At 71.3% G+C, this 47,645-nt stretch carries 39 protein-coding genes and 3 pseudogenes; 20 read left to right on the top strand and 22 right to left on the bottom strand.

What is annotated here, in order from left to right; genetic code table 11:
• Window positions 1–306: 306 nt before the first annotated feature.
• Window positions 307–3,834, top strand: a complete 3,528-nt coding sequence (locus ACFV7Q_RS03130; protein WP_385422969.1) for a protein kinase — start codon at window positions 307–309, stop codon at window positions 3,832–3,834.
• A 101-nt stretch (window positions 3,835–3,935) separates the two neighbouring features.
• On the opposite strand, the gene ACFV7Q_RS03125 is transcribed toward ACFV7Q_RS03130, so the two are convergent.
• The 8 genes from ACFV7Q_RS03125 to ACFV7Q_RS03090 form a co-directional block, all read right to left on the bottom strand.
• Window positions 3,936–4,934 (bottom strand): endonuclease/exonuclease/phosphatase family protein, encoded by a 999-nt coding sequence (locus tag ACFV7Q_RS03125; protein ID WP_385422967.1) that lies wholly within the window; start codon window positions 4,932–4,934, stop codon window positions 3,936–3,938.
• Between the two features lie 399 nt (window positions 4,935–5,333).
• Window positions 5,334–7,946, bottom strand: coding sequence for a SpoIIE family protein phosphatase (locus tag ACFV7Q_RS03120; protein ID WP_385423071.1), 2,613 nt, complete (start codon window positions 7,944–7,946; stop codon window positions 5,334–5,336).
• A gap of 158 nt (window positions 7,947–8,104) precedes the next feature.
• Window positions 8,105–8,545: an ATP-binding protein gene (locus ACFV7Q_RS03115; RefSeq protein ID WP_385422965.1), complete on the bottom strand. Its 441-nt coding sequence runs from the start codon at window positions 8,543–8,545 to the stop codon at window positions 8,105–8,107.
• Window positions 8,546–8,708: 163 nt separating this feature from the next.
• Entirely contained in the window at window positions 8,709–9,128 is a 420-nt protein-coding gene (locus tag ACFV7Q_RS03110; protein ID WP_385422963.1) for a (deoxy)nucleoside triphosphate pyrophosphohydrolase, read from the bottom strand.
• Window positions 9,129–9,158: 30 nt separating this feature from the next.
• Window positions 9,159–9,344: an SPOR domain-containing protein gene (locus tag ACFV7Q_RS03105; protein ID WP_214943524.1), complete on the bottom strand. Its 186-nt coding sequence runs from the start codon at window positions 9,342–9,344 to the stop codon at window positions 9,159–9,161.
• A gap of 432 nt (window positions 9,345–9,776) precedes the next feature.
• Entirely contained in the window at window positions 9,777–10,529 is a 753-nt protein-coding gene (locus ACFV7Q_RS03100; RefSeq protein ID WP_385422961.1) for a GntR family transcriptional regulator, read from the bottom strand.
• 139 nt (window positions 10,530–10,668) lie between these two features.
• Window positions 10,669–11,880 (bottom strand): DUF4190 domain-containing protein, encoded by a 1,212-nt coding sequence (locus tag ACFV7Q_RS03095; RefSeq protein ID WP_385422959.1) that lies wholly within the window; start codon window positions 11,878–11,880, stop codon window positions 10,669–10,671.
• Between the two features lie 228 nt (window positions 11,881–12,108).
• Entirely contained in the window at window positions 12,109–13,677 is a 1,569-nt protein-coding gene (locus tag ACFV7Q_RS03090) for a S8 family peptidase (RefSeq protein ID WP_385423069.1), read from the bottom strand.
• 252 nt (window positions 13,678–13,929) lie between these two features.
• On the opposite strand from ACFV7Q_RS03090, the gene ACFV7Q_RS03085 reads away from it, so the two are divergent.
• Window positions 13,930–15,042: a pyridoxal-phosphate dependent enzyme gene (locus ACFV7Q_RS03085; RefSeq protein WP_385422957.1), complete on the top strand. Its 1,113-nt coding sequence runs from the start codon at window positions 13,930–13,932 to the stop codon at window positions 15,040–15,042.
• A gap of 209 nt (window positions 15,043–15,251) precedes the next feature.
• On the top strand, window positions 15,252–16,061 hold the full coding sequence (locus ACFV7Q_RS03080) for an isocitrate lyase/phosphoenolpyruvate mutase family protein (RefSeq protein WP_385422955.1): 810 nt from the start codon (window positions 15,252–15,254) through the stop codon (window positions 16,059–16,061).
• A gap of 215 nt (window positions 16,062–16,276) precedes the next feature.
• Here the strand turns inward: ACFV7Q_RS03080 and ACFV7Q_RS03075 are convergent, their stop codons facing one another.
• From ACFV7Q_RS03075 to ACFV7Q_RS03060, 4 genes are all read right to left on the bottom strand, one after another.
• A complete protein-coding gene (locus ACFV7Q_RS03075; protein WP_385422953.1) occupies window positions 16,277–17,059 on the bottom strand; it encodes a trypsin-like serine peptidase in 783 nt (260 codons plus the stop codon).
• Window positions 17,060–17,067: 8 nt separating this feature from the next.
• Window positions 17,068–18,177 (bottom strand): alpha/beta hydrolase, encoded by a 1,110-nt coding sequence (locus tag ACFV7Q_RS03070; RefSeq protein WP_385422951.1) that lies wholly within the window; start codon window positions 18,175–18,177, stop codon window positions 17,068–17,070.
• A gap of 172 nt (window positions 18,178–18,349) precedes the next feature.
• Complete coding sequence (locus ACFV7Q_RS03065) at window positions 18,350–19,462, bottom strand: alpha/beta hydrolase (protein ID WP_385423067.1); 1,113 nt, start codon at window positions 19,460–19,462, stop codon at window positions 18,350–18,352.
• Between the two features lie 395 nt (window positions 19,463–19,857).
• Window positions 19,858–20,295, bottom strand: a complete 438-nt coding sequence (locus ACFV7Q_RS03060; RefSeq protein WP_385422949.1) for a MarR family winged helix-turn-helix transcriptional regulator — start codon at window positions 20,293–20,295, stop codon at window positions 19,858–19,860.
• 92 nt (window positions 20,296–20,387) lie between these two features.
• On the opposite strand from ACFV7Q_RS03060, the gene ACFV7Q_RS03055 reads away from it, so the two are divergent.
• On the top strand, window positions 20,388–21,422 hold the full coding sequence (locus tag ACFV7Q_RS03055) for an SMP-30/gluconolactonase/LRE family protein (protein WP_385422947.1): 1,035 nt from the start codon (window positions 20,388–20,390) through the stop codon (window positions 21,420–21,422).
• 21 nt (window positions 21,423–21,443) lie between these two features.
• Here the strand turns inward: ACFV7Q_RS03055 and ACFV7Q_RS03050 are convergent.
• Window positions 21,444–21,623, bottom strand: a pseudogene (locus ACFV7Q_RS03050) (type II toxin-antitoxin system Phd/YefM family antitoxin); the annotation flags it as partial.
• Window positions 21,624–21,696: 73 nt separating this feature from the next.
• Between ACFV7Q_RS03050 and ACFV7Q_RS03045 the strand changes: the two are divergent.
• The 5 genes and pseudogenes from ACFV7Q_RS03045 to ACFV7Q_RS03025 form a co-directional block, all read left to right on the top strand.
• A pseudogene (locus ACFV7Q_RS03045) lies at window positions 21,697–21,864 on the top strand (Uma2 family endonuclease); the annotation flags it as partial.
• A gap of 318 nt (window positions 21,865–22,182) precedes the next feature.
• Window positions 22,183–22,569: a CPCC family cysteine-rich protein gene (locus ACFV7Q_RS03040; RefSeq protein ID WP_385422945.1), complete on the top strand. Its 387-nt coding sequence runs from the start codon at window positions 22,183–22,185 to the stop codon at window positions 22,567–22,569.
• Window positions 22,570–22,577: 8 nt separating this feature from the next.
• Window positions 22,578–23,297 (top strand): HEAT repeat domain-containing protein, encoded by a 720-nt coding sequence (locus ACFV7Q_RS03035; RefSeq protein WP_385422943.1) that lies wholly within the window; start codon window positions 22,578–22,580, stop codon window positions 23,295–23,297.
• Window positions 23,298–23,300: 3 nt separating this feature from the next.
• Window positions 23,301–23,930, top strand: coding sequence for a DUF6000 family protein (locus ACFV7Q_RS03030; RefSeq protein ID WP_385422941.1), 630 nt, complete (start codon window positions 23,301–23,303; stop codon window positions 23,928–23,930).
• A gap of 284 nt (window positions 23,931–24,214) precedes the next feature.
• Complete coding sequence (locus tag ACFV7Q_RS03025) at window positions 24,215–28,372, top strand: hypothetical protein (RefSeq protein WP_385422939.1); 4,158 nt, start codon at window positions 24,215–24,217, stop codon at window positions 28,370–28,372.
• A 44-nt stretch (window positions 28,373–28,416) separates the two neighbouring features.
• Here ACFV7Q_RS03025 and ACFV7Q_RS03020 read toward each other — a convergent pair whose 3' ends face one another.
• Window positions 28,417–28,944: an NUDIX domain-containing protein gene (locus tag ACFV7Q_RS03020; RefSeq protein WP_385422937.1), complete on the bottom strand. Its 528-nt coding sequence runs from the start codon at window positions 28,942–28,944 to the stop codon at window positions 28,417–28,419.
• A 1-nt stretch (window position 28,945) separates the two neighbouring features.
• Entirely contained in the window at window positions 28,946–30,301 is a 1,356-nt protein-coding gene (locus ACFV7Q_RS03015) for a tetratricopeptide repeat protein (RefSeq protein WP_385422936.1), read from the bottom strand.
• A 222-nt stretch (window positions 30,302–30,523) separates the two neighbouring features.
• Between ACFV7Q_RS03015 and ACFV7Q_RS03010 the strand changes: the two genes are divergently transcribed.
• From ACFV7Q_RS03010 to ACFV7Q_RS02990, 5 genes are all read left to right on the top strand, one after another.
• On the top strand, window positions 30,524–31,273 hold the full coding sequence (locus ACFV7Q_RS03010) for a hypothetical protein (protein WP_385422934.1): 750 nt from the start codon (window positions 30,524–30,526) through the stop codon (window positions 31,271–31,273).
• Between the two features lie 79 nt (window positions 31,274–31,352).
• The gene (locus ACFV7Q_RS03005) at window positions 31,353–32,264 is read left to right on the top strand and encodes a phosphotransferase family protein (RefSeq protein ID WP_385422932.1); all 912 of its coding nucleotides are present in this window, start codon (window positions 31,353–31,355) and stop codon (window positions 32,262–32,264) included.
• 1 nt (window position 32,265) lies between these two features.
• Entirely contained in the window at window positions 32,266–32,958 is a 693-nt protein-coding gene (locus ACFV7Q_RS03000; RefSeq protein WP_385422930.1) for a class I SAM-dependent methyltransferase, read from the top strand.
• Window positions 32,959–32,991: 33 nt separating this feature from the next.
• A complete protein-coding gene (locus ACFV7Q_RS02995; protein ID WP_385422928.1) occupies window positions 32,992–33,537 on the top strand; it encodes an HAD domain-containing protein in 546 nt (181 codons plus the stop codon).
• A 182-nt stretch (window positions 33,538–33,719) separates the two neighbouring features.
• Entirely contained in the window at window positions 33,720–34,736 is a 1,017-nt protein-coding gene (locus tag ACFV7Q_RS02990) for an abortive infection family protein (RefSeq protein ID WP_240122187.1), read from the top strand.
• A gap of 142 nt (window positions 34,737–34,878) precedes the next feature.
• Here ACFV7Q_RS02990 and ACFV7Q_RS02985 read toward each other — a convergent pair whose 3' ends face one another.
• The 4 genes and pseudogenes from ACFV7Q_RS02985 to ACFV7Q_RS02970 form a co-directional block, all read right to left on the bottom strand.
• Window positions 34,879–36,576 carry a relaxase/mobilization nuclease domain-containing protein gene (locus tag ACFV7Q_RS02985; RefSeq protein WP_385422926.1) on the bottom strand — a complete coding sequence of 566 codons (1,698 nt, stop codon included), beginning with the start codon at window positions 36,574–36,576 and terminating at the stop codon, window positions 34,879–34,881.
• Window positions 36,566–37,140, bottom strand: a pseudogene (locus ACFV7Q_RS02980) (hypothetical protein). Before ACFV7Q_RS02980 ends, ACFV7Q_RS02985 begins: the two are co-directional and overlap by 11 nt.
• Before the next feature lie 315 nt (window positions 37,141–37,455).
• Window positions 37,456–38,736, bottom strand: coding sequence for a DUF3631 domain-containing protein (locus tag ACFV7Q_RS02975; RefSeq protein ID WP_385422924.1), 1,281 nt, complete (start codon window positions 38,734–38,736; stop codon window positions 37,456–37,458).
• Between the two features lie 517 nt (window positions 38,737–39,253).
• On the bottom strand, window positions 39,254–39,448 hold the full coding sequence (locus ACFV7Q_RS02970) for a helix-turn-helix transcriptional regulator (RefSeq protein WP_385422922.1): 195 nt from the start codon (window positions 39,446–39,448) through the stop codon (window positions 39,254–39,256).
• A 120-nt stretch (window positions 39,449–39,568) separates the two neighbouring features.
• On the opposite strand from ACFV7Q_RS02970, the gene ACFV7Q_RS02965 reads away from it, so the two are divergent.
• Together ACFV7Q_RS02965 and ACFV7Q_RS02960 are read left to right on the top strand one after the other, a co-directional pair.
• Window positions 39,569–40,069 carry a helix-turn-helix transcriptional regulator gene (locus tag ACFV7Q_RS02965; protein ID WP_385422920.1) on the top strand — a complete coding sequence of 167 codons (501 nt, stop codon included), beginning with the start codon at window positions 39,569–39,571 and terminating at the stop codon, window positions 40,067–40,069.
• 24 nt (window positions 40,070–40,093) lie between these two features.
• A complete protein-coding gene (locus ACFV7Q_RS02960) occupies window positions 40,094–41,212 on the top strand; it encodes a tyrosine-type recombinase/integrase (RefSeq protein WP_385422918.1) in 1,119 nt (372 codons plus the stop codon).
• A gap of 108 nt (window positions 41,213–41,320) precedes the next feature.
• Here ACFV7Q_RS02960 and ychF read toward each other — a convergent pair whose 3' ends face one another.
• The gene (gene ychF / locus ACFV7Q_RS02955; RefSeq protein ID WP_385422916.1) at window positions 41,321–42,409 is read right to left on the bottom strand and encodes a redox-regulated ATPase YchF; all 1,089 of its coding nucleotides are present in this window, start codon (window positions 42,407–42,409) and stop codon (window positions 41,321–41,323) included.
• A gap of 204 nt (window positions 42,410–42,613) precedes the next feature.
• On the opposite strand from ychF, the gene ACFV7Q_RS02950 reads away from it, so the two are divergent.
• Window positions 42,614–43,066, top strand: a complete 453-nt coding sequence (locus ACFV7Q_RS02950; RefSeq protein ID WP_385423065.1) for a DUF6542 domain-containing protein — start codon at window positions 42,614–42,616, stop codon at window positions 43,064–43,066.
• 66 nt (window positions 43,067–43,132) lie between these two features.
• Here the strand turns inward: ACFV7Q_RS02950 and ppgK are convergent, their stop codons facing one another.
• Window positions 43,133–43,906, bottom strand: coding sequence for a polyphosphate--glucose phosphotransferase (gene ppgK, locus ACFV7Q_RS02945; RefSeq protein WP_385422914.1), 774 nt, complete (start codon window positions 43,904–43,906; stop codon window positions 43,133–43,135).
• Between the two features lie 21 nt (window positions 43,907–43,927).
• Window positions 43,928–44,935: a 4-hydroxy-3-methylbut-2-enyl diphosphate reductase gene (locus tag ACFV7Q_RS02940; protein ID WP_385422912.1), complete on the bottom strand. Its 1,008-nt coding sequence runs from the start codon at window positions 44,933–44,935 to the stop codon at window positions 43,928–43,930.
• 232 nt (window positions 44,936–45,167) lie between these two features.
• On the opposite strand from ACFV7Q_RS02940, the gene xseA reads away from it, so the two are divergent.
• The 3 genes from xseA (at window position 45,168) to ACFV7Q_RS02925 (ending at window position 47,425) form a co-directional block, all read left to right on the top strand.
• A complete protein-coding gene (xseA, locus tag ACFV7Q_RS02935; RefSeq protein ID WP_385422911.1) occupies window positions 45,168–46,406 on the top strand; it encodes an exodeoxyribonuclease VII large subunit in 1,239 nt (412 codons plus the stop codon).
• 94 nt (window positions 46,407–46,500) lie between these two features.
• Window positions 46,501–46,737 carry an exodeoxyribonuclease VII small subunit gene (locus tag ACFV7Q_RS02930; RefSeq protein WP_385422909.1) on the top strand — a complete coding sequence of 79 codons (237 nt, stop codon included), beginning with the start codon at window positions 46,501–46,503 and terminating at the stop codon, window positions 46,735–46,737.
• Between the two features lie 97 nt (window positions 46,738–46,834).
• Window positions 46,835–47,425, top strand: coding sequence for a malonic semialdehyde reductase (locus tag ACFV7Q_RS02925; RefSeq protein ID WP_385422907.1), 591 nt, complete (start codon window positions 46,835–46,837; stop codon window positions 47,423–47,425).
• Window positions 47,426–47,645: the final 220 nt, after the last annotated feature.

Below are 47,645 nucleotides of genomic sequence, written 5' to 3'. Positions count from 1 at the left end.
GGCCCTCGCCCCTCCCGGGACGAGGGCCGGCGGCGGGCCGGAAGGACGGGGCCCAGGACGCCTGACGGTGGCTTGCCGCCGGGACGACGGAAGCACGTAGCGATCCGATGCGCACCGGATCTACCGTGCGCGGCGAAGACGACCTGGTGCAGCCGCAGGCCCCCCGGGCAGCCCCCCGGGCACCTCGCCACCCCCGCCCCGGCGAAACCCGGCGCCTTCCCGACACCTCTCCGTTCCCTTCGCTGGTACACAATGCCCCGGGGAACAAAGCCGTATGACGTGGTGTCAGGGGGCATCGGGGTGCGGATGGGGGATCGGCTGGCCGGCCGGTACCGGCTGGACCGGCGACTGGGGCAGGGCGGCATGGGCGAGGTCTGGCGTGGCCACGACCTGGCGCTGGACCGTCCGGTGGCGGTCAAGGTACTGCTGGGCGGTGGGGACAGGGACAGGCACGGACAAGCAGAGCTGGTCGCGCGCTTCCGGCGCGAGGCGACCATCGGGGCGCGGCTCCAGCACCCGGGCATCACCGTCGTCCACGACGTCGGGCAGGAGGACGGCCGGCTCTTCATCGTCATGGAGCTACTGGCCGGGGAGGACCTCGCCACGCTGCTGGCACGGGAGGGCACGCTGCCGGTGGAACTCGTGCTGGACCTCGGCGCCCAGACGGCGGAGGCGCTGGCCGCCGCACACGAGCAGGCGGTGGTCCACCGCGACCTGAAGCCGGCGAACCTCTTCCTGCTGCCCGGCGGGCGGCTCAAGATCTGCGACTTCGGGATCGCGCACTCGGCGGACGTCACCGCCGGCTGGACGGTCACCGGGAGGCCGTTCGGGACACCCCCGTACATGGCTCCGGAGCAGTGGCGGGGCGAGCGGGTCGGCGCGCGGTGCGACCTGTACGCGCTCGGGTGCGTGCTGTACGCGCTGCTCAGCGGGGAACCGCCGTTCGGGCAGGCCGAGGGCCCGTACGTGCTGATGCTGCGGCACATCGAGGAGGAACCGGTGCCGCTGCGGCGGGCCGGGGTGCCGGTGAGCCCGCAACTGGAGCGGCTGGTCCTGGCCCTGCTGGCCAAGGATCCGGCGGACCGGCCGGAGTCGGCCGAGTGGGTGGGCAAGACCCTGCGCAGCCTGGGCTCCGGGGCGGGGGCGGCGCAATCCCCGGCGGGGGCGGAATCCGGGCGCGAGCCGGCGGTGAGTCTCGAAACGGGGGTGACCCCCGGGACCAGGGCGACCCCCCGGACCGCGACGGGGAGCGACACCGCCGCTGCCGGGACAGGACTCCTGGACCGCCCCGAAGACAGGACCCGACCCCGGTACGACGAACCCGCCGGACCGGAACCATCACCGGACGCCAGACCAAAACCCGCACCAGGAACCGCACCGGACGCCAGACCAAAACCCGCACCGGAATCCGCCCCGCAAACCGCAGGCGGCTCCCCACCGGGGGCCTCCCCCACGGACCGCAGCACAGGTCAGACCGCCCACCCCGCCGCCCCCTGGTGGCGTCCCGGCGGCGGAGGTGTGCCCGCCGCGGTGGGGGCGTTCGTACGGGATCTGGTGCGCGAGGCGGAGGCGGTGTTGCCTGCGGCCGGGGACGCGCGTCCCGAGGTGCTGGCGGCCGCCGCGGACGCCGCCGCCCGCTTCGACGCGGACCTCGCGCTCCGCTTGCTCGCGGATGCCGAGCACGCGGCGTGGACCGGCGGCGCGGGCGACGGGGCCCGGGTGGCCCGCCTGCTGACCGGCCTGGCCCACGGCACGGCCCCGCACGCCCCGGCGCGGGCCCGCCGCCTGCTGAACGACGCCCAGCAGGCCTTGTTCACCGTGCCCGGCCCCGACCGCCGGGGCCCGCTGCGTGCGGTGGCCGAGGAGTTGGTGGCCGTAGCGCCGGAGCAGGCCGCGCAGCTCACCGCGTACCACTTCGCTGACGGCCCGGCGGCCGGTCGGCTCCGGTCCCGGATCGACAGTGCCCTCGCCGCGACCGACCCGCGCCGGGCCGAGCGGGACCTGGAACGGATAGGCGACCCGGCCCGCCGGGCCGCCGCCACCTACGACCTGGTGGTGGCCCTCGCACCGCGGGACCTCATGGCGGCGCTGCGGCTCAGCGAGCGCATCGGCTCCGCCGGGGGCCGGCTGCTCGCCCTGTGTCAGCTGACGCAGGACCGCGCCGCCGCCGGCGACGCGGCCGGCGCCGCCCGGGCCCTCGCGCAGGCAGAGGAGTGGCTGCCGCACGTCCTGGAGGAGCGGGCGGCTTGGCTGCGGGAGGAGGCCGCCCGGTTCGCCCGCCTCGGGCAGCCGGTGGAGGCGGAGCGGCTGCGCTCCCGGGCCGACGGCCTGCTCCGCGGCCGGCCGGAGGCAGCCGACGGCGACGAGAAGGCCGGCCACGCCCTGGCCTGGCTGGAGGCTGCCCGGAACCGCGTCGCGGCGAGCAACGGGGATCCCCCGGACCCGGCGCGCGCCCGGGAGTCCGTGGAGCGGGCCCGCCGCCTGCCCGATCCGGCAGAGCGGGCCCGGGAGTTGGCCCGCATCGCACGCGCCTGCGTGGCCGCGGACCGGCTGCCCTGGCTGCCGCAGGCGGCGGCCGCTGCCGGCAGCACGCCGTCGGCCGCAGCGGCGACCGCAGTGGCGTCCGCAGCGGCACCTGCGCTGGCATCCGCAGTGGCGTCCAAGGTGGCACCCGCGCTGGCGCCCACGGTGGCCGCCGGGTCCCGGCCGGGGCCCTCCGCCCGGCCGCGCCCGGCGGCGGCCGGTGAGCCCGTCTGGTCCACCGGGGTCCGGCCGCAGTGGCTGGCCCGGTCCGGGGACGGTGTGGTGTGGCGGGACGGCGCCGAAGTGGGCCGGGTGACGGGCCGTACGGGGGCCGTGCGCTGGTCGGCGTACGCCGACGAGGGTACGCCCGCGCCCGCGCTCGCGGCCGCCGCGTCCCCCGCCCGGCTGTCGGTGGACTGCCTGACGGACGCCGGGACGGTCTGCGTCCTCGTGCGCCGCGACGACGTGCCCGGCGTCCGCCTGCTGGCGCGCGAGCCGCACGACGGACGGGTGCGCTGGTGGCGGGACCTGTCCCTGGCGGCCCTGCACCACCTCACCGACGAGCTGGTCGTCCTGCACGCCGCGGACGGCCCGACCGCCCTGTACGCCGCGACGGGTGACACGGCGTGGGAGGACCGTACGCCGAAGGACGCCCGGCACGAGCACGACACCTCGGACGACCTGCTGACCCTGGCGGACGACCTGTTGGTCGTGGTGGACGGCTCCCGACTGCGGGCGCTGCGCACGACGGACGGCGCGGTGGCGTGGGACCGCAGGCGCGTCGGCCCCGGCGGCGGGCCGGCGCGTGCGGCGGCGCCGCTCCGGCCCGCGGAACGCCTCGTCCACGTCGTGGACGGGGACGTCCTACGGGCCCTGACCCGGCGCGCTGGCCTGGAGGCCTGGCAGTTCGAACTGGGCGTACCGGCCCCGCGGGTGCTGGAGGACCGCGGTCTGCTCTACGCGGCTGCCCAGCGACCGGACCTGGGGCGGGACCTGGTGTTCTGCCTGGACGCGGCGACCGGTCGGCCGCTCTGGCAGCGGTCGCTGGCCCGGCGCAGGGCATCGTTGTGCGGACTGGACCTGCTGGGCGTGCGGTCGGACGCGCTGTACGTACGGGTCGCGCAGGCGGGGCAGCGCGGGCTGCTGCACCGGGGCAAGGAGGCCGAGCCGTTCGTCGCCGCCCTGGACGCCCGCACGGGCCGGGTCCGCGGCCAGTGGGCGGACCCGGCCGTCGGCCGCGTCCGCCCCGTCCTCCTGGACGACCTCCTGGTCGTGCCACGGCCGGAACTCATGGCGGTGGGACTGCCGTGAGCCGACGCGCCGGGACACCTGGACCGGGGGCACATGACCGCGGGCACCTAACCGGGGGGCGCCCGACCGGGGGGGCGCCCCGGTGCTGGTGGGTGTCGCGCTCAGTGCAGCTGGAGCACGCTGCTGACACCGGCATGGTCCGAGGGCCACAGCCCTGAGGGAGTGCGGTCGGCCCGCGCCTCACCCACCCGGTGGCTGGCCAGGGCCTTGATCTTGCCGCGGTAGAGCACGTAGTCGATGCGTTGGCTGAGTTCGGAGGTGGGGTTGCGCAGGTCGGCGTCCTGGCAGCAGGTGAAGCCGAGGTTGCGGGGGCGGGTGACGGTCCAGGCGTCGGTGAAGCCTGCGGCGAGGAGCTGGGCGTAGCTCCGGGTGTTGGTTCCCGGTGTCGCGCCGACCCCGCCGGCGGCCGAGTTGAGGTCACCGAGGAGCACGGCCGGGAGCATGGTCTTCAGCGGGCCCGCGAGTAGTTCGCCGGCCTGTGCTTCCTGGACGGCGGGGGCTAGGGGTTCGAGATGCGTGGAGACCACCCGGGTGGTGCGGCCGTGCACGGTGGCGTCGGCGGCGACCCAGCCGCGTCGGAGCTGGATCGGAGGGTTGGGCGGACAGCCGAGCGCCGGGCGGCAGATGCTCACGGAATTCTGGAACCGGGCGGACTGCGCGTTGGCCACGGAGAACTCACGGGCGGGCAGGTCGGTACGGGCCAGGAGTACGTCACGGTCAGTGAGGCGGATGTCCTGCAGCCCGGCGGGCGTCGAACGCGGGGCCTCGAAGTCACTGCCCACGGTGATGCTGGCCACCGCCGCGTAGTGCTTGCCGCGGGCGGAGAGCTCGTCGAGGAGGATCTGCAGGAAGTCGTATTCGACGTGGGTGGCGCTCCCCGGCCCGGCGGGGGTCTGGCTGCGCCAGAGCACGGCTTCCTGGACCCCCACGAGATGGGGGTCGGTCTCGGCGATCTCGTCGGCCAGGGCCTCGGCTCGCTCGTGGAAGTCCGTCTCCTGGACGTTCGCGTACACCGCGGTCACCGCGGCGACTAGCGCCTGAGGGCTGGTGGCGGCGAGGACGGGCGCCAGGTCGGCGCCCAGGTAGAGGTTGCGGGTCATGACCCGCAAAGGAGTTCGACCGCCCTCGGCGGCGGCCGCGGCCGCGCCGAGTGACCCAGGCACCAGGAGTGCGAGCGCGCACAGAGCGGACGTGAACCATCGACGAGTCATGTGGCGGCCTTTCGGTGAAAACCCGGGCAAATGCCCACGTGCTCGCCGAACCTACGGCGCCCTCGGGAAGGTGGCGATCCAGGCGTAGGCCGGGCGGCCGAAGCGGGTCGCCGAAGAGCGCAGCGGGACCGGCGGGCAGCCCCCGGCACCCACCCCCGCCCCGGGGGACCGCCGGCGGCCCGCCCTTCCCGTCCCGTCCTTGCCGGACCCCGCACGGTCACCCGGCCCCGCACGGGTCACCCGAACCCCGGACCGATCACCGGCCCAGCACGGGTCACCCGACCCCGCTCACCCGTACATGTTCAGCAGCTGTTCCGCCGAGAGTTCCGGCAGTGGGTCCCCCTCCGCGCCCGGGAGCGGGAGTTCGAACCAGACGGTTTTGCCGCGGTGGGTGCGGCGGGTGCCCCAGCCCGCGGACAGCATGCCGACCAGTTGGAGTCCGCGGCCGCCCTCGTCGGTGTCGCGGGCCCGGCGGCGCCGCGGCTGGACGAGGTTGCCGTCCCACACCTCGCACACCAGGGTCCGGTCCAGCAGCAGCCGCAGCCGGATCTCGCCCTCCCCGTACCGGAGGGCGTTGGTGACGAGTTCGCTGACGAGCAGTTCGGTGGTGTCGAGGAGCCCTTCCAGGCCCCAGGCGGGCAGTTTGGCCCGGGCGAGTTCGCGGGCCCGGCCCACGGAGCGGGCCTCGCGGGGCAGTTGCCAGTCGCCGACGGCGTCCACGGGCAGTCCTTGGACCCGGGCCATGAGGAGGGCGATGTCGTCCTCGCCGTGGCGGGTGTCGAGGGTGTTCAGGACGTGGTCGCAGACGTCCTCCAGCGGCCGTACGGGGTCGGCCAGGGCCTCGCGCAGTCCGCGCAGGCCCTCCTCCAGGGGGTGGTCGCGGGATTCCACGAGCCCGTCGGTGTAGAGGGCGAGCAGGGCTCCTTCGGGGAGTTCGACCTCGACCTCCTCGAAGGGTTCGCCCCCCACCCCGAGCGGCATCCCGGGCGGCACCTCCAGCAGCAGGGCGGGCCGGGGCGGGGCGCCCGGTTCGGGCGGCTCGACGAGGACGGGCGGCATGTGGCCGGCGTTGGCGATGGTGCAGCGCCGGGTGACGGGGTCGTAGACGGCGTACACGCAGGTGGCGAGGTACACCTCGGAGCGGTCGGCGTCGCGCGCCTGCAGGGCCGCCCGGGAGGCTTGCTGGGAGCCTCCGGGGGCGCCGAGTCCGCGGGCGATCTCGTCGAGGGCGGCGAGCACCTCGGCCGGCTCCAGGTCGAGGAGGGCCAGGGTGCGTACGGCGGTGCGCAGTTCGCCCATGGCGACGGCGGCCCGCAGTCCGCGGCCCATGACGTCGCCGACGACGAGGGCGGTGCGGTGGCCGGGCAGTTCGATGACGTCGAACCAGTCGCCGCCGACCTCGGTGGCGGCGTTGCCGGGCAGGTAGCGGCAGGCGATGTCGAGGCCGGCCGCCTCGGGGTCGCCGGGCGGGAGGAGGCTGCGCTGCAGTATCAGGGCCCGTTCGTGTTCGCGCCGGTACAGGCGGGCGTTGTCGATGCAGACGGCGGCGCGGGCGGCGAGTTCGACGGCGACGGCCCGGTCGCGTTCGCCGAAGGGCTCGCTGCCCTTGGTGCGGGAGAACTGGGCGAGTCCGACGACGGTGTCGTGCGCGACCATCGGCACGACGAGGGTGGATTGGACGAGGTCGTCGGGTCCGCCGCCCTCGATGGTCCGCGGCCGTGCGGTGCGCAGGGCCAGGGCGCCGGGGGAGGCGGCCGGGTAGCGGTGGGTCTCCCCGACGGCGACGGGTGCGCCGGCGCCGGAGAGCGGGGCGTCGGACACGGCCGAGGCGAAGGCGACCCTTCGCAGGGGTGCGGAGGGGGCGCGGCCGTTGCGCTGTCCGGGCGGCAGGGAGGGTACGCCGGGGCCCTGGGGGCGGGCGGGCCGGTCGTCGTCGCCGAGGAGCAGCCCCTGGTAGAGGTCGACTGCGGCGAGGTCGCAGAAGCCGGGCACGGTGACGTCGAGGAGTTCGCGGGCGGTGGTCTCCAGGTCGAGGGAGTTGCCGATGCGGTGCCCGGCCTCGTTGAGGAGGGCGAGATTGCGCCGTACGCCGGCGGCCTCGCGGGCGGCGAGGTGGCGACGGGTGACGTCGGTGCCGATGCCGGCGACGCCGACGGGGCGGCCGCTGGCGCCGTGGACGCGGTAGAGGTTGATGGACCAGTGGCGGTTCTCCCGCCGGCCGGGGGCGGCGCCGGTGATCCGCAGGTCGGTGACGGATTCGCCGGTTTCGAGGACCCTGCGCAGGGCTTCGATCATCCTGTCGGCCTCCGGCGGCGGGAGGTAGTCGTGGACGGTGCGGCCTCGGTGCTCCTCGACGGCGCCGCCGAAGACCGTGGCGAAGCGGCGGTTGGCGCGCTGGACGGTGAGGTCGGTGCCGAAGAGCAGGAATCCGAAGGGAGATTGGCCGAATATGGCCTGTGAGGCGGCGAGGTCGGACTCGATGCGGCGCAGGGCCCGGACGTCGACGACGACGCAGAGCGCGGCCCGTTCGGCGGCTTCGGTCTGGGTGGGCATCACGTAGATCTCGGCCACGCCGTGGGTGCCGTGGCCGCCGGGGACGCGGAAGGGGACGAGGCCCGTCCATTCCTTGCCGTCGAGGATCTCGGCCACCCGCCGGTGGCCGCCCTCACGCAGTTCCGGCGGCATGAAGGCGTCGACGGGGTCGCGTCCGACGACCTGTGCGGCGGTCAGTCCGAACAGTTCCTCGGCGCGCAGGCTCCACTGGTCGATGAGGCCGTCCGGTCCGATCGAGAACGATGCGACCTTGATGTAGTCATATATCGAGCCAGGCGGACTGCTGTGCCACAAAGAGTCGTGCCATGCCTCCCGGGGCACACGGGCCTGATGTGCCTGCGCAGGTATCTCGCTCACGCGACCGTCCCCTCCAGCTCACCGCAACCGGACCGGCCATGACCGAAGTATTCAGCACCACGGCCCCGGACGGCACGGCGTTCCCGATCACGAAAAGGTCCCGACTATTTCGAGCCATGCCGGGTGATCGTCGGCCACCCTTCACCTTGTTACTCACCAGGAAGAGCCAACTCGAACCACACCGTCTTGCCCGACTTGCCGTGACGTGTACCCCAGCGCTGTGCGGAGGCGGCCACCAGGTGCAGTCCCCGGCCACCTTCGTCGTCGGCCTTCGCGACCCGTTCGCGGGGCGGATCCGGAAGCGGATCAGAGACCTCCACGATCAGGGCGCCTCCCCCCGGGGCGCCCTCCGCCGGGGACCCGCCGGGCTGCTCGCGCCGCTCCAGCCGGACGCCGATGGGACCCGAGGCGTAGCGCAGGGAGTTGGTGACCAGCTCGCTGACCAGCAGGACGGTCACATCGCCGACGGAATCGAGGCCCCAGGAGCGGAGCTGGCCGCGCACGGCGTGTCGTGCGGTGCGGACGGCGCCGGGCTCGGCGGGGAAGGCCCACTCGGCGCATTCGCCGTCTGTGTCGATCACGCCGATCACTTCCCGGGCCGGCAGCGGCCCCCGTCCGGTTCAGCCGGGAGAGAGCCTCTTGGGGCGGTACACGATTAGGGACTAATAGCGACATACCCGATATCCGAGGCGTCGTACCACGCGTCCCCCGGGTACCGGCGCACTGTGGCACGGACGGACGGTTGCGCGAGCCTCATGCGCCCCGGTGCGCCCCGGTGTGCGCGGCGCGCAGCCGGCGCCCGATCTCGGCCACCGCGGGCCGGTCCTGGTCGAGCCAGTCCACCGAGTCCAGTTCTCCGGGTTCGAGCCAGCGCAGTTCGTCGTGGTCCTCCAGGGGCGCGGGCTCGCCGGAGAGGAGTCGCGCGGTCCACACGTGCAGGACGAGTCCGGGCTTCAGCGGCCACTCCCCCGGGATGCGCTCCACCGGCTCGGCCTCCACGCCGAGCTCCTCGCGCAGTTCGCGGACCAGCGCCTCGGCGTCGGTCTCGCCGGGTTCGGCCTTGCCTCCGGGCAGCTCCCAGCGGCCGGCCAGCTCCGGGGGCGCGCTGCGCCGGGCGGCCAGCAGGCGGCCCTCATGACAAAGGGCTCCGCCCACGACCACACGTACCGTCATGGGGCGGAGCCTATGCCACTGCCGCGACGCTCAGTTCGTCGTGGCGGTCTGGCCGATCCGCTCGACCCAGTAGAGCTGCTTGTGTCCGCGGTCGTCGAGGCTGTCGACCACCTTCTGCGCCTCGGCGCGGGTGGGGTATCGGCCCACCCGGTAGCGGTTGCCGTTGTCGTCCTGACGTATGACCAGCCACGGGAGCAGGGCACCGCTGTCGTTCATCGCGTCTCACCCTCCGCCGTTCCACCTGCCCGGGAAACCCCATTGCGCATATGCCCGAGCTTACGCCCGACCTTTACTGAGCGGATACGGTTTTTCACGAAGAGGAACCTCGGCGGCGTACGCATCCGGCCATGCGTACGAGTGAGCCGCGCACGCCGGTCCGGACCCGGCGCACCACGGAGGCGGCCGGGCTCCCGCACGCGCCCTCCGGCCGGGCCGCGCCGATGCTCCGGCCCTGGCCGGACGGCCGTTGCACGACCCCCGCCCCTCGCCCCGGCGCGCCCGGGCAAGGGGCGCGGCAAGGTCGTGCGGAGCGCGGCAGCGCAGGCGCGGGCAGAGGGGCGCTCGGCGGGGCCGGCACAACCGCGCAGGCCCACAGCGAACCGGAGCCGTGGGCGCCGGTCCGGATCGCGCCGAAACCCGCCGGTAGCTTTACCGCACCGGGAGGTGGTAGGCGAGGCGGTAACGGTCCGCCGGGACCACCACGTCGGCGGTTTCGACGGCCTGGCCGGAGGCGTAGTAGGTCCGGCCGATCACCAGCACCACGTGGCCGGGGACGCCCCCCAGCAGCGCGATCTCCTCCGCGAGGCCCGGCCGCGCCCCGACCTCCTCCACCACGTTGTCGACGACGAGGTCGATCGCGGCCATCCGGTCGACGACCCCGGTGCCGCCCAGGGGCCCCTCCTCCGGCAGCATCACCGGCGTCCGGCCGGTCAGGGCCAGCGGCTCCCACGAGGTGGACAGCATCATCACCTCGCCCGCGTCGCGGAAGACGTACCGCGTCCGCATGACCCGCTCGCCCGGCTCGATGCCGAGCCGCTGCGCGATCACCGCAGGGGCGGCGGCCTGCTCGCTGCTGGACTCCCAGGTGCCGCGCGCACCCGCCTCCGCCTGCTCCTGGCGGAACGGCGTGGACGGCCCGCCCGTGCGGTAGCCGGAGCGGGCGACCCGCCTCGGCACCGGCTGCTCCCGCACGTACGTGCCGGAACCGGAGCGGCCCTCCACCAGGCCCTCGGCCATGAGGACCTTGCGCGCCTCCAGCGCCACGGTGTCGGAGACGCCGTACTCCTCGCGGATCCGGGCCTGCGAGGGGAGCCGGGCGTGCGGGGGCAGGGACCCATCGACGATCTTCTGTCGCAGGTCCCCGGCGACGCGCAGATAGGCCGGCTGCTCACCGAAAGCCACTGAGGCCCTCCCATTAGGTTGACGGACAGCCACACCCTGGCAACGGTCGGTTGCGCGCCGCAAGCGAGGGCCAGGGTTTCACCCGAAGTGATGAAGGCTGGTCACTCAAACCCGTTACCGCGCGTTACCCTCCGGGATTTCAGGCCGGCGCGGCCGGGGACCTCGCGCCCGGGCGCCCGCCGGAACCGCCGCCCGAGCCGCCGCCGGAACCGCTGCCCGCACCGCCGCCCGGGTCCTCCTCGGCGCCGGCGCCCGGCTCCTCCTCCGTGCCGGCGCCCGGCTCCTCCTCGGACCGCCATTCCGGCACCGTCGTCGCGAGGCCGTACGCCCCGCGCAGCGCCCTCTCCGTGGCCACCGTCAGCGCGGCGGACGCCCGGTCCCAGGCGTCCTGGAAGTCGGCCGGCCGGGCCGCCGCGCCCGCTTGCTGCCACGCCCGGCGCGCCGCCGCGACCTCCTTCAGCTGTGCCCCCGCCGGCCCGGCCAGCTCCGGCCGGCGCGCGGCGACCTCCGTCAACACCCGGGACTCAGCGGACAACGCCCGGTCCACCTCGCGGGCCCATTCGCGGTACGCCGGCAGCGCCTCGTCGATCTCCTCGTCGGGCCCGTGCCCCAGTGCCAGGTCGACCTCGTTCATGGCGTGCAGGAAGGACACCTGGTCCGGCTTCAGCGTTCCGGCGTCGCGGCGCAGGCTGCCGCGGTGCTCCTCCCCGGCCGTGCCGATCACGCACAGCAGCGGCCGCTCGCCGGTGCCCCACCCCTCCCGCGGGGGCGCGAACCAGAACAGCTCCGCGTACGTCGGCAGCGCCCAGGAGTCCATGGCGTAGGCGTCCTGCGCCCGCCAGCAGGCGTCCGTGGCCGCCCTCTTCATCTGTCGGCCGCCGCGGAACTGCACCGGGTCGAAGCGGGTCGAGGAGGTGACCTCCCCGTGGTGCACCTCCGTGCAGTCGACCCGGTAGAACAGCGGGTCCTCGTCGAGCAGGTCCCCGCCGGGGACGTTGAAGCAGTCCCCCGCCCGCAACTCGTCGATGTCGGTGACCTGCCCGGCGACGTCCTCGTACGGCGAGAGCCCGTCGAGGCGGTCGAACAGCGGCTCCGCGGCCCGGCCCACGGCGAGGAACAGCAGCAGGGTCGTGACGAGCGAGACCGCCAGGCCGGTGATGGCCAGCGGCCTGCCCCGCTCCCGCTTCCCGGCGATCTGGACGAGGGCCACGATCCCGAAGACGATGCCGAGCGGCGGTAGGCAGAGCAGCCCGACCAGCAGCGACGCCAGCGCGAAACCGTTGAGTGCCTGTTCCCCCTCGTCCTGCCGGGGGGACGGAGCCGGCCAGTGGGACGGCGGCTGGGTGCTCACGGGGTACGGACTCCATCGCAGGGTGTCGCGAACGAATGCGCGAAACAGTACACAGCGGGGGCGACCGTGGTGTCGGTCGCCCCCGCCGGTTCCGGTTCACCGCGTCCGGTGGCGCAGCGGTGATCCCGGCTCAGGAGTGCGGGTCAGGGCCCTGGTTCGGGCCGTGGTTCGGGCCCTGCTCGGGGCGTGGTGCGGGCCGTGGGCCGGGGCCGTGGTCCAGGACGCAGCTCAGAACTGCAGCGCCCACGAGTCGATCTTGCCGGTGTCGATGTTGGCGTTGTCGTTCACCCGCAGCTTCCAGACGCCGTTGGCCGTCTCCGAGGAAGCGTTGACGGAGTAGGTCTGCAGGATGTTGTCCGCGCTGCCGCCACCGCGGTTGTGCAGGGTGTAGACGGAGCCGTCCGGGGCGACGAGGTCGACCTTCAGGTCACCGATGTACGTGTGCTTGATGTCGACCGAGACGCCCAGCGCGGCGGGGGCGCTGCCGGAGACGCCGCTGACGGTCAGCGGGGACTCGACGGTCGAGTTGTCGTTGATGGCGTGGTCGGCGGTGTTCTCGAAGCGCGGGCCGGTCGGCGGGGTGGTGCCGCCGCCGACGAACAGCAGGCGGTTCGGGGAGCCGGTGCCGGGGCTGGTCACCACGTTCGGGGTGGCCGCTGCCACCAGGGCCGAGGCGACCTGGGCCGGGGTGTTCGACGGGTTCTGCGACAGGTGCAGGGCGGCGGCGCCGGCGACGTGCGGCGCGGCCATCGAGGTGCCGGAGATGGTGTTGGTGGCGGTGTCGCCGGTGCCCCATGCGGAGGTGATGGAGGAGCCGGGGGCGAAGAGGTCCAGGACGCTGCCGTAGTTGGAGAAGCTGGACTTGGCGTCGCTGCTGGTCGTGGAGCCGACCGTGAGGGCCTCGGTCACGCGGGCCGGGGACTTGGTGCTCGCGTTGGTGGACTCGTTGCCCGCGGCGACCGCGTACGTGATGCCGGAGGCTATGGAGTTGCGGACGGCGGTGTCGAGCGCGGAGTCGGCCCCGCCACCGAGGGACATGTTGGCCACGGCCGGTTTGACCGCGTTCCGGGTCACCCAGTCGATGCCGGCGACGACCTGGGCCGTCGTACCGGAGCCGTTGTTGTCGAGGACGCGGACGGCGACGATCTTCGCCTTCTTGGCGACGCCGTGGTTGGTGCCCGCGACGGTGCCGGCGACGTGCGTGCCGTGGCCGTGGCCGTCCTGGGCGGTGTTGTCGTTGTCGATGGCGTCGAATCCGTAGGAGGCCCGGCCGCCGAAGTCGGTGTGGGTGATGCGCACGCCGGTGTCGATGACGTACGCGGTCACGCCCTCGCCGGCCTTGTCCGGGTACGTGTAGCTGCTGTTGAGCGGGAGCGCGCGCTGGTCGATGCGGTCCAGGCCCCAGGACGGCGGGCTGGGCTGGGTGCCCCGGGCGCCGTCGACGGTGAAGAGGCGGTTCTGCACCACGGACTTGACCGCCGGGTCCGCGGCCAGCTTCCTGGCCTGCGCCTCGGAGACCTCGACGGAGTAGCCGTTGAGGGCGGCGCTGTAGGTGCGGTCGATCCGGGCGCCGTACTTCTTGGCGACCGCCTTGCCGCCGGCCTCGGTCGAGCGGGTGGTGTCCTTCAGGGTCACGATGTAGCTGTCGGCCACGGAGCCGGGGGCGCCGGCGTTCTCGATGACGCCCTGCGGGCCGCTGTCGGCCGCGGAGGCGGGGAGCGCGGCGGCCGCGCCGAGGGCGAGGGCCAGGGCTGCGGCCGCGCTGAGCCCGGCCGCCTTCCGGCGGGTGTGACGCATGGACATGTGGGGGGTCCTCCTCGTCGGTGGTGCGCTTCGGGGATCCGGGACGGCGTCGCGGGAGCGGTGCGAGGTGTGGGGACATGACCATGACGAATCCCAAAATAGGCATGACCATGACAACTCGCGGAGGGGCTGCCGCGCTGCCGCCTCCGAAAGGTTGGCCCAGCGGCTCGGCATCCCACAAGGGGAAGGCGAACGCGTAACATCCGTGCCATACAACGGCCATGAACGAGCAAAGGTGCTCCGCACATGACGCACGCAATCCCCGGATACGTCTGCCCCGACGACGGCACGCGCGCGGACGCCCGGACGGCGCCGTGGTGCTGCCCCGTCTGCAGCGGCCCGTGGGACCTCGACTTCACACCGGATCCGGCCATCGAGCTCAGCCCCTCCGCCGGACCCAATTCGCTCTGGCGGTACGGCTCCGCACTACCACTGCCGGGCGCTTTCTCGGTCACCCTCTCGGAGGGGAACACTCCGCTGGTGCCGCTCGCGGAGCGGGTTCACGCCAAGCTCGACTTCCTGATGCCGACGGGTTCGTTCAAGGACCGGGGTGCGGTGATGCTCGTGGAACTGGCCCGGCGGCTGGGTCCGGAGCGGGTGATCGCGGACAGCAGCGGCAACGCGGGAACGGCCGTCGCGGCGTACTGCGCCCGCGCCGGGCTGAGTTGTGAAATTTTCGTGCCCGAGGGCACTTCGGCGAAGAAGACCGAACAGATGCGGGCCCACGGCGCCGCCGTCCGTGTCGTGCCGGGCGGCCGGGAGGCCACCGCCGAGGCGGCACGGGCCGAGGCCGACCTCCCCGGCGTCTTCTACGCGAGCCACGTCTACAACCCGTACTTCCTGCACGGCACCAAGACGTACGCGTACGAGGTCTGGGAGGGGCTCGGCGGCCGACTCCCCGAGGCCCTCGTCGTCCCCGTCGGCAACGGCACCCTGCTGCTGGGCGCTGCGCTCGCGGTGGAGGAACTGGCCCGGCGCGGGGTGCGCCCGCCGGCGCTCATCGCGGTGCAGGCGGCGGCGGTGTCCCCGCTGGCCGCGGCGTTCGAGGCCGGTGCGGAGGACGCGGACCCGGTGGAGCAGCGGCCCACGCTGGCCGAGGGGATCGCCATCCCCGCCCCGCCGCGGGCCCGGCAGATCCTGGCGGCGGTCCGCAAGTCCGGGGGCACCTTCCTGACGGTGTCCGAAGAGGCCCTGCGCGCCGCGCAGCGGGACCTGGCCGGGCGGGGGCTCTTCGTGGAGCCGACGGCGGCCGCCTGCTGGGCGGCGGTGGGCCCGTACGCCCCGTCGGACCCCTTGGGCGGCCGCACGGCGGTGGTCCCGCTGTGCGGTACGGGCCTGAAGGCGGGCCTGGCTCCCTGAGGACGTGGCCGGGCGGGCGCCGGTGCGGCCGGGCGCGGCCGGAAGACGCGCGGGGCGCCGCGGCACGCAGGAGCCCGGGGGCACGGCGCGGGTGAGGACGCGGACGTCGCGCGGACGATGCCGTTCGGACGATGCCGTTCCGGGAGCGGTGGACGTAGATGTCGCAAAACCGCCGGTCAGGGGCCGGGGCCGTCTGCTGGACTGGCCCCATGACCAACCACGTTGACCTCGCCCGCCGCTTCGCCGCCCTGCACACGCCCACCGCCCCGCTCGCCCTGGCCAACGCCTGGGACGTGATGAGCGCCCGGCTCGTCGAGGCGGCCGGAGCCCCGGCCGTCGCCACCACCAGCGCCGGGGTCGCCTGGTCCCTCGGCGCTCCCGACGGGGACCTGCTGGCCCGGGACCGCGCGCTCGACCTCGTCACCCGGGTCGCCGGGGCCGTCTCCGTGCCCGTCACCGCCGACATCGAGGGCGGCTTCGGCGCCGATCCGGCCGGGGTCGGGGAGACCGTCGCCGGGGTCGTCGCAGCCGGCGCGGTCGGCATCAACATCGAGGACGGCACCCGCGAACCCGCCGAGCACGCGGAGCGCGTGGCCGCGGCCCGCGCCGCGGCCGACTCCGCCGGGGTCCCGCTGTACGTCAACGCGCGGATCGACACCTACCTCTTCGGCCTCGGCGACCCCGCCACCCGCCTCGACGAGACCCTCTCCCGCGCCGCCGCCTACCTGCGGGCGGGCGCCTCGGGCGTCTTCGTGCCCGGGGTCACCGACCCGACCGTGGTCGCCGAGCTCGCCCGCGGCATCGACGCCCCGCTGAACGTCCTGGCCGGGCCCGGCGCCCCGTCCGTGGCCGAGTTCGGCAAGCTGGGCGCGGCCCGTGTCAGCCTGGGTTCCTGGGTCGCGGAGGCCGCGTACGGCGTGGTGCGCCGCGCCGCCGAGGAGCTCCTCTCGGACGGCACGTACACGGCGGTCGGCGACGCCCTCGCGTACGGGGAGCTGAACGGCCTCCTGAAGGACTGATCCCGGCGCCCGCGCCCAGCCCGCGGCCGGCGCGGGCGGGACCGGTTCCGGAGCCGCGGGCCGGTTCCGGGGGGGCGGGCCGGTTCCGGGGGGCGGGCCGGTTCCGGGGGGCGGGCCGGTTCCGGGGGGCGGGCCGGTTCCGGGGGGCGGGCCGGTTCCGGGGGGCGGGCCGGTTCCGGGGGGCGGGCCGGGCCCGCCGGGCGGGCCTGCGGCCCTCAGTCGTTCGCCGCCCGCTCGTACAGGGCCCTGGCCCGCTCGTCGAACAGCGCGGCCGTGGAGTCCACGTCCGTGTCCCCGCCGCTCAGCACGCCGATCAGCCGGCCGGGGCTGCCGGGCCCGCCGCGGTCGGCGATGAAGGGGCTGCCGCTGGTGCCCGTCCAGAAGCCGGCGCAGCTGATGTACAGCATGGCCGGGTCGTCCTCGTCGTGGGTGGTCTGCGTGGTGCAGGAGACGGGTTTGTTCTGCGGGTTGCGGCCGGATTCGGGGTAGCCGACCACCGTCACGTCCCGCTCGTAGCCGGAGGTCCACTCGGGCGCCGGGGCCTCCCCGGCACCGACGGCCTGCTGGACGGTCAGGCCGTCCTCGTCCGGCTCGACGCTGAGGAACGCGTAGTCGGCGGTGTCCTCGCCCCACTTCGTCCAGCGTTCGTCCACGTGGACCGCCCGGACCTTCCACACGCCGAGCGGCTGCCTGCCTTCGCCCTCGCCCGAGAAGGCGGGGGCGAAGGACAGCTCGCCGATCGCCCGCCCGTCGGGGGCGACCTCGCCCGGCTCGCCGTTCTCGCCGGCCGGGGCCACGCAGTGCGCGGCGGTGGCGACGACGGTGCCCTTGGGGCTGTCGACGACGCTCGCCGTGCACCAGTGCTCCCCGTTCGCCATGAGCACGCCGACCCCGGGGAAGGGGTGCACGGCGCCCGCGTCCTCGTCCGTCGCCTTGACGAAGCCCACGGCGAGGACGGCCGCCACACCGGCGACGGCCGCCGCGGACGCCCCCCTCACGACGGCGTTCAGCGCACGCCGGGATCGGGGGTCGGTGCCAACATCACCTTGCTGATCCACTCCAGGGAGCCCTCCCTCATGCCGCGAACATACGACTTTCCGTTGTGCTCACCATCCTGGATCACCTGCAGCCGGGTGTGCACGGGGCCCCTGCCGTACTCCTTCATGAACTTCTCGGCCTTGTCGCGGCCGCTCTCCGCGGTGCCGATCTGGAAGTTGATGTAGACCTCCGGGCCGCCCGCGGCGATCAGCTTCTGGGCGAGCTTCTCCGGGTTGTTCGCGTCCATGGCCTGCTTGTTCCCCTTCCACAGCGGGGAGTCGGGGACGATGTCGACGCCGCTCGCGATGGCCGCCTTGAAGCGGTCGGGGTGCTTCAGGACGTGCTTGAACGCGCCGAAGCCGCCCGAGGATGAGCCCATGATGGCCCACCCGTCGCGGGAGGTGAAGGTGCGGAAATTGGCCTTCGTGAAAGCCGGGACGTCATCGGCCATCCAGGTGCCCATCTTGGGCTGCCCGGGGATGTCCGAGCCGTCGAAGTGGTGCTTGGTGTCGGCGTTGATCACCGGCATGACGAGGATGAAGGGGAGGCTGGTGCCCGCCTTCGCCCCGTCGGCCACGGCCTGCTGCAGCCCGAGGCCGGGGCCCGTGCCCCAGTAGTTCTTGGGGTAGCCCCGACCGCCGGGGAGGGAGATGAGGACGGGGAAGGCGCTCTTGGCGTACTTCGGGTCGTCGTACTCCTTGGGCACCCAGACCCACACGTCGCCGGTGAAGCCGGACTTCGCGCCGGTCAGCGTCGTCTTGGCGATCTGGGTGCCGTCGGGCAGCCGGCTGGTGCGGACGAAGGACGCCTTCGGTCCGGTGGGCATGCTGACGCCCGGCCGGACGTCCTGGGTTGCGGCGGGCGTCGCCTTGACCTTGTCGAAGGACATGGGATCCCCTATGTCCGAGAAGAGGCCGAACTTGTACGCCGCCGCTCCGCCCCCGGCGGTCAGTGCGAACGCGAGCCCGCCGACGATCAGAAGCCTGCGCGGGCGGCGCTTGGGGCGGGTCGGGCCCGTGGTCACGGGGCCTTCCCCGACCGCGAGGCGGCCGTCGCCCTGGAGCTGGTCATGCTGCACGAATTGTCCCGTTCCTTCTCCGGCGCGCCGACGGGCGCGGGTCGGACCGATCGGTCCCCCTTACACCCGTTACAGAGGCTTCAACGACCGGATGGGTTGCCTGGGACGGGCGTGACGTGGTGCGGACCACGCCGCCCCGGGCATCGTGCCGCCGACCTGGCCGGACGGGGGATCAGCCCGCTTCGGGCTTCGGGGCCTTGAGCACCTTGCTGATCCACTCCAGGGAGCCTTCCTTCATGCCCCGGACGTAGTGCCAACCGTTGTGCTCGCCGTTCTGGATGTCGCGGATGGTGGTCTTGACGGGGCCCTTCCCGTACTGCTGCTGGAACTTGACCATCCGGTCCTTGCCGCCCTCCTTCGTGCCGATCTGGAAGTTGATGTAGACCTCCGGACCGTTGCTGTCGATGAGCTTCTTGGCGAGCTTCTCCGGGTTGTTCGCGTCCATCTCCGCCTGGTGGCCCTTCCAGAGCGGGGAGTCGGGGACGATCTCGCCACCACTGGCGATCACGGCCTTGAACTTGTCCGGGTGCTGGAGGACGGTCTTCATGCCGACGAAGGCGCCGGAGGACGAGCCCATGAAGGCCCAGCCGTCACGGGACTTGTACGTGCGGAAGTTGGCCTTCGCGAAGTTCGGGACGTCCTCGGCCATCCAGGTGCCCATCTTGGGCTGGCCGGGGATGTCGGAACCGTCGTAGTAGTACTTGGTGTCCGGGTTGAGCACCGGCATGATCACGACGTACGGCAGGCTGGTGCCGGCCTGGACGCCCTCGCTGATCGCCTTGTGCAGGCCGAGGCTGCGGTCGGCCCAGTAGTTGGTCGGGTAGCCCTCGCCGCCGGGGAGCGCGATGAGCACCGGGAAGCCGCTCTTGGCGTACTTCGGGTCGTCGTACTGCTTGGGCGCCCACACCCACACGTCGCCGGTGAAGCCGGACTTGGCGCCGACCAGCGTCGTCTTGGCGACGATCGTGCCGTCGTCGAGCTTGGCGGTCTGCTTGAACTCGGCCTTCGGACCGGTCGGCATCTGCACGTCCGGGTCACCGGATGGCTTGGCCGCGCCCTGCGCCCCGCCGCCGTCGCCCGAGCCCTTGCCGGACGCCTGGTCCTTGCCGAAGCTCACGCTCTCACCGTTGCCGGAGAACCACTCCAGCTTCCAAGCCGCGAAGCCCCCGCCGCCCAGCAGCAGGACCAGGGCCAGGGTGGCACTGATCCATATCGCGCGGCGCGAGCGCTTGCGGGGCGGCTCGGAGCCGGACCCGTGCGCGTCGCCGCCGGGCCGCGGGCGTATGTGGGCACTCGGATCCGGGCACGGCGGACCGGCCGGGTGCGGCTCGTACGGGTGCTCGTACCCCTCGTGGCCCGGTGGCGGCGGCGGCTGCTGGGCGTGCGGATCCGGGTACGGCTGACGGCCGCGCTGCTCCGCGTGCGGCGGGTACCCCTGCGGCGCCTGCCGAGGCGGCTGGTCCTCGTACTGCGGGTACGGCGGGCGCGGCTGGTCGTCGGGCCGCTGGCGCTGCGGGTACTGGTGCACGGACTTCGCTCCGAACGGTCATGGCTGCCCCCGAGCGGGACAGAAGCTGTGGGCATCCCCCTTGCTTCTGATGCCCGAATGCAGCATTCCGTTCCAAGAACCGGCAAAAATACGAGCCGAACATCGGCCTGCGGGAACCGGGCGGGGGCGGATCACCTCTGCGCGTCGAGCACCCGCACGCACCGCCCCAGCAGCTGGACCAGCAACTCGCGCTCCTCATCGGAGAACTCGGCGGCGAGCGCCCGCTCCACCGCCACGGCGGCGGCGTCAGCCTGCTCCATCACCGCCCGCCCCTCCGGCGTGAGGCGCGTCTCCAGGACGTTGCGGTGCCACTCGTGCGGGGAGCGCTCGATGAGCCCGCGCTCCTGGAGGTTCTTCAGCACGGTGGTCATGGTCGGGGGCGTCACCCCGCACAGGCGGGCGAGCGCGGCTGCGGAGATGCCCGGCTTCTCGGCGAGCCAGAGCAGGGCGGCGTACTGCGGAACCGTCACCGCGGACGGCTTGAGCGCCGTGTTCTTCGCCGCGAGGAGCGCCTGCTCGGCGCGCTTGACGTGCGAGCCGATCCGCTCCTCGGGGGGCATGGAGGTCATCACCCAAGGGTAGCCCCCTTGCGAATATTAGAACTCTAACTTACATTCCCACTCACCTGATCATGTGACCTTTAAGGAAGAGGTAGGTCCACGTGTCGAAAAAGCTCCTGCCCGGCGCGACCCTCACCCTGACCCTGACGGCGGCCCTCACCCTGACCGCCGTACCGCTGGCCCATGCCGCGCCGACGCCACGGACGGCGACGCAGGCGGCGCAGACGACGGCGGCGGCAGCACACGGCCACGGCCGGATCTCCACGGCGTTCACCCTCCCCGGCGAGAAGGTCTACCCCGAGGGCATAGCCACCGACCCCCACGACCACGCGGTCTACGTCGGCTCGTACGCGGACGGCACCGTCTACCGGGCCCTGCCCGGCCGGGCGGGCGCCGAGGTGTTCCTGCCCTCCGGGACCGACGGCCGCCGCACGGCGAACGGCCTGCGCGTCGACGCCCACGGCCGCCTGTGGGTGACCGACTCCACCGCCGGGGTCACCGTCTACGACACCGCGACCCGCACCCGCCTCGCCCGCTTCGAGGTCCCCGGGGCGGACCCCCGCTTCGTCAACGACCTCACCATCACCCCGGACGGCACGGCCTACCTGACCGACAGCGTCCGCGCGGTCGTCTACAAGGTCACCCCGGTCCAGTTGGCCTCGGGCTCCGGGACCCTCACCCCCGCGTACGACCTGAGCGGCCGGCTCACCCCGGTCCCCGGGCGCACCTTCAGCCTCAACGGGATCACCTCGGACCGGGCGGGCCGGTACCTGCTCACCGTGGACATGATCGCGGGCGACCTGCACCGCATCGACCTGCGCACGGGCGCACTGTCGCGCGTCACGCTCCAGGGCGGCGACCTCACCCACGCCGACGGGCTGGACCTCGCCCCGGACGGCAGCCTGCGCGTGGCCCACAACACCACCAACACCCTGACCCGGTGGCGCGTTACCCCGGACGGCACGAGGGCCCGCCTGGTCCGCACGCTCACGGACCCGGACCTCCAGATCCCGACGACGCTGACCCACGTCCCGGGCCGCACGCTCGTGGTCCGCTCCCAGTTCGACAAGGGCGGCCCCATGGGCACCCCGGGCACCCCGACCACCTTCACGATCGCCGCGGTCCGCGGCTTGTGACCACGGACCGCCCGCTCATCCGCGGGTGTTCGCCGGAGAACCCCACGGATACGAGCCCGCGCGCAGCGCCGCGTAGTCCTCGGCGGACAGCAACACGGCATCGCCGTGCTCGGAGACGATCTCGACGGCCTCGTGACCCTCGTTGACCTTCTTGATCAGCGGAAGGAGCCCCTTGCGGGCCGCACTCGCAGTAACGAACATGCCCCGACCCTTCCCCTCCCGACCCCGGCTGACGCCCCCGGGCCGGGAGCGGGCTCCCTCCTGTCGGCGTAGCTGGTGCATCGAGGAGGAGGGCGGGGCACCCGTCGTCCACGTTTACGAGCTCGACGAACCCACCGGCGCGTACGCGCCCGCCGGCATCTTCCGGGGCACCCTCCAGCGACCCGTGCCCTTCGAGGTCACCCTGGACCTCGACACGCTCACACCGCCCCGAAGCAGCTGAGAAGTCCGCACCAATTCAGCACGGGAATGCAGAAGGGGTCGGACTCGACAGAGTCCGACCCCTTCTGACTTGCGCGTTTGGCTCAGCGCTCAACGTGCAGCATGCACACGACTACACATTGAAGCGGAATGTCTGAAGCCGGATCCTGACCTGCGGCGGAGCCCCGCGCAGGACCCTGACCTGGGATTTCGTGGTTGGCGTGCGTTGGCTCCCGACGGCCGTTTACGGGTGTCCTGCGGACTGGCTGCGGACTGGCCGGGGATCCCGAGGCAGAGAAATCCATGGCACACGAGCGGGACCTGCATCGAAACTACGCAGGTGAGCGACTCCTACCCCTGCCCGTGCTGCGGGCACCGTGTACTGGACGCGATGCCTGGCTCGTACGAGATCTGCCCCGTCTGCTCCTGGGAGGACGACGGGGTCCAGTTCCGCTGGCCGACCATGGCAGGCGGGGCGAACAAGGTCTCCCTCATCGAGGCCCAGCGGAACTACCAGGAGTTCGGCGCCTGCGACGAGCACGGCCGCCGATTCGTCCGCCCTCCGGCCGAGAACGAGCCGCTCGACCCCACCTGGCGCCCCATCGACCTGACACGCGACTCCTTCGAGGAGTGGGCAGCCGAGGACCGCGCCCCGTGGCCCGACGACCACTCGGTGCTCTGTTGGTGGCTCCCCACCTTCTGGCGCCGGAACCACTCCGCGTCATGACCTCCCACATGGAGACACTCGTCCAGCAGCTCGACGGCAAGGCCGACGTGTCCTACGACGCCCGCGCGGAGCTGATCTGGATCGGCGCCGACGCCATACCCGCCGTCATCAACGGCCTGCCTTCCCTCGGCGGCTTCGGTCAGCTGACCGCCATCGAGGTCTTCGAAGAGGTGGGCGATCCCCGTTGCGGCCCCGCTCTCACCGGCCTGCTGGACAGCAACAACCCGACCGTTCGCGAATGGGCGGCCATGGCCCTGGCGAGCCTGGAGATCGACGGCGCCATCGAGCCCCTGCGCCGCGCCTACCGCGCCTGCCTGGAACGGGCGACCCCACCTGACTGGACCGAGTCTGTCGGCATCCGCTGGGCGCTGACCGAACTCGGCGTCCGTAACCCTGTTGTCCCGCCGCTCACCGCGCGCCTACGAGCCACCACTGCGGACGACGCCCCCGGCTGGCCCTCGACCCACTTCACCGAGATCATCAACGACCTGGCCGACCACGCCCAGGTGATCCTCTACTCCCAGTTCTGGCGCGTGGACGCCGGCGGCACATACGGCGTCTCCGGGCCCGCCCTGGACTGGGAACTCGACTGGACCGGGCCCTGGGAGCACCTGGTCGAGGAGTCCCGCACCTGGTCCCTGCTGGAAGCCTCAGAAGCACCCACCGGCGACAACATCTTCGTCGCCCCCACCTGGATCGACCGTACCGACCTGCACCCGGAGAGGTGACCGATGCCGCCCCAGCACCCCGAGGAAATCGGCTACGGCCATGTGGTCAAGAGCTACGTGACGAGGACGTACGGGGGCCTCCCGCGCTACCTCGTACTGAACGGCGGGCGGTTCCTGGGCCCCCGGTGGTGGCACACCACCCGCTTCACCCGACACCTGCTCAATGACGCCGCCGCGATCACCGACGAGGAACTGGAAGCTCTCCTCGGCTACGAATGGCGCTCGCGCCTCACCGCCGCCTGGCTGATCGGCGTCGACCGCCGCGAACGGTTCCGGGCACGCATCGGCGACCTGCTCCTGGCCAGCGAGGTCTGCTACTCCGGCAGCGCCTACTGCTTCGCCCTGGCCCGCTTCGGCACCCACGCCGACGCCGAGATCCTCACCGCCTACCTCGACCACTACCTCCCCCACACCGACCTTCATTACGACCAGCCCGCCGCCCTCGGTGCCCTCCTCCGCCTCGACGCCCTCCTCGGCACCCACCACGCCGACCGCTTCACAGAGCCCGGCGGCCTCTGGGACGAGTGGGTCAAGGGCGTGGGACGCCTCGGCTACCCCAGCCACATCCCCGCCGAACAGCGCCGCTGGACGGACCTCCAATGCGAGTTCGCCAACGGGTGGACCCGCGTTTGACGCCTCGAGGGCTGCGAGATCACTCGGTTCGGGATCCACGCTGAGAGGCGGGGGTAGGCCCGTTATACCGGCTCCGACCCAACCCTGGGCCTGCCTCTTACCCCACCGATCATGGAACTCGATGGACCCTGGGATCTTTTGGGGTCCGGGCCCTCTGATGCGGTATATCGTCGTGCCCCAGGTGTAGGCGGAACGGGGTCCCCTTCTGCCAGCTGCATGGGGCATTCTTTACTTCTACGCTCCACTGCGGCACTGGTCGTACGTTGCGGCAAGGGGTGGCGGGAATGCATCTTCCCGATATCGACTTCACTCGGATCCGCGCCCTGGGCGCCGGCGGGCAGAGGGACGGGTTCGAGCAGTTCATCTGCGAACTGGCGGCAGAAGAATCGCCGCACGCTGACGCCACCTTTGTCAGCCTCAACGGCTCTGGCGGAGACGGCGGTGTCGAGTGTTTCTGGACACTGCCTGACGGAAGTGAAGTCGGCTGGCAGGCCAAGTTCTGGGTGCATCAGGACGACGTGGACGAGAGCCAGCTCAACAAGTCCGTGACAGCAGCACTCACGGTGCACCCCCGCATCGTGCAGTACACGATCGCCATCCCCGTGGATCCGACAGGTCCCACTGCACGCAAGGGCAAGTCTCTGCAGGAGAAGGTCTACGGGGAAGGCGGTTGGCTGAGCAACTGGCGGAAGGAAGCCACAGAACTAGGCGTATCGGTCGAATTCCGCATCGAGTGGTACACCAACCTGGTCACCCGGCTACGGAAGGGCGATCCTTCAGGTGCGCGAGCACGCTACTGGTTCGACTCCGACGTCCTGCCGGAGCACTGGTGGCAAAACCGCCTTGACGACGCAGTCTGGGCTGCGCGTCCTCGGTACGTCCCGGAACTCAGGGTGGATGTGCCAGCGCTGGATGCCATTGCTGCCTTGTGTGGCGATCCGGAATGGCATGCGACGTTGGACAGTCACGCCTCCCTGCTTGGGCAGCAGATTGATCAGCTTCGCGATGCAGAGCCCTACGGGGGCAGCCGGCCCATCGACCTGACTGACGCACGGGACGCGGTCCGCCACGTGGTCACGGCGCTGCAGCGCTGGCGAGACCAACCCTGCGACGCCTCACTCCAAGTTCTTGACAGAACACTTCAAAATTCCCACGCCTCAGTGTCCGACGCCGAGCAGGCTGAGAGCGAGGCACTGACTGCCGCACATGGCGACGAGTGGGACTCACCTACATGGCGGCAGCATCAGGCCGAATACATGGTCGCCTTCCCAGCAGCGCGTGTGGACGCGTTGCGGGGGCTAAAGCAGGCCGTCGAAGAGCTAATCTCCTTCGTCGCTGGCCCGTTCGAACGGCTGCCCGGCGCGCGCTCGATGCTCCTGTCCGGTGATGCTGGCCGCGGCAAGACGTTCGTCACGCTCGATGCCGTTGCACGGCGCCTGTCGCGTCGTCGCCCCAGTCTGTTCGTCCACGGTCGCTGGTTTCGCGATGGCGACCTGCTGACGCAGCTCCGCGAGCGCTTGCACCTGCCGACCGATCTCACAGGTGAGGAGGTTCTCGCAATCCTGGATCAGGCCGGGCGAAGCTCGGGCAGTCCGATGCTCGTCGTTATCGACGCATTGAACGAGACACGCCCGCGAACAGTCTGGCGTGATGAGCTAGACCGCCTGGTCGGCATCATCAGCCGCTTTGAGAACCTGCGCGTCGTATTCACGTTGCGATCTCACTACACCGAGCAGATTGTCCCGTCCGGTCTGGATATGCCGACCTTCATCCACCGCGGGTTCCAAGGCGTCGAGTTCGAGGCCGTGACGGAGTATGCCGACCACTACGGCCTGGAGCCGCCAACCGCACCGCCAATCCACGGAGAGTTCGACAATCCCCTGTTTCTGCGACTGCTGTGTGACGCCCTCAAGCAAGGCTCCCGGCTATCCCTGGACCAGGCGTCGATGGGTATCGACGAACTCGCTCACCTCTTGCTGGATTCCGCAAACGAGCGGATCAGCAGCCAACTCGACGCGCCTCGCACCGACCGGATCGTTCACCGGGCGATGTACGCGTTCGCGCACGCGATCGGTGCTACGCCGACCGCCTGGCTGACCCGGCCAGACGCTTCAGTGCTCCTTCGTGGGCTCTGGCCGGACCACACCGCCCAGAATTCCCTACTCGAGGCTCTGATCGGAGAGGGTCTGCTCGCCGAGGACATCGACCCCCTCAACACCGCGGACGGCGGCCATGTCGTCGTTGTGGCATTTGAACGTCTCGGCCACCACCTGGTGGTTTCCGAAGCCCTCCGGGATATGACCACGCCGGAAGCCGTGGGAGAGGCGCTGCAGAGCGGGAGTCTCAGGCACCTCATCGGCCTGGACTCGGAACCGGATGCCGGCCTGCTTGAGGCCCTGTCTGTCACTGTGAGCCACCGGTTCGGCATCGAACTCACCGACTTCAGTGACGCCTGCGGCGACACTGCTGCGCTGACCGCAGTTATCGCCGGTCTTCCTTGGCGCTCCGCAGCGACCATTACCAACAGGACCGGCGCATGCGTCATCCAAGCGCTGCGCTCCAGGGCAGTTGTCCACGACGCGATGGACATGCTGTTCCGTCTCGCCCCGCGCCCAGATCACCCGTTGAATTCCCGTTTTCTCCACAACGTACTGTCCCGGGCCCCAATGGCAAGGCGTGACGTTCTCCTCACCCCTTGGCTCCACGAGACCCACAAGACCAATGGTGCCGTCGACCGACTTATCACCTGGGCCCAGCTCAAAGACATTGACGCAGTCGGCCGGCAGACCTGCCAGCTATGGGTCACGGCCCTCCTGTGGTGCACGGGCTGTTCCGACCGGCGCGTACGAGACAGTGCTACGCTCGCGGCCGCCCGACTTCTCACGCGCCATCCAGACCAAGCCTCCTATGTGTTGAACACGTTCCTGGCGGTCGACGATGAATGGGTTGCAGAGCGCGCCTGCTACGCCTCCTATGCGGCACTCCTGCGTGGCGGCAGCAGCAGCGACTGGGCAGGCTCGGCAGAAGCGGTCTGGAACGCACTCTTCGCTGCTCAGCCGGTCGTGAATGCCGCTCTCCGCGACGAGGCACGGAGCATTATCAGCGGTGCAGCTGACCGAGGCGCTCTGCCGAACCTGGTCGAGCTGTCACGGACCGAACCCCCTTACGAGACTGCTTGGCCAATCGAGTGGCCAGGCTCCGATGACGTCGAAGCGTACAACGGAACCGACTACCCAAAGATTCACTTCAGTTGCATCCATGACGATTTCTTCACGTACCAGATCAAGCACGCATTTCGCGACTTCACCGATATTGAGCCCGACGAGGCGGCTCGGTACATCGTTCGCGCGGTCATTGATCTCGGATATGAGCCACGTCTGCACGCGGCCTTCGACCGGCACGTTCTCCACACTTACGGCGCGGGACGTAGCAAGCCAAAGTGGATCGAGCGAATCGGCAAGAAGTACCAATGGATCGCACTGTCCCGCCTCGTCGGACAGGTCAGCGACCATGCCCCGCGAACCGTCAGAGACTGGGATCCTCCTGAGCCAGCGACACCACACCCGCAATCGGACGGTCTGCGTCAGATGGATCCGACCATGTGCGAGCCACCACTCGCCCCACCGGCGCCGCGGCCTGACATTCCTGCATATGACTGGTCGGGCTACGCCGATCCAGTGGCCGAGCAGAGGGTTGCTGACGACAGTGACTTGCCCAATGTCCCTTTGGACTTCGTCGGCCCCGAAAACAAAGAGCGAGTTGTAATCACCGGGAGTTATGAGTGGAAGCCGACACCATCAACTGATGGTAACCGCCCCAGTATCTGGACCCTCATCACCAGCCTGTTCGTTGCCACCAGCGATCTGGACGCCCTGCTAGAGGAGCTGAAGGGTCGAGACCTCGCAGGGCACGACCTATTCCGAGGACCGATCTTCCTAAGGGGATTCGTCGGCGAGTACCCGCAAGGTCTTCACTACGCCAGCGACGCCCACGTAATGAACCATGAGTACAGGCATCCGTTCGCAGTGCCCACTGAGCGGGCGTCCTACGAGATCCTGGGTGAGTACGAGTACGCCGGCACCATGGAAACAATTTCTCTGGATGCGCCAGCACCGAAGATCTTTGGATCGTCGGTGGGGTCGCTACGTTGGGACGGCCAAGCAAACTGGACCGATACAGCTGGAGGCGTCGTCGCCTCGGTGCGCAAAGTCACCGGCGGCGGGCAGAACGAGCTGGTCATGGATCGCAAGTGGCTTGATGACTGGCTGTGCGCTACCAATATGGCCATGGTGTGGCTAGAGACGAGCGGCAAGGACGTCTACACCGGCGGTCTCGATTATTCGCCTGGGCGGTTGCTCCGTACGCGCGTCCGCTACCGTTCCCCCGAAGGAGCCGCTCAACTCGATCCTGTCTATGAACGTGTGCCGCCGCGTACTAGGTGACAGTTCAAATCAACGCCGCAACCAGCCACGAACCTTTTACGACATCACCAGCCGTCCAGCGATACCTGCGGCCCTGTGTTGAGGTAGCGGTGGAGGGCGCTCGCGGTCGTATCCACAAACGCTTCCGGGATGGTGTCGGCGTCGACCCAGCGGACCTGGGAGTGCTTGCGGGGTTCGCGGTTCTCGGGTTCGCCGGTCCATTCGTGGGCGGCGAAGACGACCGTGAGGAAACCGTTGGGAGCTTCGACGCCCCAAGCGCCGTGGATGATGTGGGCGACCTTGAGGGACTCGGCCTTCACCGCGAGGCCGGTCTCCTCGTAGAGCTCGCGGACCGCGGTCTCAGTGATGGGCTCGCCCGGCTCGCTCTTACCGACGGGGAGGTCCCACATTCCCTGGGCGAACTTGGCGTTCTCGCTGCGCTGGAGGAGGACGACGCGGTTGGTGGCCTTGTCGTGGACGATGACGGCCGCGACCAGCAGGGTCATCGATTCGAGCGCCGGCTTGAGGGCCTTGGGCTGGTCGTCGGTGTGCTGGGTCACGGTGTTCCCTTCGTCGGGCAGGTTGTTGGGCATGTTAGGCGAGGGCCTCGCGGGCGCGGCGGGCGAGATCGGCGGCACCGGGAACGCGGCGGCGCTGGTAGACCGCGAGCGTGGAGCGGATCGAGATGATCGCCTTGCGGGTGCGGTCGGAGGTCATGCCCTCCATGAGGACCAGAGCCTGGGTCCAAGCGGCGACGGCCTCGTCAGCGCGGGCCTGGGCGGCGAGGCTGTCGCCGAGGTCGGCGTGGGTGAGAGCGTGGACCCGCTTGTACTTCTCGGGGTCCCAGCGGGTGAGGGCATCGCGGTGCTGCTGCTCGGTGCCAATGTGGTCGGCGAGGTCGGTCAGGGTGCGGGCGGTGTGGCTGGCCACGGTGCCGGCGGCGGGGCCGCTGACGCGGGAGTAGCTGGGCTGGGGGCCGTCGTCGCGGAGGAGGGCGTCTTCGGCGGCGAGCAGGGCGCGCGCGGCCGACGAGTTCTCGTCGGTGGCGGCGTAGGCGCGGGCGTGGGTGATGTGGAGGAGCGCCTCGGTCTGACCGTCGACGTGGCCGAGACCTGTGCGGAGGGCGCCTTCGACGAGGTCGACGCAGTGGTGGGGCTGCTTGAGGCTCAGGGCCTGGTGGGCGAGGGCGCGCATCATCCAGGCGGCGTGGCCGTGGGGGTCGGCTTCGCAGGCGAGCTTGTAGCCGACCTGGTAGTAGCGCTGGGCGGCGCCTTCCTGGCCGAGGTCGTGGTGCTTCCACCCTGCGAGGTAGGCGAGTTCGGCGACGGCGCCGAAGGCGGCCCGGCGTAAGGCTTCGCTGGGGAAGCGTCCGCGCAGCATAGGGGCGGCTGTGTCGGCGAGGTACGCGGTGACGGTGGTCAGGCCGTGCCCGCCGCCGAGGCGCTCGTCGGCGGCGCTGAAGGCCGCAGTGATCTGGCGTACGACGTCCACGTCCTCCACGCCGACCAGCGACGCGCCCGTGCGAGCGCGGAGCATGCGGGCAGTGGCTTCGTGGTCGTAGCCGAGCGGCATGGCGACGCCGGCGGTTGTGAAGGCCGCGATGGCGAGGAAGCGGCGGCGCTCGACGTCAGCCCGGCCCAGGTCGGTGACCGCGAGGACAGGGTCGGATTCCGCCGGCGCTTCGTCATCACCGGCCTGGAGGCCGATCTCGGTCTGGGTGACCGTGCGCCCCGCTCGGCGGGACAGCGCCTCGGCCAGGTACTGACCTACCCGGCCGGACGGGGCACGGGTGCCGTTCACCCAGTGCGAGATGGCCGACTTGTTGGTCTGGAGGATCTCGCCGTTCTCGGCGGCGATGCGCCGTACGTCTCTGGCGAGGGCCTCGTAGGTGCAGTCGACCGCCACGATGACTTCACGCAGACGGGAGTTGGGTTCTCTCGGCGCCGCCACGATCGCCTCCACTCCGGGGCTGTAAACCGCGTATACCGCTTCAACTGCCTTCCACCGTACCCACTGAGCGTGACCACGGTTCACTTATCAGCAGCCGCCCGGAACGGCGCGACCGTGATCCAGGCTCCCCCTTGGTCCGGGCGGCACCCCGAAGTTCCGTACGCCCACACCAGGCTCGGGCATTCCTGTGCCCGAACCTGGCCGATCAGAGACGGAGACACGGTGACCACCATCGACACCACGGCCATCACGGTCGAGCTGCCCGAGGCGTTCGACCCGCGCTGGAGCCGCCTGCCCGGCATCCAGGTCGACGGCCGGCGCATCACGATCGACCCGGCCGAGTACTTCTTCCGCTTCGAGTCGAACACCTGGCTCGTCGCCGACTGGGAGCTGGTCAAGTCCCAGCTCCTGGACGCGAACGAGACGACCGAGAGCGCGGTCGAGCAGCTCGCGCTCGACTTCATCAAGCAGCACAGCGAGTCCACGTCCGACGCGGCCCGCGTCTTGGCCACCGCGTACGAGGTGTACGCCTACCTCTTCCGCGACGAGCACCTGGCCGGCCTCGGCCTGCCGCAGATCACCGCCGACCACCTGCGGATGCTCCGCGAGGCCGCCACGCTCATGGCGCTCAACAAGGTCGAGCTGGACGGGCACATCTCCAACGTCGGCCCGTGCTGGTTCTTCCCCGCCGCCACCTCCGTCGTCTTCGACCTGGACGACGAGATGGGCGGGATGCTCGACGAGGTCTACCACGGCGGCTGGTTCAACGAACACCGTCGCATCGAGTCCATCAAGGCCCACGCCGCCCTCGGCGGCCGGCTCGTGCACGGCTGCCAGTCCGTGCCGGACCAGACCGGCGGCGTCGTCGCGCCCTACGGTGCCTCGATGGCGAACTTCCGCGACGACCTCGCCGCGTTCAAGGCGGGCTGGATCGAGCAGGTCTACGCCCACCGCGTGAACCCCGCCGCGTAACCCCACCCGATCAGGCTCCGGGGCGGGCCGGCGTCCCTCGCCCGCCCCGGACGCCACCACCCATCCCCGGAGCCCCCACGTGACCACTAACCCCAGCACCGAACTCCTCGACAACGTGCTCACCGCGACCGGTCAGACCACCGCCGTACGGGAGGAGGTACGCGTGTGGTCCATGTCCGGAGTCGAGCGCGTCACCTTCCCCGACGGCACCACGGCCATCGTCAAGTACGCCAAGAAGCCCTTCGACAGCGAGGACCAGGCCCTCCGCCTGGCCCACACCCTCGGCGTACCGGTCCCCCAGGTCCACGCCTCCGCCGTCCTGGACGGCTGGCTCGGCATGCTCATGGAGGACCTCGGACCCTCCGTACGCGAGGCCGACGACCTCGACGGCGTCGCCGCAGCCGTGGTCCTGCACGGCACCCGTACGGCTCCGCCCCTGCCCGTCCTCGATCAGGAGCGGCTGCGGACGCTGCCGGCCCGGGCGCTGGAGCATCTCGAACGGCTGCGTAAGGTCGACCGGTGGCAGGACGCCGGCGACGTCGAGGATGCGCTCTACCGGATCGCCCAGGCCGCCGAGGCCCGCTCGGCCGGAGCGATGCTGGAGCCGTTCGGTTGGGTGCACTCCGAGTTCCATCCCACCAGCCTCCACATCGGCGAGCGCGGCTGGCGGCTGCTCGACTTCGCCCGCGCCTTCACCGGCCCCGGACTGCTCGACCTCGCCAGCTGGCACGGCACCATCGATCCCCCGCGCCCCGTGCACCTGCGCGTCTTCCTGGAGCAGTACGTCACCGCCGGCGGCACCCCCGACGCTCTCGCCCCGCGCGGCGGGCTCACCGCCGAGAACTGGGCCCTGGGCTGGCACCGCATGTGGGCCGTCGAGTGGTTCATGGAGCAGTCCATCCGCTGGATCAACGACCCGACCACCGACCCCGCCTACCTCAAGGCGGTCCGTCGCCACCTCACCGACGTCCTCCACCTCTTGGAGATCTGACGTGCTCGCCCAGGCATCCCCATGGCACGCCCACGCCGCTCAGCGCACCGCCGCCAGACTCGCCGAACCCCTGTCCGTGCCCGCCCGGATGGAGTGGACCACGAGACCCGGCCAAGGTCCCGGAGCCGAGATCCTCGGCCCGGACCTGCGGGGCAAGCGACTCCTGGAACTCGGCTGCGGACCCGGCCACAACGCCGCCCACCTCGCCACCCGCCATAGCGCCCGCGTCACCGGCGTCGACCTGGTCGGCCTCCAGGTCCGCCGCGCCCGCTCCCACTACGGACGGCTGAACAACCTCGCCTTCGTCGCCGGCCACGCCCTGCACTACCTGCATGCCTCCGACGAGCAGTTCGACGCGGTCTACTCCGTCTTCGGCGCCGTCGGCCTCGTCGCCCCCGAGCTCCTGTTGCCGGCCATCGCGCAGCGCCTCATGCCCGGACGAGTGCTCGCCTTCTCCGTCCCCCACCCGCAGCGTGGCGGCCGAAGCCCTTCAGGCGACGACCGGCCCCGCCGCGACTTCGTCACCCTCCCCGACCGCTCCCGGCTCCCCATCGCCCGCTGGGAATTCGACACCGACCGCTGGGAGAAGCGCCTCAGCCAGGCCGGCTTCTGGCTCACCTCGGCCCAGGAGTTCCACGACCCTCGCATGGGCCATTGGCCCACCACCCTGCTGATCCGCGCCCGCAAGCTCTGACAGCCCCCCGTCCGGCTTCCCCCGGAGGAACCGATGCGCCCGCCCTACCTGCTTCTCGACATCGACGGCGTCCTCATACCCTTCCCCGACGAGCACGGCTCGACCCCGGCCACGCACGCCCGCCACGATGTCGTCCCCGCCGGCCGCAGCGCCGACAACCCGGTCACCGTCTGGCTCAACCCCGACCACGGCCGCCTGCTCATGGACGCCATCCGCACCGGCCTGGTCGCCCCGGTCTGGTGTACCAGCTGGCGCCAGGACGCCACCACCCTCATCGGCCCGCTCCTCGGCCTTCCAACCCTGCCGTACGTCGATCTCCCGCGTCCGGAGATCACCACCAGCCACCCCAACGGCTACCTGTGGAAGCGCGACCACGTCGACGCCTGGCTGGGCGACGCCCCCGCCGTCTGGATCGACGACGACTTCACCGGCCTCGACCATGAATGGGCGGCGGAGCGCACTGCGAAGGGAACGTCGACCCTCCTCATTCAGCCCGACCCACACCACGGGCTGCAGCCCGAGCACCTGACCAGGCTCACGACGTGGGTCTCGCAGTTACCCACAGCCCGCGCCGCCTGACGCCCTGATGCCCTCGCTGCCACGAGCAGCGAGGGCATCAGGCTGCGCCCGGGGCGCCGCCTGCCTGGGCGCCGTTCAGTCTCTGAACCAGGTGGCGGCGTGCTGGGGGCTCCTGGAAACAGATCTGACCGGAGTTCCGTGTGCAAGGAGTTCAGTGGGCTAGCCCGGAGACAATGACGGGCATGAACACGCATGTACTGCAAGCGGAGATCCTCAAGCCTAAGGCCCTGGATCCAACCGCGTGGGCTGCGATCCGGGACTGTTTCGATCGCCTCCAAGGGGCGGTCCGTGCCAACGACAGGCCCCTGGTCATCGGTTCGGCGAAGGATCTAGTCGAAGCGACAGCTCGCGTCGTACTTGACTCGCGAGGACAGCCCGCAGGCAGCAACGAGGAGTACGACAAGGTTCTCAACCTTGCTCATCGTGCGATCGAGTACCAGCCTGGACCGGGCTTGTCTCCCGATGCTGCCGTTCGCCAAGCGGCGAATAGCGCGAAGAAGCTTGCCGCCCAACTCCGAGAACTGCGGAACTCTTACGGCACAGGGCATGGCCGCTCGACGCTGCCGCCCATTGAGGATGAGGTCATCGAGACCTGCGTCGACGGGGCTCTGCTGTGGACACGCTGGGCTCTGCGCCGCTTGCAGTTCCTCATCATCGGGTCCGTGCAGCAACTCGTCACCGACCTACACAGCAGCACCTTCAGCACGGGAGACCTCGCTACCCGCCTTCAGGCGGCGGATCTTCCACGTCTGCCGTTCGAAGACCAACGACGCTTGGGGGTGGCGGTTGGCCAACGTTCGGCGAGGAACACATTCACGGTCAGGGAAGACGGGGTCGAAGCCTGCGCGACCAGTCAAGACGATGCCGCATGGCCTGCCGGATACCGCGAAGGAGTGGCCGAAGGTCTCTTCCTGGACGTTGCGGGCCAGATCCGAGTCGACATGCCCCCGCTCAGCCCCCGGCTGGCAGCACAGACACTCGTTCCTCACCCGAGGCAGGTCGAGGTTCTGCGGGACCTGGGGGCCAAACTCCAGAGTGCTGCGTGGACTACGGAATTCAGAGCGCTCTGGCGTCAAGTAGTGACTGAAATGCATGCTGCTGACGCCTTCTTCCAGCAGGAAGACGCCAAAGAGGAATGGCTGAACATCGCGGAACGCATCAAAGCGACTGGGGAGCGGTACGAGACGGCTGGCGTTTAGAGAGTCCGGACAGCCCGGACAGCTCCCCGTGGAGCTGTCCGGGCTGTTCATGCTGGTCAGGGCAACAGCCAGACCGTCGGACAGCTGGGACACCCCGGCTACGGCAGAAGATGCGCGTCCGCAGAAGGGCATCTGACCGGGGTCAGCGGTGTCGACTGCGTTCCTCGGGCCTTGTGGCCGCTGGTGTGGCCGGAGGGTGTGGCGTGGCGGGCATGGCCGAGGTGCCGCTGGTGGCGCTTCGGCTGCGAGCGGCTTGCGTCCGCCGGTTCGGCTGAGCCGTGATGCGCCAGTTGAGGACCTCGGCGGGGTGCTCGGCGCTGTCGAGCTCGCGCTGGGTGCCCATCTCGGCCAGTAGGCGTCGGGGGTTGTGGCCGGCGGTTTCGGCGTGGGCGAGGGTGGTGGTCAGGGCGGTCCAAGTGGGGTCGGCAAGGATTCGGTCGGCGTGGTCGGGGAGGGCCGCGCGAACGTCTTGCTCGAAGCGGCGGGCGGTTGCGGCTCGTGGTGCGCGGCGGGCCAAGTCCGTCAGGACGGGTGCGGCGGCCTGCTGGTAGCCCGCCTGGAGGTGGCGGAAGGCTTCCTCGGCCGCTGCGGCCTGCTGTTCGTGGCCGCGCTGTTCGTGCCACCTGGCGGCGGCGCGGGCCAGATGCACGGTGGCGAAGAGCAGGGCGATGGCGAGTCCGCCCGGCTGGTTGGAGGCGTAGGCGAGTTCCTTGGCGGCCTTGCGCAGGGCGGTGGCGGCCTGGTGGTCGGCGCGGGTGGCGGAGCGGCGGGCGCGGTTGAACGCTGTCGCCGCCGTCCGTAGTTCCGCCCGGTGTGGGCCGGTCGTGGCGCTGGCGATGTTGTACAGGGCGTCGCCGAAGGCTGCCAGGTGGCCTTGGGCGGCGGCATCGTCACCAGAGTCGAGGACGGCGCGTGCCGCGTGTATGGCGGTGGTGGTGTGCCGCCATGGGTCCGTGGGGTCCGCCACATACCGCGGGTGGTTGGCCACCTTCTGGTCGGGGAGGCGTTCGCGTAGGCGGTTGATAGAAAGGTCGGGGGCGAGTTTCGAGCCGCCGTACCAGACGGGTTCGCCGGCCGCGTTGGTGTCGCCAGGGACAGCGAGGCTGTAACCGATCACGTCACCAGTCTCTGGACCGAGGCGCGTCTTGACCTTGATGCCGAGGGACTGCAGCACCGTGAAGTAGTCGGCTTCGTTGTGTACGGCTGCGGCGACCGCGTACGCCTGCTCGCGCAGCCAGTGCCGTGCCGTGACCGTCTGGCCCTGGCGCTCGGCCTTGGCGCGTTCGGCGCCGGTGGGGGTGCGGGGCGCGGTGAGGTCGCCGGACTTCAGGCGGCGCAGGCCGAACTCGGCTTCGATCTTGCGGCACTCGGCTTGGGCCCTCTGTCCGTCGCGGTGGGTGCGCGGGCGGCGGCCGTCGGCGCGGACGGTGGTGGCCATGATGTGGATGTGGTCGTCGGCGTGGCGCACCGCGATCCACCGGCATGCCTTCTCGTCGCCTCCGGGGGCGATGCCAGTGGCGTGAACGATGCGGCGGGCTACCTCGGCCCACTCGGCGTCGGTGAGGTAGCGGTCGCCGGGCGCGGTGCGGACCGGGCAGTGCCAGACGTGCTGAGGTGGTTTCTTGCCGCCCAGCTCGCGGGTGCGCAGGTCGACGTGGTGGTCGAGGCGCTTGGCCAGCTGGGTGTAGCTGGCCTCGGGGTCGCGGCCGGGGTCGGGGGCGCCGGCCATGTCCCAGGCGGCGACGATGTGAGGGTCGGTGTGTTCGTCGCGGCGGCCGGGGCCGAAGAGGTAGACGATCAGTCCGCGGGAGTCGGAGCCGGTGGAGACGTCAGGAACCATGCGCGGTGCCTTCCGTCAGGAGCTGGTCGATCAGTCGGTAGCTGCTCTCGGCTGCTTGCTCGACGCGGTCCAGCACCGCCTCGGCGCGCTCGGGCACCGTTCCTCGGTGGATGGCTGCGGTGATCTGGTTGAGGTTGCCGCCGATGCGGTTCAGCGCGACCGTGTGTGCCTCGACGGCCTCGATCAGCGGGCGGACCGGGTCGTCCTCCGGGCTGCCGACCAGCCCCGCCTTGCCGAGGGCGACGGCGAGGCCGCGTCCCCGACGAATCCGGCGAACTTCTGACCGCGCTGATGAGCGGCGGCGCTGATCACGCCGACCGCGGTCCGCGTGAAGCGGATGGTTTTCTCCTGGTCGCGCTTCTCCACGGTGCGCTTGCGGTTCATCAGCGCGGGCAGGACGGGGGCGTCGAGATCCCGCCAGGAGGGCTGCTCGACGGGCGGTTGGACATCTGCCGGCGGCTGGGCGCGAGGGGCGACGGAGTCGGGTGCGGGCGGACAGCTGGTCTCGGCTGCACCCTCCCCCGGCTCGGGCGCCCCCTGGCGCTCGGCCTTCTCCTCCGCCACCCCCGGGGCGGGGGCAAGCGCGGACGAAGCCTCGTTAGAGGCTCGTTCGCTCCAGCTTGCTGCTGATCGGCGGGTCAGGCCGAAGAATCCCTTGAGGCGGTGGATGGGGGCGTTGTCGGTGCTCGTTTCGGGCATGGTGGTGCTCCGGTGGTTGTGTGGGGTGGGGCTTCGTCACGTCCGTTGCATCCGTCCCGTAGCTGGTCAGGACAGGTACGGAGGCAGTCGCAGGTACGGAGTGATCCGTATCGGCAAGGAACTCCGTCCCCGCGCTGACCTGCGCGGGGACGGATGCGACGGATTGATACGGAGCTGGCGTCAGCGAGTGGGCCGGGGGCAGGCAGGCCCGCCGGGAGGGCCGATGGGCAACGTCCCCGACGGAGGGGCCGGTGGCTTGCCCTGGGCTCGAAGTGCGACCACGGTCTCGCCGGCTGCGGGGGTCGACTGGGCAGGGTCGGGGCAGTAGCGGGCCCAGGCGTCGAGGAACTGGTTGCGGGCGTACGCCTTCGCCTGCCTGCCGTTCTCGAAGCGGTGGTTGGCCGGGCTGATGCCGAAGTCGCGCAGCAGGTTGGCCAGGTGGTAGGCGTTCAGGCCCTTGGTGCCGTACTCGGCCCAGGGTGCCTCGGCGTCCTGAAGGAGGGCGGCGAGCAGGTCGTGGCTGCGCAGCGCCTCCTTGTCGCCCTGTTGCTCGAAGACTCGTCGGACGTCCCGGAGCAACCGGGTCTTCAGCGTCGTCTGCTCGTCCTGGACCACCTCGTTCCTGGTCATCGCCAGGCAGGCCGCGCGGGCCTGCGCGGGCCAGTGGCCGCCGGCCAGGTCGGCGACGATGACCAGGGGCTCCCAGGTGTCCGCGGCCCGGTCTTCGACCGGCATCGGTGGCACCAGCCGGTGCGCTGCCCCGCGCAGCGGGGTCAGCCACGCGGCCAGCCGGTCGCGCAGCGCGTTCAGTTCCGGGACGGAGTGCCGGGAGCGGAAGGGAGCGACCTTCTCGCCGGGCTTGCGCTTCTGCATGCGGAGCACGACGGCGCGGTCCATGATCGTGTCCGGCAGGTCGCCGATGCCTGCCAGCGCGGCCATCGCGAAAGTCGGGAACGCGGTCGGCTTGTGCTCCGGGCCGGAGATCCGCCAGGCCGGGCGGTTGCGCTGGTGTCCGGCGTTCAGCAGACCCCGGAGGTCCTCCTTGTCGCCGGCCTTCGGGCCGAAGATGGTGTCGGCCTCGTCCACCAGGAGCGTCGGCGGGTCCTCGCCGATGATCCGGAAGACCACCGCCGGCGAGGTGTTCACCGTCATCATCGGCCGGGACACGGTCTCGTGGAGCACGTCCAGGACGCGCGACTTGCCGCAGCCCTTGGTCGGCCCCACCACCGCCAGGCGCGGCGCGTGCTGGAGGGCGGGCTGGATGTGGGAGGCCGCCACCCACAAGGTGACCGCGGTCAGGGCCTCCTCGCTCGGCAGTAGGACGTACCGGCCGATCGCGACGCGCAGCTCGTCCAGTACGGCGGTCCCGTCCTGGTCCCGGTCCGCCTTGGGGCTGGCACTCTCGCGGTCCCCAGTTCCCGGTCCGGGTTCGGGGGCCGTCCCTGGATCACCGTGGTCCACCGGGATCGACGGTCCGGGTTCGCCGGCCGACTGACCGGAACTCTCCGCCCGGTTCGTGGCTTCCGGACCGGGTCCATGGTCCGGGTTCCCGGTCCGGTCGGTCAGGCCGCTGAGCTGCGCTTTCTCCGTCGGTCCGGGTTCCTGGTCCGGGTTGACCGGAACTCCGGTCCGGGTTTCGGTCGCGGGTCGGTCCGGTCCCGGACCGCCCGGACCAGCGGCACGGTCCGGTCGATCGCCGGTCCCCGGAAGGGCGGACCGGCCGTCCGCTCGGTCCGGACCGAGCCACGGGATGCCCTGGCCAGGGACCGCGGGTGTGGGCCAGACAACCTCGGACGCCTTCGAGGTGGCGGGGGACGTAGAGTCCTCCATAGACGTTCCTCTCAGGTGAGGGACGGGACGGGCAAGGTCCCGCTCCCCACCGGTTCGTTCGTTCAGGGATGGGCGACTTGCAGGGGAATCTCCGGCCCTCGGCGTTGGCGCGCCGGGGGCCGTTGCTGTGTCTGGGCCTGCCGGTGGCTCATGAGGCCAGGCCCCATTCCTCCTGGCCGTCGATCAGCGTGCGCTCGTAGCGCAGCAGCTCGGCCTCGGGGTACAGCACCCGCTTGCCGACCTTGATGCCGCGCGGCCCCTTCCCGATGTGGCGCCAGTAGCGGACGGTGCTCTCGGCTGTGCGGTAGCGCTCGGCGACCTCGGTGGTGGTCAGGTATCGCATGCATTCCCATTCGGCTAGATGGCGATTCGATCTGCATAGAGTTGTACCCCGCGATCGCCGGTTAACCAAATCGGGAAGCTCATGTTTCAATTGGGATAGCGACGGGACGATGGAGGTTCGATGGCAGGCGACAGGCCCGAGGGCGGCGAGGTGCCGCTGCTCTACAGCGAAGGGAACGTGGCCGCGCGCGTGGCGCTGGAGCGCGAGGTCAGAGGGTGGAGCACGACCGAGCTGGCGGAGCGGGTGACCAGAGCCGGCGTCAAGATGAACCAGACGGCGGTCTGGCGCATCGAGAACGGCACCCCTCGCCGGCGCATCAACCTCGACGAGGCCCTCGCCTTCTCACGCGTCTTCGAGCTCCCCCTCGAAGGGCTGATGTCCCCGCCCCTGGAGGGGCTCGACATCGCCAGCCGACGCCTTGTCCAGGAGGCCGTCGAGGCGTTCTACGAGACCCGCGACGCACGCGACCGCCTCCACCACGCCGTGGTCGCCATCGCCGACCACATCAAGGCCCACCCCGACAGCTCGCGGGCCATCCACGAGCAGTGCCTCCGCCTCATGGGCGACGAGCGGGACGCTCGCACGCTCAGCAGCGACATCGAGGACGGCGGCCACTACTGACAACCGACACGAAGGAGAGGCCACTTGGCCAACATCCAGAAGCGCCCCAACGGCAAATGGCGGGCCCGCTACCGCGACCTCGACGGCAGGGAGCACGCTCGCCACTTCGACCGCAAGATCGACGCCCAGCGGTGGATCGACGAGGTCACGGCCAGCATGGTCACCGGCCAGTACGTCGACCCGCGGTCGGCGAAGAAGCCCTTCAAGGAGTACGCGGAGGAATGGCGGGCCATCCAGCCACACCGGCCTTCCACGGCCAAGGCGGTGGCCCAGCACCTGCGCTGCTACGTCTATCCGGCCTGGGAGAAGCGGGCGCTCGGCGCCATCAAGCCCGGCGATGTGCAGAGCTGGGTCACCAGCCTGACCACCACGCACGGGCTGGCCGCCAGCACCTCACGGACGGTCTTCAACACGGTCAACGCCGTCTTCCGGGCGGCCGTCCGTGACCGGATGATCCCTCACAACCCGTGCGCCGAGGCGAAGCTGCCCTCGGTGCCCCGGAAGAAGGTCGTGCCGCTGGCCGTCGAGCAGGTACGGACGCTGTCCGAGGAGATACCCGCCCGCTACAAGGGCCTCGTGCTGCTCGGCGCGGCCACCGGGCTCCGCCCCGGCGAGCTGTTCGGTCTCCAGCTCCGGCACATGGACCTGCTGCACGCGACCGTCTCGGTGGAGCAGCAGATCCAGCAGACCGCCAAGCACGGCGTGTACGTCTGCCCGCCCAAGACCGCTCGCTCGCACCGCACGGTCCCGCTCCCCCGCATGGCGGTGGATGCGATGAAGGCCCACCTGCGGGACTTCCCCGCCGATGGGCCCGAAGGCTGGATCTTCACGGCACCGCAAGGCGGACCCGTGGTCTACACGCACTTCATGGATGGGTCCTGGCGGCCCGCCTGCGCGAAGGCCGGCATAGCGAAGGGCACCGGACCTCACGCCCTCCGGCACCACTACGCCAGCCTGCTGATCAAGCACGGCGAATCCGTGAAGACGGTCTCCGAGCGCCTCGGCCACACCAACGCGGCCATGACGCTGAACATCTACACCCACCTGTGGCCCGACTCCGAGGAGCGGACCCGGGCCGCCGTCGACAAGGCGTACGCGGACCGGTCCGCCGATGCCCAGCCGCAGGTCGACGAAGCGGCGTAGCCGCTCCCCCGCGCGCTGACCGAAGTCAGCACGCTGCGGACTCTGTGCGGACCGCAAAGGCCGCCCAACCCGCTCCGCCGCAGGTCAGACGGCCTTTCGCCGAACGTATTAGACGTTGAAGCGGAACTCGACGACGTCGCCGTCCTGCATGACGTAGTCCTTGCCCTCCATGCGGGCCTTGCCGGCGGCGCGGGCCTCGGCGACCGAACCGCAGTCGATGAGGTCGGCGAAGTGGATGACCTCGGCCTTGATGAAGCCCTTCTGGAAGTCGGTGTGGATGACACCGGCCGCCTCGGGGGCCGTGGCGCCCTTCTTGATGGTCCAGGCGCGGGCTTCCTTCGGGCCGGCCGTCAGGTAGGTCTGGAGGCCCAGGGTGTCGAAGCCGACGCGGGCCAGGGTGGCCAGACCGGGCTCCTCGGCGCCGACGGACTGCAGGAGCTCCATGGCGTCCGCCTCGTCGAGCTCGGCGAGGTCCGCCTCCAGCTTGGCGTTCAGGAAGATCGCCTCGGCGGGGGCGACCAGGGCGCGCTGCTCCGCCTTGAAGGCGTCGTCCGTCAGCTCGTCCTCGTCGACGTTGAAGACGTAGAGGAACGGCTTCGTGGTGAGGAGGTGCAGGTCGTGCAGGAGCTCGGCCTTCTCGGAGCCCTGGAGGATGCCCTGGGAGAACAGGGTCTCGCCCTTCTCCAGGATCTCCTTGGCCGCCTCGACGGCCGCGACCTTCGGGGCCACGTCCTTCTTGATGCGGGCTTCCTTGGCCAGGCGCGGCAGGACCTTCTCGATGGTCTGCAGGTCGGCGAGGATCAGCTCGGTGTTGATCGTCTCGATGTCGTCCTTGGGCGAGACCTTGCCGTCGACGTGGACGACGTTCTCGTCCTTGAAGGCGCGGATGACCTGGCAGATGGCGTCCGACTCGCGGATGTTCGCGAGGAACTTGTTGCCCAGGCCCTCGCCCTCGCTCGCACCGCGCACGATGCCGGCGATGTCGACGAAGTCGACGGTCGCGGGCAGGATCCGCTGCGAGTTGAAGACCTCGGCGAGCTTGGACAGGCGCTCGTCCGGGACGCCGACGACACCCACGTTGGGCTCGATGGTGGCGAACGGGTAGTTGGCCGCCAGTACGTCGTTCTTGGTCAGGGCGTTGAACAGGGTCGACTTGCCGACATTCGGCAGGCCGACGATTCCGATCGTGAGCGACACGTTGGCGACTTCCCGTAGCTGGAGGGGCGGCGGCCCGGGAGCGGGCCACCGGACAGTTTACTTTCCGATGAGCGGGTCGGTGTTGTACGCGTGTCCCCACGTCGATCGCGCACCACGCCCGCCTAGTTTTGGGGGGTGGAGCACTACAGGACGCGTTCGGCCCCTCACCACCCGCAGCGGCAGCAGCCCCGGCGCCCCGGCGGTGTGCCCGCCCAGGGCGGCGCGGGGCGGCGGCCCCGGCCCGCCGCCGGGCGCAGGCTGCCGCGGCCGCGGCTGACGGGGCTCGGCGCGGGACTGTTCGCGTGCGTGTCCATGACTATCGTCGCCGGGCTCGTCTGGCTGCTGTTCGACGGTTCGCTGTTCGCGTACGGGCTGCTGTTCGTGCCGGTCGCGGCCGCGACCGCGCTGTGGGTGCGGCCCGCGGCCCTGGTCACCGCGCCGATCGCGGTGCCGATCGCCTTCGCCGTCGGGGTCTGGCCGATCTCCGGCGATTCCGGCGGTTTCGGCGCGCAGGTCATGGGCCTGGTGTCGGCCCTGTCGCTGCACGCCGGCTGGCTGTACGGGGGGACCCTGTTGGCGGCGCTGATCGCCGTCGTGCGGAAGGCCGTGCTGATCGGGCGGCGGCGCCTCCCCCGCCGGGCTTCCTCGTCCTCGTAGTCGCCCTTCCTAGCCCTTGCGGCCCGCCGCCCCCGGAGCCACCTCGGGGACCGCCCCCGGAACCGACTACGGGACCACCTCCGGGACCACCCCCGGGGCCGCTCCCCGGGCGGCCGCCATCGCCGCGCCCACGATGCCCGCGTTGTTCTGGAGCTCCGCCGGGACGATCTCCGCCCGGATGCCGTCGATCAGCGGCAGGAACTTCTCCGGTTTGCGGCTGACGCCGCCGCCGAGGATGAACAGGTCAGGCGAGAACAGCATCTCCACGTGCGCGAGGTACCTCTGGAGCCGGCGGGCCCAGCGCTCCCAGGTGAGGTCCTCCTCCTCCTTGGCCCGGACCGACGCCCGCTTCTCCGCGTCGTGGCCCTTCAGCTCCAGGTGCCCGAGCTCCGAGTTCGGGACCAGCCGCCCGTCCGTGAACACGGCGCTGCCGATGCCGGTGCCCAGCGTCAGCAGGATGACGGTGCCGCCGCGGCCGCGGCCGGCCCCGTACGTCATCTCGGCGACCCCGGCGGCGTCGGCGTCGTTGAGGACGGTGACCGGGCGGCCGTCCAGCCGCTGCGCGAGCAGGCCGGCGGTGTCGACGCCGATCCACGACGGGTCCATGTTGGCCGCCGTCCGGGTGATGCCGCCGGTCACGACGCCCGGGAACGTCACCCCGACGGGGCCGTCCCAGTCGAAGTGGCGGACCACCTCGACGACACTGCCCGCCACCTCCTCGGGGGTGGCGGGCTGGGGTGTCAGTACCTTGTGGCGCTCCTGTGCCAGGCCGCCGCGGTCCAGGTCCACGGGCGCGCCCTTGATCCCGGTACCGCCGATGTCCACGCCGAAGATCTGCATGGACCCACCGTACGGAAACGGCTACTCGTCGGCGACCAGTGCGGCGGCTTCCGCGCGCAGGTCGCGGCGCAGCTCCTTCGGCAGGGAGAAGGTGATGGACTCCTCCGCCGTCTTGACGATCTCCACGTCCGCGAAGCCGCGCTCGGCGAGCCACTCCAGCACCTGCTCGACGAGCACCTCCGGCACCGAGGCGCCCGAGGTCAGGCCGACGGTGGTGACCCCGTCCAGCCAGGCCTCGTCGATCTCGCTCGCGAAGTCGACGAGGTGCGCGGCGCGCGCGCCCGCGTCGAGCGCGACCTCGACCAGGCGGATCGAGTTGGAGGAGTTCTTGGAGCCGACGACGATGACCAGGTCCGCGTCGGCACCCATCGCCTTGACGGCCGCCTGCCGGTTGGAGGTGGCGTAGCAGATGTCGTCGCTGGGCGGGGAGACGAGCAGCGGGAACTTCGTCTTGAGCGCGTCGACGGTCTCCATGGTCTCGTCCACCGACAGGGTGGTCTGCGAGAGCCAGACGACCTTGGACTCGTCGCGGACGGTGACCTTGTCGACGTCGTCCGGGCCGTCCACGATCGTGATGTGGTCCGGGGCCTCGCCGGAGGTGCCGATGACCTCCTCGTGGCCCTCGTGGCCGATGAGGAGGATGTCGAAGTCCTCCTTCGCGTACCGGATGGCCTCCTTGTGGACCTTGGTGACCAGCGGGCAGGTCGCGTCGATCGTCGCGAGCCGGCCGCGTGCCGCCTCCTCGTGCACGACCGGGGCGACGCCGTGGGCGGAGAACATGACGATGCTGCCCGGGGGGACCTCCTCCGTCTTCTCGACGAAGACGGCGCCCTTCTTCTGCAGCGTCTGGACGACGTACTTGTTGTGCACGATCTCGTGCCGGACGTAGACCGGCGCACCGTACTGCTCGAGGGCCTTCTCGACAGCGATCACGGCTCGGTCGACGCCCGCGCAGTAGCCGCGGGGAGCGGCGAGCAGGACGCGGCGGGAAGCGGGAGCAGGGGCGGCGGCAGCACTCATGCGGTCCATCGTACGGGGGTCCCGGTCGGGCCGTACGCCGACGTTCGGCCCGGCCGCCGGGGCCGTGTCGTGCGGTCCGTTCCGGGTGTCCCCCGCAGGGGGCGGTCGCGGGGCGGGCGCGGGAGGCCGGCGGGACGGGCGTGCGGGAGGCCGGCGGGGCGGGCGGGCGGGAGGCCGGCGGGGTGGTCGTGATCGGGGCGGCCCCGCAGACGCTGTCGGTCCCGGCGGCTAGCCTGCCTGCATGGGTCTGAATACGTCGGCCGACGCGCCGCTGCCGGTCGGTCAGGTGTCCCGGCTCATCGGGGGCTGGATCGACAGGCTCGGCCAGGTCTGGGTGGAGGGGCAGATCACGCAGCTCTCGCGACGGCCGGGGGCGGGGGTGGTCTTCCTGACGCTGCGCGACCCCTCGCACGACGTCTCGCTGAGCGTGACCTGCTTCCGGCAGGTCTACGAGGAGGTCGCGGACGCGGTCACGGAGGGCTCGCGGGTGGTCGTGCTGGCCAAGCCCGAGTGGTACGCGCCGCGCGGCCAGCTGTCGCTGCGGGCCACCGAGATACGGCCCGTCGGCATCGGCGAGCTGCTCGCCCGGCTGGAGCGGCTCAAGCGCTCGCTGGCCGCCGAGGGGCTGTTCGCGCTGGACCGGAAGAAGCCGCTGCCCTTCCTGCCGCAGCTGATCGGGTTGGTGGTGGGGCGGGCGTCGGCGGCCGAGCGCGACGTGCTGGAGAACGCCCGGCGCCGCTGGCCGGCGGTCCGGTTCGAGGTGCGCAACGTGGCCGTGCAGGGGGTCCATGCGGTGCCCCAGGTGATCCAGGCGGTCAAGGAGCTCGACGCCCTCGACGAGGTCGACGTGATCGTCGTGGCGCGCGGCGGCGGCAGCGTGGAGGACCTGCTGCCGTTCTCCGACGAGGAGGTCGTCCGGGCGGTCGCGGCGGCCCGGACGCCGGTGGTCTCGGCGATCGGGCACGAGCCGGACTCGCCGCTGCTGGACCTGGTAGCGGACCTGCGCGCCTCCACCCCGACGGACGCGGCGAAGAAGGTGGTCCCGGACGTCGGGGAGGAGCTGGAGCGGGTGCGCCAGTTCCAGGAGCGGGGGCTGCGCGCGGTGCGCGCCCTGCTCGACCGGGAGGAGCGGGGGCTCGCGCACGCGCTGGCCCGGCCGGTGTTCATCCATCCGCAGCGGATGGTGGAGACCCGTGAGGACGAGCTGGAGGCCCTGCTCGGGCGCAGCCGGCGCACGGTGGGGCACCTGTTGGACCGGGCGGACTCGGAGCTCGCGCACACCTTGGCCCGGGTGGTCGCGCTGTCGCCCGCGGCGACGCTGGAGCGGGGGTACGCGGTCCTGCAGCGCGCGGACGGGCACGTGGTGCGCTCGCCGGATGAGGTCGCTGCGGACGAGGTGCTGCGGGCCCGGGTGGCCGAGGGCGAGTTCTGCGTACGGGTCTCGGAGCGCTCGGAGCGCTCGGAGTCCGGCTCGCAGTGACGTTCGGGGGCGCGGGCTCCCGAGCGATCTCGGGGGCGGACATGACACATTCTCCCGCCGTGCTGGCGGGCACGACACCGGAGGCGGTACAGGAATGACGGAAACCGATACCTCGTTGGGGTACGAGCAGGCCCGCGACGAGCTCATCGAGGTCGTCCGGAAGCTGGAGGCGGGCGGCACCTCCCTGGAGGAGTCGCTCGCGCTCTGGGAGCGGGGCGAGGAGCTCGCGAAGGTCTGCCGTCATTGGCTGGAGGGCGCCCGCGCCCGCCTGGACTCGGCGCTCGCGGCCCGCGAGGCGGCGGCCGGGGGACAGGAGGAGCGGGGGGCGTGATCCACGCCACTCCCGGCCAGATTTGGTTGAAAGTTCTACTAATTTGGCCGTAGAGTCGGTGGCGACGCTCCACCCCCGCATGGAAGAAGGCTTTCCGATGTCCCTCGTTCTCGACACCGCCGCCCAGGACCTGCTGTTCCGCGAGGCCCGCACCACCAGCGCGTTCTCGGACGAGCAGGTGACCGAGGAGCAGGTGCAGGCGATCTACGAGCTGGTCAAGTTCGGCCCGACCGCCTTCAACTCGACGCCGCTGCGCGTGACCCTGGTCCGCTCCCCCGAGGCCCGCCGCCGCCTGGTGGAACTGATGGACGAGGGCAACCAGGCCAAGACCGCCGCCGCACCGCTGGTGGCGATCCTCTCCGCCGACAACGAGTTCCACGAGGAGCTGCCCACCCTGCTGCCGCACTTCCCGCAGGCCAAGGACGCCTTCTTCAGCGAGCGCCCCGTCCGCGAGCGGGCCGCGCTGATGAACTCCGCGATGCAGGCCGCCTACTTCATCGTGGGCGTCCGTGCCGCGGGCCTGGCCGCCGGCCCGATGGGCGGCTTCGACTACGCCGGCATCCAGAAGGAGTTCCTGGACGACGACCACACCCCGCTGATGGTCGTCAACATCGGCAAGGCCGAGGGTGAGGTGCCGCACCCCCGCGGGCCGCGCCTGAGCGCCGACGAGGTCATCACCACCGTCTGAGTCGCGCACACGCCCCACGCGAAAGGCCGTGGGGCCCCGGGGTGCGGGGGGCCCCGGCCGGGTAACCTGCCGAGGTGGTCGCGGGGGGCGGCGGGGGGGCGCCCCAGCACGTCGAGCAGGGTGCGCGGGGGGGGGGGGGGGGGGCCGCATCGGAGCCGGCCCGAGGGGGTGTGGGCGAGGCCGCCCGGCGGGAAACGCCCCCGGACCAGTTGCATAAAGA

The sequence above is a fragment of the Streptomyces sp. NPDC059851 genome (genome assembly GCF_042732005.1).
Lineage (GTDB): Bacteria > Actinomycetota > Actinomycetes > Streptomycetales > Streptomycetaceae > Streptomyces.
The sequence above is the reverse complement of the archived record's forward strand: the minus strand, read 5'-3'. Positions and strand labels throughout refer to the sequence as shown.

Excerpts from the sequence above, each read along its gene's own strand:
- ACFV7Q_RS03035 (WP_385422943.1), top strand. The coding sequence starts at position 22,578 with ATGGAGACACTCGTCCAGCAGCTCGACGGCAAGGCCGACGTGTCCTAC.
- ACFV7Q_RS03030 (WP_385422941.1), top strand. The coding sequence starts at position 23,301 with ATGCCGCCCCAGCACCCCGAGGAAATCGGCTACGGCCATGTGGTCAAG.
- ACFV7Q_RS02930 (WP_385422909.1), top strand. The coding sequence starts at position 46,501 with ATGACGGAAACCGATACCTCGTTGGGGTACGAGCAGGCCCGCGACGAG.
- ACFV7Q_RS03125 (WP_385422967.1), bottom strand. The coding sequence starts at position 4,934 with ATGACCCGCAACCTCTACCTGGGCGCCGACCTGGCGCCCGTCCTCGCC.
- ACFV7Q_RS02965 (WP_385422920.1), top strand. The coding sequence starts at position 39,569 with ATGGCAGGCGACAGGCCCGAGGGCGGCGAGGTGCCGCTGCTCTACAGC.
- ACFV7Q_RS02990 (WP_240122187.1), top strand. The coding sequence starts at position 33,720 with ATGAACACGCATGTACTGCAAGCGGAGATCCTCAAGCCTAAGGCCCTG.
- xseA (WP_385422911.1), top strand. The coding sequence starts at position 45,168 with ATGGGTCTGAATACGTCGGCCGACGCGCCGCTGCCGGTCGGTCAGGTG.
- ACFV7Q_RS03060 (WP_385422949.1), bottom strand. The coding sequence starts at position 20,295 with ATGACCTCCATGCCCCCCGAGGAGCGGATCGGCTCGCACGTCAAGCGC.
- ACFV7Q_RS02995 (WP_385422928.1), top strand. The coding sequence starts at position 32,992 with ATGCGCCCGCCCTACCTGCTTCTCGACATCGACGGCGTCCTCATACCC.
- ACFV7Q_RS03080 (WP_385422955.1), top strand. The coding sequence starts at position 15,252 with ATGACCAACCACGTTGACCTCGCCCGCCGCTTCGCCGCCCTGCACACG.
- ACFV7Q_RS02925 (WP_385422907.1), top strand. The coding sequence starts at position 46,835 with ATGTCCCTCGTTCTCGACACCGCCGCCCAGGACCTGCTGTTCCGCGAG.
- ACFV7Q_RS03025 (WP_385422939.1), top strand. The coding sequence starts at position 24,215 with ATGCATCTTCCCGATATCGACTTCACTCGGATCCGCGCCCTGGGCGCC.
- ACFV7Q_RS02970 (WP_385422922.1), bottom strand. The coding sequence starts at position 39,448 with ATGCGATACCTGACCACCACCGAGGTCGCCGAGCGCTACCGCACAGCC.
- ACFV7Q_RS03020 (WP_385422937.1), bottom strand. The coding sequence starts at position 28,944 with ATGCCCAACAACCTGCCCGACGAAGGGAACACCGTGACCCAGCACACC.
- ACFV7Q_RS03130 (WP_385422969.1), top strand. The coding sequence starts at position 307 with ATGGGGGATCGGCTGGCCGGCCGGTACCGGCTGGACCGGCGACTGGGG.
- ACFV7Q_RS03085 (WP_385422957.1), top strand. The coding sequence starts at position 13,930 with ATGACGCACGCAATCCCCGGATACGTCTGCCCCGACGACGGCACGCGC.
- ACFV7Q_RS03105 (WP_214943524.1), bottom strand. The coding sequence starts at position 9,344 with ATGAACGACAGCGGTGCCCTGCTCCCGTGGCTGGTCATACGTCAGGAC.
- ACFV7Q_RS02985 (WP_385422926.1), bottom strand. The coding sequence starts at position 36,576 with ATGGTTCCTGACGTCTCCACCGGCTCCGACTCCCGCGGACTGATCGTC.
- ACFV7Q_RS03090 (WP_385423069.1), bottom strand. The coding sequence starts at position 13,677 with ATGCGTCACACCCGCCGGAAGGCGGCCGGGCTCAGCGCGGCCGCAGCC.
- ACFV7Q_RS02940 (WP_385422912.1), bottom strand. The coding sequence starts at position 44,935 with ATGGACCGCATGAGTGCTGCCGCCGCCCCTGCTCCCGCTTCCCGCCGC.
- ppgK (WP_385422914.1), bottom strand. The coding sequence starts at position 43,906 with ATGCAGATCTTCGGCGTGGACATCGGCGGTACCGGGATCAAGGGCGCG.
- ACFV7Q_RS03110 (WP_385422963.1), bottom strand. The coding sequence starts at position 9,128 with ATGACGGTACGTGTGGTCGTGGGCGGAGCCCTTTGTCATGAGGGCCGC.